Origin of the sequence: Blautia sp. HCP3S3_C12, assembly GCF_052064155.1 — a bacterium.
In the GTDB taxonomy this organism is placed as follows: Bacteria; Bacillota; Clostridia; order Lachnospirales; family Lachnospiraceae; genus Blautia_A.
In genome coordinates this window covers 1-57,671 of record NZ_JBQHWC010000011.1, presented here as the reverse complement: position 1 = coordinate 57,671, position 57,671 = coordinate 1, and the positions used below count along the sequence as shown (strand labels likewise).

The 57,671-nt window shown below is 42.1% G+C and carries 50 protein-coding genes and 1 tRNA gene; 11 read left to right on the top strand and 40 right to left on the bottom strand.

All coding sequences use genetic code 11. The features are described from left to right. Positions 1–80: 80 nt before the first annotated feature. From ACTNDS_RS10125 to ACTNDS_RS10110, 4 genes are read right to left on the bottom strand one after another with little or no spacing between them, the layout of a single operon-like run. On the bottom strand, positions 81–704 hold the full coding sequence (locus ACTNDS_RS10125; protein WP_173743432.1) for an epoxyqueuosine reductase QueH: 624 nt from the start codon (positions 702–704) through the stop codon (positions 81–83). Between the two features lie 3 nt (positions 705–707). After that, positions 708–1,592 (bottom strand): archaetidylserine decarboxylase, encoded by an 885-nt coding sequence (gene asd / locus ACTNDS_RS10120; protein WP_441035469.1) that lies wholly within the window; start codon positions 1,590–1,592, stop codon positions 708–710. Between the two features lie 18 nt (positions 1,593–1,610). Further along, a complete protein-coding gene (locus tag ACTNDS_RS10115; protein WP_173743434.1) occupies positions 1,611–2,231 on the bottom strand; it encodes a CDP-alcohol phosphatidyltransferase family protein in 621 nt (206 codons plus the stop codon). Between the two features lie 3 nt (positions 2,232–2,234). Then, on the bottom strand, positions 2,235–3,272 hold the full coding sequence (locus tag ACTNDS_RS10110; protein WP_441035467.1) for a lysylphosphatidylglycerol synthase transmembrane domain-containing protein: 1,038 nt from the start codon (positions 3,270–3,272) through the stop codon (positions 2,235–2,237). Between the two features lie 251 nt (positions 3,273–3,523). On the opposite strand from ACTNDS_RS10110, the gene ACTNDS_RS10105 reads away from it, so the two are divergent. Both ACTNDS_RS10105 and ACTNDS_RS10100 read left to right on the top strand, forming a co-directional pair. Beyond that, positions 3,524–4,291 (top strand): ABC transporter ATP-binding protein, encoded by a 768-nt coding sequence (locus ACTNDS_RS10105; RefSeq protein ID WP_019161151.1) that lies wholly within the window; start codon positions 3,524–3,526, stop codon positions 4,289–4,291. Then, positions 4,284–5,075 (top strand): ABC transporter permease, encoded by a 792-nt coding sequence (locus tag ACTNDS_RS10100; RefSeq protein WP_420314417.1) that lies wholly within the window; start codon positions 4,284–4,286, stop codon positions 5,073–5,075. The genes ACTNDS_RS10105 and ACTNDS_RS10100 overlap by 8 nt, the downstream gene beginning before the upstream one ends. A 136-nt stretch (positions 5,076–5,211) precedes the next feature. Here ACTNDS_RS10100 and ACTNDS_RS10095 read toward each other — a convergent pair whose 3' ends face one another. Further along, complete coding sequence (locus tag ACTNDS_RS10095; protein WP_441035464.1) at positions 5,212–6,150, bottom strand: nucleotidyltransferase family protein; 939 nt, start codon at positions 6,148–6,150, stop codon at positions 5,212–5,214. Positions 6,151–6,399: 249 nt separating this feature from the next. Between ACTNDS_RS10095 and ACTNDS_RS10090 the strand changes: the two genes are divergently transcribed. Further along, positions 6,400–7,980: a hypothetical protein gene (locus ACTNDS_RS10090; protein ID WP_441035462.1), complete on the top strand. Its 1,581-nt coding sequence runs from the start codon at positions 6,400–6,402 to the stop codon at positions 7,978–7,980. Between the two features lie 65 nt (positions 7,981–8,045). Here ACTNDS_RS10090 and ACTNDS_RS10085 read toward each other — a convergent pair whose 3' ends face one another. The 3 genes from ACTNDS_RS10085 to ACTNDS_RS10075 are packed head-to-tail and all read right to left on the bottom strand — an operon-like array spanning position 8,046 to position 10,657. Further along, entirely contained in the window at positions 8,046–8,783 is a 738-nt protein-coding gene (locus ACTNDS_RS10085) for a hypothetical protein (RefSeq protein WP_441035460.1), read from the bottom strand. Positions 8,784–8,813: 30 nt separating this feature from the next. Then, complete coding sequence (locus tag ACTNDS_RS10080) at positions 8,814–9,860, bottom strand: acyltransferase (RefSeq protein WP_441035458.1); 1,047 nt, start codon at positions 9,858–9,860, stop codon at positions 8,814–8,816. 53 nt (positions 9,861–9,913) lie between these two features. Further along, positions 9,914–10,657 (bottom strand): DUF3825 domain-containing protein, encoded by a 744-nt coding sequence (locus tag ACTNDS_RS10075; RefSeq protein ID WP_441035456.1) that lies wholly within the window; start codon positions 10,655–10,657, stop codon positions 9,914–9,916. A 315-nt stretch (positions 10,658–10,972) separates the two neighbouring features. On the opposite strand from ACTNDS_RS10075, the gene ACTNDS_RS10070 reads away from it, so the two are divergent. The 4 genes from ACTNDS_RS10070 (at position 10,973) to rfbD (ending at position 15,238) form a co-directional block, all read left to right on the top strand. Further along, complete coding sequence (locus tag ACTNDS_RS10070; RefSeq protein WP_441035454.1) at positions 10,973–12,154, top strand: MerR family transcriptional regulator; 1,182 nt, start codon at positions 10,973–10,975, stop codon at positions 12,152–12,154. 176 nt (positions 12,155–12,330) lie between these two features. After that, on the top strand, positions 12,331–13,227 hold the full coding sequence (gene rfbA, locus ACTNDS_RS10065) for a glucose-1-phosphate thymidylyltransferase RfbA (protein ID WP_173743443.1): 897 nt from the start codon (positions 12,331–12,333) through the stop codon (positions 13,225–13,227). Between the two features lie 37 nt (positions 13,228–13,264). Continuing rightward, entirely contained in the window at positions 13,265–14,293 is a 1,029-nt protein-coding gene (rfbB, locus tag ACTNDS_RS10060) for a dTDP-glucose 4,6-dehydratase (RefSeq protein WP_173743444.1), read from the top strand. A 3-nt stretch (positions 14,294–14,296) separates the two neighbouring features. Further along, positions 14,297–15,238 carry a dTDP-4-dehydrorhamnose reductase gene (gene rfbD / locus ACTNDS_RS10055; RefSeq protein ID WP_441035452.1) on the top strand — a complete coding sequence of 314 codons (942 nt, stop codon included), beginning with the start codon at positions 14,297–14,299 and terminating at the stop codon, positions 15,236–15,238. 56 nt (positions 15,239–15,294) lie between these two features. On the opposite strand, the gene ACTNDS_RS10050 is transcribed toward rfbD, so the two are convergent. Beyond that, positions 15,295–17,262 (bottom strand): TRAP transporter permease, encoded by a 1,968-nt coding sequence (locus tag ACTNDS_RS10050; protein ID WP_441035450.1) that lies wholly within the window; start codon positions 17,260–17,262, stop codon positions 15,295–15,297. A 5-nt stretch (positions 17,263–17,267) separates the two neighbouring features. Further along, positions 17,268–18,269 (bottom strand): TAXI family TRAP transporter solute-binding subunit, encoded by a 1,002-nt coding sequence (locus ACTNDS_RS10045; protein WP_441035448.1) that lies wholly within the window; start codon positions 18,267–18,269, stop codon positions 17,268–17,270. 150 nt (positions 18,270–18,419) lie between these two features. Here ACTNDS_RS10045 and ACTNDS_RS10040 point away from each other — a divergent pair, with 150 nt between their 5' ends. Next, complete coding sequence (locus tag ACTNDS_RS10040; protein ID WP_008707544.1) at positions 18,420–19,046, top strand: AAA family ATPase; 627 nt, start codon at positions 18,420–18,422, stop codon at positions 19,044–19,046. A 106-nt stretch (positions 19,047–19,152) separates the two neighbouring features. Here the strand turns inward: ACTNDS_RS10040 and ACTNDS_RS10035 are convergent, their stop codons facing one another. From ACTNDS_RS10035 to ACTNDS_RS09960, 16 genes are all read right to left on the bottom strand, one after another. After that, positions 19,153–19,923 (bottom strand): LamB/YcsF family protein, encoded by a 771-nt coding sequence (locus ACTNDS_RS10035; protein WP_025577218.1) that lies wholly within the window; start codon positions 19,921–19,923, stop codon positions 19,153–19,155. A 23-nt stretch (positions 19,924–19,946) separates the two neighbouring features. Beyond that, on the bottom strand, positions 19,947–21,296 hold the full coding sequence (gene accC / locus ACTNDS_RS10030; RefSeq protein ID WP_008707547.1) for an acetyl-CoA carboxylase biotin carboxylase subunit: 1,350 nt from the start codon (positions 21,294–21,296) through the stop codon (positions 19,947–19,949). 18 nt (positions 21,297–21,314) lie between these two features. Continuing rightward, a complete protein-coding gene (gene accB / locus ACTNDS_RS10025; RefSeq protein WP_441035446.1) occupies positions 21,315–21,749 on the bottom strand; it encodes an acetyl-CoA carboxylase biotin carboxyl carrier protein in 435 nt (144 codons plus the stop codon). Positions 21,750–21,790: 41 nt separating this feature from the next. Continuing rightward, the gene (locus ACTNDS_RS10020) at positions 21,791–22,798 is read right to left on the bottom strand and encodes a biotin-dependent carboxyltransferase family protein (RefSeq protein WP_441035445.1); all 1,008 of its coding nucleotides are present in this window, start codon (positions 22,796–22,798) and stop codon (positions 21,791–21,793) included. Position 22,799: 1 nt separating this feature from the next. Continuing rightward, entirely contained in the window at positions 22,800–23,525 is a 726-nt protein-coding gene (gene pxpB, locus ACTNDS_RS10015) for a 5-oxoprolinase subunit PxpB (protein ID WP_441035443.1), read from the bottom strand. Positions 23,526–23,659: 134 nt separating this feature from the next. Further along, the gene (locus ACTNDS_RS10010) at positions 23,660–24,862 is read right to left on the bottom strand and encodes an NRAMP family divalent metal transporter (RefSeq protein WP_441035442.1); all 1,203 of its coding nucleotides are present in this window, start codon (positions 24,860–24,862) and stop codon (positions 23,660–23,662) included. A gap of 250 nt (positions 24,863–25,112) precedes the next feature. Beyond that, positions 25,113–26,507 (bottom strand): glycine--tRNA ligase, encoded by a 1,395-nt coding sequence (locus ACTNDS_RS10005; protein WP_118508582.1) that lies wholly within the window; start codon positions 26,505–26,507, stop codon positions 25,113–25,115. 73 nt (positions 26,508–26,580) lie between these two features. Further along, positions 26,581–27,333: a DNA repair protein RecO gene (gene recO / locus ACTNDS_RS10000; protein WP_441035439.1), complete on the bottom strand. Its 753-nt coding sequence runs from the start codon at positions 27,331–27,333 to the stop codon at positions 26,581–26,583. Between the two features lie 20 nt (positions 27,334–27,353). Then, complete coding sequence (era, locus tag ACTNDS_RS09995) at positions 27,354–28,262, bottom strand: GTPase Era (RefSeq protein ID WP_019161134.1); 909 nt, start codon at positions 28,260–28,262, stop codon at positions 27,354–27,356. A gap of 65 nt (positions 28,263–28,327) precedes the next feature. Next, the gene (locus ACTNDS_RS09990) at positions 28,328–31,252 is read right to left on the bottom strand and encodes an insulinase family protein (RefSeq protein ID WP_441035437.1); all 2,925 of its coding nucleotides are present in this window, start codon (positions 31,250–31,252) and stop codon (positions 28,328–28,330) included. Between the two features lie 50 nt (positions 31,253–31,302). Continuing rightward, positions 31,303–31,902: a DUF6553 family protein gene (locus ACTNDS_RS09985; protein WP_441035435.1), complete on the bottom strand. Its 600-nt coding sequence runs from the start codon at positions 31,900–31,902 to the stop codon at positions 31,303–31,305. Between the two features lie 47 nt (positions 31,903–31,949). Continuing rightward, complete coding sequence (gene glf, locus ACTNDS_RS09980; RefSeq protein WP_441035434.1) at positions 31,950–33,065, bottom strand: UDP-galactopyranose mutase; 1,116 nt, start codon at positions 33,063–33,065, stop codon at positions 31,950–31,952. Positions 33,066–33,230: 165 nt separating this feature from the next. After that, positions 33,231–34,847, bottom strand: a complete 1,617-nt coding sequence (gene putP / locus ACTNDS_RS09975; protein WP_330600887.1) for a sodium/proline symporter PutP — start codon at positions 34,845–34,847, stop codon at positions 33,231–33,233. Between the two features lie 176 nt (positions 34,848–35,023). Beyond that, positions 35,024–35,581, bottom strand: a complete 558-nt coding sequence (locus tag ACTNDS_RS09970) for a DUF5662 family protein (protein WP_173743452.1) — start codon at positions 35,579–35,581, stop codon at positions 35,024–35,026. Continuing rightward, entirely contained in the window at positions 35,559–37,448 is a 1,890-nt protein-coding gene (locus tag ACTNDS_RS09965) for a Type II secretory pathway, pullulanase PulA and related glycosidase (protein ID WP_441035431.1), read from the bottom strand. Before ACTNDS_RS09965 ends, ACTNDS_RS09970 begins: the two co-directional genes overlap by 23 nt. Before the next feature lie 38 nt (positions 37,449–37,486). Then, complete coding sequence (locus tag ACTNDS_RS09960) at positions 37,487–38,242, bottom strand: exodeoxyribonuclease III (protein ID WP_019161123.1); 756 nt, start codon at positions 38,240–38,242, stop codon at positions 37,487–37,489. Positions 38,243–38,503: 261 nt separating this feature from the next. Between ACTNDS_RS09960 and ACTNDS_RS09955 the strand changes: the two genes are divergently transcribed. Further along, a complete protein-coding gene (locus ACTNDS_RS09955; protein WP_441035429.1) occupies positions 38,504–38,884 on the top strand; it encodes a DUF1292 domain-containing protein in 381 nt (126 codons plus the stop codon). A gap of 88 nt (positions 38,885–38,972) precedes the next feature. Here ACTNDS_RS09955 and ACTNDS_RS09950 read toward each other — a convergent pair whose 3' ends face one another. The 13 genes from ACTNDS_RS09950 to eno form a co-directional block, all read right to left on the bottom strand. Then, positions 38,973–40,280 carry a glycoside hydrolase family 125 protein gene (locus tag ACTNDS_RS09950; protein WP_441035427.1) on the bottom strand — a complete coding sequence of 436 codons (1,308 nt, stop codon included), beginning with the start codon at positions 40,278–40,280 and terminating at the stop codon, positions 38,973–38,975. Continuing rightward, positions 40,270–42,747 (bottom strand): beta-mannosidase, encoded by a 2,478-nt coding sequence (locus tag ACTNDS_RS09945; RefSeq protein ID WP_441035425.1) that lies wholly within the window; start codon positions 42,745–42,747, stop codon positions 40,270–40,272. The genes ACTNDS_RS09950 and ACTNDS_RS09945 overlap by 11 nt, the downstream gene beginning before the upstream one ends. Before the next feature lie 76 nt (positions 42,748–42,823). Then, complete coding sequence (gene rseP, locus ACTNDS_RS09940; protein ID WP_441035424.1) at positions 42,824–44,119, bottom strand: RIP metalloprotease RseP; 1,296 nt, start codon at positions 44,117–44,119, stop codon at positions 42,824–42,826. Between the two features lies 1 nt (position 44,120). Then, entirely contained in the window at positions 44,121–45,263 is a 1,143-nt protein-coding gene (gene dxr, locus ACTNDS_RS09935; RefSeq protein ID WP_441035423.1) for a 1-deoxy-D-xylulose-5-phosphate reductoisomerase, read from the bottom strand. 48 nt (positions 45,264–45,311) lie between these two features. After that, the gene (locus tag ACTNDS_RS09930) at positions 45,312–46,106 is read right to left on the bottom strand and encodes a phosphatidate cytidylyltransferase (protein ID WP_441035421.1); all 795 of its coding nucleotides are present in this window, start codon (positions 46,104–46,106) and stop codon (positions 45,312–45,314) included. Then, a complete protein-coding gene (locus ACTNDS_RS09925) occupies positions 46,107–46,859 on the bottom strand; it encodes an isoprenyl transferase (protein WP_279589620.1) in 753 nt (250 codons plus the stop codon). It abuts the gene before it with no gap. 71 nt (positions 46,860–46,930) lie between these two features. Then, the gene (gene frr / locus ACTNDS_RS09920) at positions 46,931–47,482 is read right to left on the bottom strand and encodes a ribosome recycling factor (RefSeq protein ID WP_173743461.1); all 552 of its coding nucleotides are present in this window, start codon (positions 47,480–47,482) and stop codon (positions 46,931–46,933) included. 67 nt (positions 47,483–47,549) lie between these two features. Further along, a complete protein-coding gene (gene pyrH / locus ACTNDS_RS09915; protein WP_441035419.1) occupies positions 47,550–48,245 on the bottom strand; it encodes a UMP kinase in 696 nt (231 codons plus the stop codon). 39 nt (positions 48,246–48,284) lie between these two features. After that, positions 48,285–49,316: a hypothetical protein gene (locus tag ACTNDS_RS09910; protein ID WP_441035417.1), complete on the bottom strand. Its 1,032-nt coding sequence runs from the start codon at positions 49,314–49,316 to the stop codon at positions 48,285–48,287. Between the two features lie 185 nt (positions 49,317–49,501). Next, positions 49,502–49,969 (bottom strand): SsrA-binding protein SmpB, encoded by a 468-nt coding sequence (gene smpB / locus ACTNDS_RS09905; RefSeq protein ID WP_441035415.1) that lies wholly within the window; start codon positions 49,967–49,969, stop codon positions 49,502–49,504. A 24-nt stretch (positions 49,970–49,993) separates the two neighbouring features. Next, positions 49,994–52,228 (bottom strand): ribonuclease R, encoded by a 2,235-nt coding sequence (gene rnr / locus ACTNDS_RS09900; RefSeq protein WP_441035413.1) that lies wholly within the window; start codon positions 52,226–52,228, stop codon positions 49,994–49,996. A gap of 138 nt (positions 52,229–52,366) precedes the next feature. After that, on the bottom strand, positions 52,367–52,603 hold the full coding sequence (secG, locus tag ACTNDS_RS09895; protein WP_441035411.1) for a preprotein translocase subunit SecG: 237 nt from the start codon (positions 52,601–52,603) through the stop codon (positions 52,367–52,369). Between the two features lie 140 nt (positions 52,604–52,743). Next, the gene (gene eno / locus ACTNDS_RS09890; protein ID WP_173743467.1) at positions 52,744–54,063 is read right to left on the bottom strand and encodes a phosphopyruvate hydratase; all 1,320 of its coding nucleotides are present in this window, start codon (positions 54,061–54,063) and stop codon (positions 52,744–52,746) included. A 900-nt stretch (positions 54,064–54,963) separates the two neighbouring features. On the opposite strand from eno, the gene ACTNDS_RS09885 reads away from it, so the two are divergent. Together ACTNDS_RS09885 and ACTNDS_RS09880 are read left to right on the top strand one after the other, a co-directional pair. Next, positions 54,964–55,809, top strand: a complete 846-nt coding sequence (locus ACTNDS_RS09885; protein ID WP_441035409.1) for a polysaccharide deacetylase family protein — start codon at positions 54,964–54,966, stop codon at positions 55,807–55,809. 141 nt (positions 55,810–55,950) lie between these two features. Further along, entirely contained in the window at positions 55,951–57,276 is a 1,326-nt protein-coding gene (locus tag ACTNDS_RS09880; protein ID WP_441035407.1) for an amidohydrolase, read from the top strand. Between the two features lie 105 nt (positions 57,277–57,381). Here the strand turns inward: ACTNDS_RS09880 and ACTNDS_RS09875 are convergent. Further along, positions 57,382–57,452: transfer RNA gene (locus tag ACTNDS_RS09875), tRNA-Trp, on the bottom strand. Between the last annotated feature and the right edge of the window lie 219 nt (positions 57,453–57,671).

Sequence of the window (57,671 nt, the reverse complement as noted above, 5' to 3'; positions counted from 1 at the left end):
TAGTACTTTTGTGCATTAGTGTATCATATTTTTTTCAGATTGCAAAGTAATTCATTTTGATTCTTTCAGTTTGTAACTAATTATTTATTTGAAGCTTCTCTTCTGGAATATATACATCCGCAGTAATTCTGCCGGTAAAGATCATATTCATGAGAAAGCTCTATAGAACGCTTATATCCATTTTTTTTCTTAAAATCTGAAGGAAGATGTGTTACATGGTAGATCTCTGCCAGTTCTTCTCCAATCTCATTGATCCTGGCTGCATTTTTCAGCGGACTGATAGACAGAGTGGTCGTGAAATAATCATATCCACCTTCCTTTGCCAGCTTTGCTGCTTCTTCCATACGCTGACGATAGCATCTAAAGCAGCGTTCTCCTCCTTCCGGTATGTCTTCCAGTCCTTTTGCCATTCTGAAAAATTCCTGTGGATCATAGCGCCCCTCTATCAGTTTGACCGGATGCTCAAATTCCATAGAATTTACCAGGCGGGTAATTTCCTGTACCCGTTTCCTATACTCTTCTTCAGGGTAAATATTGGGATTGTAATAAAACACTGTAATATCAAAATATTTTGACAAATATTCCAATACATAGCTGCTGCAGGGTGCACAGCAGCTATGAAGGAACAGGCTTGGGACTTTATTCTCTTTCTGTATCTGTCCTATGAGCCTGTCCAGTTCCTTTTGATAATTTCTTATATTCATGAATTATTCTCCTGTTTTGCGCTTTCTGGTCTCACCGATACGCTCTCCCATTCTGACAACCGTTTCATATCCATTTTCGGTATTTTCTATCAGATCATAGTCCAATCTTACCTTTCCATGCTGCAGAAGAAGAATAATCGTGGAACCTCCGAATTCAAACCAGCCTTTTTCCTGTCCCTTTTTTACTGAAACAGATTTTTTCTCCACATTGGTGATTTTTCCCACCATCATGGCGCCTACTTCCATCATAAGTACAGTCCCGAATTTCTCTGTTTTCAGCAAAGTATATTCTCTGGCATTTTCTCTGTAAATAGGATATACCTCATTTGCTACAGGATTTACAGTATGGAAAATCCCCGGTACCACTACATTATCAGATTTTTTACCGTCTGCAGGATAGCAGAAATGATGATAATCATCTACTGTCAGTCTGAATACCAGGGCATATCCACCCAGATATCTTTCTGCCAGATTTTTATTACGAAGCAGCTGCTCCACTGTATATTCTGTATCTTTAATCCAAAAACGGGAATTTTTATCAATCCTGTAAACAGAAAGCTTACCATCGCAGGGACTGACCAGCACCTTTTCCCTTTCATCAACAGGACGTTCTCCCTGGCGTAATCTGCGGGTAAAAAAATCATTCCAGGAAGAAAATTTCTGCTTTTCACAGATACTCAGATCAATTCTGTTTTTTTCCACAAAATCTCCCACAAACCTGGCAGAAAATCCTGTATTTAACAACCTGCCTGCCATTTTAGATATCCAGGGGCTGACCAGCACTCTGAGGCAAAGTCTTCCGCCCCGGTCATTATACAGATGACGCAATAACTTGTCCTGACCATTTTCCTCAACAGTTACATTTCCCATTCTGTCAATATATTTCATTGGTATCTCTCCTGTTTACTATATCAAACGGAACATCTTTGCAAGTGCCAGTGCTACTACAACTACCAGAAGAATACGCACCGGATTCTGTGGTTTCTTTACCTTAATATTTAGAATAAAAAGAAGGCCTACTATAATTACCGCAATATGTATCACAATCAGAAAATGAATCATATAATATCTTCTCATCAGATACAGAAAGGGCAGAATGATCGCCATGGATGTGATCGGCAGTCCCTGATAGTATTTCCGATTTTCTTCCGTCTGTGTCTGTCTCTTAGCTTCTGTCACATTAAAATATGCCAGACGGATCACAGATGCTATACTGTAAAATATCAGGGCAGCCACTCCGGCAGGCGTATTTACACCCAGGCAGTAACAGATCATTGCCGGAAAAACTCCAAAACAGACTACATCACAGAGCGAATCAATCTGGATTCCAAAATTCTTCTCATCCTCTGTACGGTTCTTTTTAGTTCTGGCTATTTTTCCATCAAACATATCACAAAGTCCTGACAATGCCAGACAGAAAATGGCCATTCTGAAGTTTCCCTCCAGAGCCATTGTAATTCCAAACACGGAAATTCCCAGGCTGATATATGTAAGAACCACCGTATAATCATAAAATCCTAAAAACATGTTTTACCCCCTATTTTCTTTCTGTACTTTTCGTCCTATTACCAGATGTGCCACACAGGTCATCACTGCACTGATAAGCATCTGTACATAATAGGAAATTCCTCTGCTCAGCAGCATAGCCGGAAGTAATGTCTCCCCAAAAACCGGCGCAAAGATAACCAGATACAGTGATTCGCTAATTCCCATACCTCCCGGCAAAGGAAGCATGTCTACAGATACAGAAATCACTGACTGTAAAATTGTAAGAGTCACGATCCCATATTCATGAAATCCCAAGGAACGATATACCCAGTAAGTAACTGTAAACAAAATAATACGCTGTACAAAAGTGATCAGAAACACTTTCAGAATCACCAGCTTATGTCCCGCCCAGAATGCTGCTGTAGCATGATACTGGTCCATGGAATTTTCCAGCTTCTCCAGTCTGCTTTTTCTGGGTTTCAGGAATCTGAAATGTTCCAGCAGTTTCATTCCCTTTACCATGAGCCATTTGGCAAGTCCAGGTGCAAACACCAGAATCATCATAAAGGAAACACAGAACACATTCAGCGCCACACCAAGATAAAATACCCACATATACTGTCCTAAATATCCTGTCAGAAATTCCTTTCCGAATATCCATAGCAGAATGCCGATCAGCACCAGAACCGCTTTGTAGGTGATCGTAACGATCATCAATACCAACGTAGTCACCGGTATGGGAAGTTTATCTTTCTTCATATAATAAATCTGCATGGGCTGTCCCCCTGTGGCTGAAGGAGTAATGCAGCTGAAAAAGAACCCCACAAAGGAGTACAGGGCACAATGTCCCATTTTAACCCCTGCTCCCAATGTCCTCATCATATAGAAAATGATCACGGATTCTCCCAGAATAAAGAGTACCACGCAGATCACACTGATCATCAGATACACAGCATTTGCCTGCTGCACTGTAGAAATAATTTCTCCCAGATCCTCTCCCTTAAATACCATATATACAGTCAGAGAAAACACAAGGATCAGAAAGATAAAATTAAAAACCGCCTTTTTTTTATCTGTCATAGTTTCTGTACACTTTCCTGCATATTGTATGCTCTGTTACCGTAACTTCCAGTGCCTTCACAAATAATGAACTACACTGTAGTTACACTAATTGTCTTATTATATCACACCTTCACGGGTCTGCATATCATAAAATATATGTAACCCAACATGTTACTATTCACTCCGTTCACAGTAACGTGATGTGTGAACAGTAACCCCAACATCTCTTTCACTTATATTTGTCAGAAAGATTTTTAATGGAGGTAAAAATGAAACCACTGCTGGAAGTATCAGATGTCTGTCTTTCATACCACAGTATTTCCGGGGAAACCAGGGTCCTTTCACATATATCCTTTTCACTATTTCCAGGAGAATTTCTCGCAGTTGTAGGTCCCTCCGGCTGTGGAAAATCCACTCTTCTAAACCTGATATGCGGATTACTGAAGCCTGAACAGGGACAGATTCTCCTGAACGGAGAACCGGTGTTTGCCGGAGACTGTCGCATCGGATATATGCTGCAAAAAGATCACCTTCTGGAATGGCGGAAAATTTACAAAAATGTAATCCTGGGACTGGAAATACGCAAAGAGCTCACTGCCGAAAAACTGGCCTATGTAAATCAGATGTTACTCACCTATGGACTGGACAAATTCCGCAATGCCTATCCTTCTCAGCTTTCAGGAGGAATGCGCCAGCGTGCTGCACTGATCCGCACTCTTGCCCTGTCTCCTATGCTTCTTCTGCTGGATGAACCCTTTTCCGCCCTGGATTATCAGACCCGTCTCAAGGTCAGTGATGATATCGGTAAAATCCTGAAAAAAGAGAAGAAAACAGCAATCCTTGTCACTCATGATATTTCAGAAGCGATCAGTATGGCAGACAGAATACTGATCCTCTCTCCCCGACCTGCCACAGTTCAGAAAGAGCTTTCCATAAATCTGTCTGTTCCAGACCGCACTCCCCTGTCTTCCCGCAATGCACCAGATTTTAAAACTTACTTTAATCTTATCTGGGAGGAATTAAATCATGATGCCTGAACCATCCTATTACCAGCAATTATTTCTTCGCCGCATAAAACGCGAAAAACAACTGATCGTACTGTGGAGAACCGCTGTTTTTCTTTTGTTTCTCCTTATCTGGGAATGTTCTGCCAGATATGGTCTTATTGACTCTTTTATTTTCAGCAGCCCCTCTCTGATCTGGAAAAGCTTTATGGAAATGTGCCGGGATCTGTCCATTTTTTCTCATCTGGGTGTTACAGTTACAGAAACCCTGGTCAGTTTTTTCATAGTAGTGATCCTGGGTGCCGGACTGGCAGTGCTTCTCTGGTGTTTTCCCAGATTGGCCCAGGTCACCGAGCCTTATCTGGTAATACTGAACAGTCTGCCTAAATCTGCACTGGCACCTCTTCTTATTGTATGGCTGGGTGCCAATGAGCGAACCATTATTGTATCTGGAGTATCTGTTGCAATCTTTGGTTCCGTTTTAAATCTATATGCCGGATTTCAAAATACAGATCCAGATAAGCTTAAGCTTATTGAAACCCTGGGCGGCGGAAAAAAGGAAAAATTCCAGAAGATCATACTCCCCTCTTCCCTTCCTCTGTTCCTCAGTGTGATGAAGGTGAATATCGGTCTTTGCCTGGTGGGAGTAATCATCGGTGAGTTCATCGGTGCCAGACAGGGGCTTGGCTATCTGATCATCTATTCAAGCCAGACCTTCAAGCTTACCTGGGTTCTGATGTCCATCACTCTTCTGTGTATCATCGCCCTGATTTTGTATGGACTTCTGGGGCTCATTGAGAAATATGTTACAAAGTAAAATTCTTACCTCTTCTTATATTTTAACGAAACTCATCCTGCATTTTCTTCAAAGTTTTTTATGATACAAAAAACCGGAACAACGGATCATGATACCATTCTCATGCCCTGTTGTTCCGGTCATCCAATGCCATTTATTATTTCAGATCTGAAAAAAGTTCTTCCTGATATACACCTGCATCTATCAATTTACCAAAGGATTCTATTACATAATCCTTATCCTCTTTATAAGTTACACCAAACCATCTGTCACTGGAATCCAGCACCTTTACAGATACTTTTCCTGCCTGAAGCAGCTCATCAATATAAATGGGGAGCAGATACTCTGCCTTCAGAATGTTCTCTTTGGAGGTATTCTGGAAAAATTCCCTGAATCCATCTTCCAGAAGCTGTACAAACTCCGGTGTCAGCCCCCACATATTCATGGAAACATAAGATTCCGGATCTACCGGTGTCATCCCCTCCTGGTGCTCTACAGCTGCACCCTCAGCAGTTTTTACAATATTGTGAGTTTCATGTACTGCTGTCAGATATCCTGACTCATTGGTTTCACAGATACCACGGGTAACAGCACCATTTTCACTTAGCGTATTCTTCAGGATAAAGCCTGCCATACACAGCTGTTCTGCCTTATCCGGAGTATAACCTTCCAGAAAATCATGAAGCTTTACAAAGGCTTCCTTTCCATAATAATCATCTGCATTTATAACTGCAAATGGCTCATGAAGTACCTCTCTGCAGGCCAGAACTGCCTGTCCTGTTCCCCAGGGTTTCGTTCTCTCAGGCACAGTTTCTACTCCATCCGGGAGATGATCAAGTTCCTGATATGCATAAGCAATCTCCACACCCAAGTCATCACATATTTTCTGGATACGGTCACCAATTGCTTCTTTAAATGCTTCCCTAATATCCTTACGGATAATAAACACAATCTTATTAAACCCAGCTTCTATGGCATCATGAATAGAATAATCCATAATGATCTCACCATGTCTGCCAACAGGTGCCAGCTGCTTGATTCCACTGCCAAAACGTGAACCGATTCCTGCAGCCATAATAACCAATGTTGTTTTCATTTCCACACGTTTCCTCATTTCTTTATTTTATGTGTAATTCTATTTACAGTTTAATCGAAATAGATACAAAATGCAATACCTACAATATTTCCGCAAAAAGCTGTAGATTTTTGCAATATTTTCTGATAAAATATACTTAATCCTAACGAGTGTCTATTAATTATCAGATTTTATAACTAAATTTTTCTGCCAATAATTAATACTCCCTATGGATATCTCTTATTCACTTTGATTAAAAGGAGGTTCTCTATGAAAAGAAAAAAATGGTTACAGAAAACTGCAGTTCTTTGTACTGCTATGGTTTTAAGCGCAACATCCATGCCTTCTGCCGCTTTTGCCGCAGACAGTTATGCTGATATCGAAAAAAGTGCCCTGGCAAAGATAGCCGGCGAATTTGCTGCGTCCTATGCCACCTCTCTGGAGCAAAGCCAGGATCTTGTCTCCGGGATCAAAGGCGATATTACTGTAAATATAGAAGATTCCGGACGGTCACTTCTGGGATTTGTCGCTCCCTTTGATGTATCCTGGCTGAATAATGCCTCTGTTACCATCAACAGCTCTTTCAAAGATAACAAAGAAGGCGGTTCCATGGCACTTCTCGTAAACGACAGTCAGGTCTGCACCCTGGATTTTTATTTTGACCCGGATACAGAAGATATGTACATGAAAGTCCCGGAGCTTTCTGATAAATATATGAAAGTAAATCTTAAGGAAACGGAGGATGATGAAACTCTTGAGGCATCCACAGAAGGTCTGAGTGACTCTGTAAAGCTTCTCAACAATATGACAGAAGCCATGCCTGAAGCTTCTGTAGTAGAATCCTTACTTAACAAATACGGCACCATCCTTATTGACAATGTAAAAAGTACTGACGGTACTTCCGATACCCTTACTGCCGGAGATGTCAGCCAGGACTGTACTGTATATGAAGGTACTCTGGACTCTGAGGCTGCAATCAGAGCTCTTACTGCTGTTCTGGAAACTGCAAAATCAGACAAGGAAATTGAAGCAATCCTTGAAAAATGGTCTGCTGTACTTCCTGACAGCCAGGATCTGAATGCGCAATTCCAGGAAGCAGTTGACAGCGGTCTGAATGCACTTAAGGAAGATTCCTTAGATGAGGCTTCCCAGGATGGATATTTTTCTTCTAAAACCTGGGTCGGCGAAGACGGAGAAATCATTGGCCGTTCCCTTACCATGCATGATGCTTCCGGGGATACTCCTGTTTTCACCTGGCAGATGCCAAAGAGCGATTCCTCTTATGGATATCTGCTGGAAATCTATGCTGAAGACGAAGTTTATGCACTTTCCGGAAATGGCACTATTGAAAATGACATATTAAACGGTTCCTACCAGTTCAGCATGAACGATGAACCTGCTGCCAATATTGAAGTAAAGGATTATGACACTGCGGAAGCTAAAAAAGGTAATATCAATGGAAACTACTCCATTTCCTTTGTAGCGGATGAGTCTGATGACAGCTCTGATGTTTCTCCTCTGACTAATTTTTCACTGGATGCAGATATTGCAAGCACTGCAGAATCCGGTTCTATCAAGCTTGGTATTGTCAGTGCAGGTGCAACACTGGGTTCTGTTTCATTCGTTTCCGGCAAAAGTGACGGAGTGGATATTCCTGATCTCGCCTCTTTAAAAGATGTGTGTGATGTGTCCAACGATGATGATATGACTGACTATGTATCATCCATGGATTTCACAAAGCTTATGGACAATCTCACTGCCGCAGGTGTACCGGATGAAGTGATCACCTATATTTTAAGTGGTGGAAGCTCAGACACTGATACAGAAATCGATGATGAATCCATCAACTAATATCTGAATGCAAAAAACTGACAGTTTCTAAATTAGAAACTGTCAGTTTTTTACTGTTACAGCTATTACTCTTCACTTGTAAGACTTTCCAGCCATTTTGCTGCATTTTTCTGGTCAGGTGCAGAGGCAGGCACCACAATCGTAATAGTATCATAGCTTAATCCAAATTCCTCTGCCAGTCTGCTGTCTTTGATGGTAATATGTGTCTGATCAGACTGTGTTCCGAATTCCCCGAAAACATGATCACCAAGCAATTCTTCCAGGTTCAGGAAAATGCCATCTGTATTCAATGAATCATATAACTGCTCCGGCATCAGCATAACATCCAAAGTCCCTGCCTGAACCTGTGTCATATATGCGGTCTGGGCATAATAGTCCAGATTGCCTCCGGTTCCATCTGTAGTAATATTCACACCGATCTGTACTTTACTATATTTATCCTCTGTCACACCCAGAAGCTCTTCCACCTGTTTTTCTATATCATCTGTATCACTCAGCTGGGAATTAACAGCCGCAATTGACAATACCGTTTTTGTTTTTGCATTTATATACCAGTCCCTTAACACAAATGCAAGCACGATAGCTGCCAGAATCCCAAACATTACCGGCTTATAATACATCCAGATATATTGAATTTTTTTTCCGGGTCCCATTCCCTTTAATTTTTCTTTTTCAAGCAGGCGTTTTTCCTTCCGTGACAGATCTGATTCATTTTTATAGACCGGGTTAAGCACACTTTCATCATGCCCTGTCTGTTTATCTTTGGTTGCTTCCAATATTTTTTCCTGATTATTTTGCTCCATTTGATCTCCTTTTGTCTGAATATACCTGTATTATAATGGACTGCCTTTACGCCACAGGCCAAACTGCCTGAACAATATACCAACTATATCATATTTTTTCCAGAATGAACAGCCCCGATAAACCAGTGCAATCATCACGATTGTAAACACGCATACAGCAAAAGGACGAATCCACAGATAAGCCAGATTATCCTCAAAATTCCCGGCAACTGCCAACACCCGCATCATGTCTCCCACTGCCAGATGAAAAAGGTAAACCGGAAAAGCCAGTTTTGCCCCTACAGCAGTCAAAACCTCCGGCATCCGGATCCGGGTTCCCCAGAGAACAGTCAGAAGAAAAATACTGATACAGATCAAAATAGAGCCTACATATATTTCTTTTGCCCCAAACTGTGAGCATTCCCATATTGTCATCCCAATACCCACTGTCATTATCAAAATCAGAGTAATATAACCAATCTTTCTGCGAAACCAATATAGATATTCATGGAACATCTGACCCAGAAGATAAAAGGACATACCTGTAAAAAGCCAGTTTCTGTATTCCATAATACGATAGGAATATCCAAAAAAACTGCTGAAATACCCTCTCCATAAGAGTCCGCCCAACAATATCGGGATACACAAAAATGCAATTTTACGCAAATGAAATCTCTCTATCAAATAATCCAGCATATAACAATAAATCAATGCCGGCAAAAACCACAAGTGTCCACGCAGCGGAGAAGTACTGTTATACAAAAGCAGCCTCATAATATTCTGTCTGTCTGTAACTTCCCTGATCCATCTGTAAAGATTTTCCCCTGTTACCAGTCTTTTACTGATTTCCCAGATAAAATAAAAAGCCATTGCAAAAATCATCAGTTTTACAATATGAAATATTTTTCCCGGGATTTTGTCAGAAGCATCTTTTCCATTATAATAACAGAAATAACCGGATATCATAAAGAAAAACGGAACTGCAAATCTTGACAAGGCTTCTATAAATACACCGGTTTGTCCGGGCAGGTCAATATGGATAAAAATAACCATACATGCTGCAATTGCCTTCATACCATCTAAACATTTGTTTCTCATAATTCTTACGCTTCCTTTACAGCATGACAGTATAGCAAAGGCCTTTTTTTCTGTCAAGACGGTAACAGCCAGCTCCTGTCCTGTCTTGCCAGAAGCCTGGCATTATGATAGGCCATTCTGAGAGTCAGGCAGGTTCTCCCCAGATATCTGCCTCCATCAGAGGTTTTCATACAGGCCAGAGCCAGGTCTGGTTTACCGGGATGACGCAGGCAGATAGGAAGCAGGAGCTGTATGGAATGATTATAATACTGGGGAATGGCAGTTTTATAATCTGCTTCCAGCATTCTCCTGGTCTGCTTCAGTGCACCGTCAAACAGCTGCAGACGCATACTACTCTCCCGCACCTCTGTGGGAAGCCGCTCTGCATTGTCTGTATCCCCGAAAATATGATCATATTGGGGTATAATGGGAAGCTTGGTATCAAATACCAGTTCTGAAGGATCATTCACATAACATGCCCGCTGCGGCAGGTCAGTAATCCCTTCCTTCATTAAATAATAATCCGTATAAAAGCCGTCCAGAAACCATCTCTGCCTGTCCGGAACCAGATTGGGAATAAAAAAAGCATAGACTGGCTGATAATAATGATTAAAGAGTCCTGTATTAAAGATTGCAAATTTTTCCTTTTCCCAGACTTTTCCCTCCTCATAAAGTCGTTTAAATGTATGCTCCAGATATCCTTTCAGAATTCCATTATCTTCTGTGCCGGAATAACTCCACCGCTCCGGTACAATCCCTGCAAGATTCATAATCTGCCGGTTATAGTCCCCACAGTAGGTAAAATCAAATAAATTCATGTATTTCCTCCTGCTTTATTGATCATTCACTTTTTAATCCTGTATCATTATATTGTATTTTGGAAAATTTACGGCAGAACTGCCAGATCAGAATTCGTACTCTTTTGTGAAATCGTTACTGAAAACTAAGCGAACAGTAACGGGAAATCTTTAACTAAACATAGCATATTTTTTTAGAAATAACAAGTGCTTTCCAACTTCAGTCTTATTATTGCCCTTATTATTATTTCATATTATAATGAGAATTGTGTAAGCTGCTTCGCAACGGAGCAATTGGTAGATATCAGGGAAAACTCAGAAAGGAACAGATTTAATATGAAAAAAAAGGGTTACTACTCTTCCGGTGAATTTGCACGTATGGCCCATGTAACGCTCCGTACCATACGTTATTATGACAAACAGGATCTTTTAAAACCATCTTTTGTAACGGAATCAGGCGCCCGTTTTTACACAGACAGCGATTTTGCCAGACTCTCACAGATTCTGTTGCTGAAATATCTGGGCTTTTCATTGGACGATATCCGCGAAATGATCATTGATGACACAGATTATCATTTCATGGAAAATTCTCTGAATATTCAGCTGAAGCTGGTCAGAGACCGGATTGAACAGATGCAGCTGGTGGAAAAAGCAATCCAGGACACTACAGAAGCAATCCGCTCCAGACATATTATTGACTGGAATCAGATGCTTGATCTGATTCACCTGACCGGTATGGAAAAAAGTATGAAAAACCAATATCAGAATGCTTCCAATATTTCTTCCCGTATTAATCTGCACAGCCTCTATTCCCAAAATAAGCAAGGCTGGTTTCCATGGGTTTATGAACAGTGCCGGATTAGTCCCCATATGAAAATCCTGGAGCTTGGCTGTGGTGACGGAGCACTTTGGACACAGAACCGTTCCCTTTTACCAGCCAATATTTCTATCACCCTTTCTGACCTGTCCTCCGGAATGCTTTGGGACGCAAGACGTGCTCTGGGCCGTAAAGACAACCGCTTCTCCTTTGAGGCTTTCGACTGTTCAGAAATCCCTTACGAAAATAACAGCTTCGATCTGGTAATCGCTGATCATGTACTTTTCTACTGTGAAGATATTCCCGCAGTATGCAGAGAAATCCACCGTGTCCTTGTTCCCGGCGGAAAATTCGTCTGCAGTACTTATGGAAGCCGCCACATGCAGGAAGTCAGCCAGCTGGTACAGGACTTTGACAGCCGGATCGTCCTATCTGCAGACAAACTTTATGAACGTTTTGGCAGAGAAAACGGAAGGCAGATCTTATCTCCCTATTTTTCCCATATTTCCTGGAAAAACTATGAGGACTCCCTTCTGGTTCCTGATGCAGAACCTCTGATCTCCTATATTCTTTCCTGCCACGGAAATCAAAATCAATATCTCCTGGACAGATATAAGGATTTTCGCTCTTTTGTATCAAGAAAGACCAGAGATGGTTTCTTCATTACCAAGGATGCCGGTATCTTTTTTTGTGAAAAATAACCAAAATTTAATTTTTTTGTAAAAAGTGCTTGAAGGTGACGCTAGGTCACCTTTTATAATACAATTATCATAAACCGGAGAAAGATTGGAAATCTCCGGTAACACAGAAAGCTATCTACATTCAGTGCAGTCCTGTATATGAGCAGCTGTACTGACAAGGAAAAAGGAGAATACTCATGAAAGGTATTATTTTAGCAGGCGGCTCCGGCACACGCCTTTACCCGCTCACAATGGTAACATCAAAACAGCTTTTACCCATCTATGATAAACCAATGATCTACTATCCAATGTCTGTACTGATGAACGCAGGGATCCGTGACATCCTGATCATCTCCACTCCGCAGGATACCCCTCGTTTTGAGGAGCTTCTGGGTGACGGACATCAGTTTGGTGTTCACCTTACCTACGCTGTACAGCCAAGCCCGGACGGACTTGCACAGGCATTTATCATTGGTGAGGAGTTTATCGGAAACGATACCGTTGCTATGGTTCTTGGCGATAATATTTTTGCAGGACATGGTCTGAAAAAGCGACTGAAAGCAGCAGTACAGAATGCAGAATCCGGAGAAGGTGCTACTGTTTTCGGATATTATGTAGACGATCCGGAGAGATTCGGTATTGTAGAATTCGATCATGAAGGCAAAGCGATCTCTATTGAAGAGAAACCGGAACATCCGAAGAGCAACTATTGTGTCACAGGATTATATTTTTATGATAATCGTGTTGTAGAATATGCCAAAAACCTGAAACCAAGCGCCAGAGGCGAACTTGAGATCACAGACCTGAACCGCATCTATCTGGAAAAAGGGGAATTAAATGTAGAACTTCTGGGTCAGGGATTCACATGGCTGGATACCGGTACACATGAAAGTCTTGTAGAAGCTACCAACTTTGTAAAAACAATGGAGAGCCACCAGCACCGCAAGATTGGCTGTCTGGAGGAGATTGCATATCTCAACGGCTGGATCACCAAAGACGATGTACTGAAGGTTTATGAGGTACTGAAGAAGAATCAGTATGGCCAGTATTTAAAAGACGTTCTGGATGGAAAATATCTGGATATTCTTCATTAAGATACTTAAATATATATAATAAAAAAGGAGAACCATAATGAATATTATCGTAACCGGCGGTGCCGGATTTATCGGAAGCAACTTTATTTTTCACATGTTAAAAAAATACCCGGACTATCGCATCATCTGTCTGGACTGTCTGACTTATGCAGGAAACCTTTCCACTCTTGCACCTGTTATGGACAACCCTAACTTCCGTTTTGTAAAGGAAAGCATCACAGACCGTGAAGCAGTTTACAAGCTTTTTGAGGAAGAACATCCTGATATGGTTGTTAACTTTGCAGCTGAGAGCCATGTAGACCGTTCTATCGAAAATCCGGAAGTGTTCCTTACCACAAATATTATCGGCACTGCTGTTCTTATGGACGCATGCCGCAAATACGGAATCAAACGTTATCATCAGGTATCCACTGATGAAGTTTACGGAGATCTTCCATTAGACAGACCTGACCTGTTCTTCACAGAGGAAACTCCGATCCACACAAGCAGCCCTTACAGCTCTTCCAAGGCTTCTGCAGACCTTCTGGTACTGGCTTACCACAGAACCTACGGACTGCCTGTAACCATCAGCCGCTGCTCCAACAACTACGGCCCATACCATTTCCCGGAAAAACTGATTCCGTTAATGATCGCCAATGCCTTAAATGACAAGCCTCTCCCTGTTTACGGAAAAGGTGAAAATGTACGTGACTGGCTGTATGTAGAGGATCACTGCCGCGCCATTGACCTGATCATCCACAAAGGACGTGTAGGGGAAGTTTACAATGTAGGTGGTCACAACGAAATGACAAACATTGATATTGTTAAGATTATCTGTAAAGAGCTTGGCAAGCCTGAAAGTCTGATCACCTATGTAGCAGACCGTAAAGGTCATGATATGCGCTATGCCATCGACCCCACCAAGATCCACAACGAACTTGGCTGGTTACCGGAAACAAAATTTGCAGACGGTATCAAAAAGACCATCAAATGGTATCTGGATAACAAAGAATGGTGGGAAACCATCATCTCCGGTGAATATCAGAACTATTATGAGAAAATGTACGCAAACCGCGGGGAGGCATAAATTATGAGAGTTTTTGTAACAGGTGTAGGCGGTCAGCTTGGACATGATGTTATGAACGAACTTGCAAAACGCGGTTATGAAGGTGTAGGAAGTGACATTGCTCCCTCCTACAGCGGAATCGCAGACGGCACTGCTGTCACAACCATGCCTTATGTCCAGATGGATATCACAGACAAAACTTCTGTAGAAAAAGTAATCAAAGAAGCAAAAGTTGACGCAGTGATCCACTGTGCCGCATGGACAGCTGTAGATGCTGCTGAAGATGAAGAAAATCAGCCAAAAGTTCGTCTGGTAAACGTAACCGGAACCCAGAATATCGCTGATGTCTGCAAAGAGCTCAACATCAAGATGCTGTATCTTTCTACCGACTATGTTTTCGACGGTCAGGGAACCACACCATGGGAACCAGACTGCAAAGATTACAAGCCATTAAATGTCTATGGACAGACGAAGCTGGACGGTGAACTCGCCGTATCCGGTACTGTTGATAAATTCTTTATCGTCCGTATTGCATGGGTATTTGGCAAAAACGGTAAGAACTTTATCAAGACCATGATCAACCTTGGAAAAACTCACGACACACTATCAGTTGTAAATGATCAGATCGGCACACCTACTTATACTTATGATCTGGCAAGACTACTGGTAGATATGATCGAAACAGAGAAATACGGCTATTACCACGCAACCAACGAGGGCGGATATATTAGCTGGTATGATTTCACAAAAGAAATCTTCCGCCAGGCTGCAGCCATGGGACATCCGGAATATCTCCCGGAGAACATGACTGTAAATTCTGTCACAACTGCTGAATATGGTGCTTCCAAAGCAGCCAGACCATTCAACAGCCGTCTGGATAAGAGCAAACTGACAGCCAATGGATTCACTCCACTTCCAACCTGGCAGGATGCGCTTGGACGTTATCTGAAAGAACTGGATTTCTGAAAAAATCCGGCAAAACACTCAAAAGCCTGGTGTTTTGCCGGATTTTCTATTCTTCTCTATACAGTTTTCTTCTTCTGCGCTGTCTGCCATACGCAGCATCCCACAATCAGAAGTATTCCCACAACATCAGTCATCAGTGACGGATCAATCAGCATCAGTCCGCCTGCGGCCATTAAGACACGAACCGGCACAGACATTTTCACTGACAGGAAGCCTTCCAGTGAGGATGACAGTCCAAACACACCGATCAGCGAGGTGATAAAGATCTGAACAACCTTAAGCGGTGTGGTATCGATCAGCAGCATTGCCGGATTGAAGCAGAATACATAAGGTACGATGAATACTGCGATAGCCAGCTTGGAGGCTGTAAATGCAGTCTTCATCGGATTGGCCTTCGCTATGGCTGAACCCGCGTAGGCAGCCAGCGCTACCGGCGGTGTGATATCTGCAACAATACCAAAGTAAAATACAAAGAAATGAGCTGCCAGTGTAGGTACTCCCATACGTACCAGAATCGGAGCACAGGTTGCTGCCATGATACAGTAATTGGCAGTGGTAGGTACACCCATACCAAGTACGATACAGCACAGCATAGTCAGAAGCAGTGCAATGATCAGTTTTCCGTTTGCAACACTGATGATTCCGTTGATCAGGTCATTGGCAAGTCCTGTCATGGTGATGGAACCGGAAATGATTCCTGCAACACCGCAGGCTACTGCTACGGAGATAACACCTCTTCCTCCTGCTTCCAGCGCATCAATACATTTGGTAACACTGATTCTGTTTTCTTTGTCAAAAAGACTTACGATAACAGAAAGAACGATTGCATAGCTGGCAGCCTTCTGCATGGTCATATAGTTTCCGGACACCCAGATTACCAGCATGACCAGAGGTAATAACAGATAGATTTTACGGATCAGAAGCTTAAATACCGGAAGTTTTTCCTTCGGAATTCCGGAAAGTCCTAATTTCTTTGCTTCCAGATGTACAGAAATAAAGATTCCTGTAAAGTACAACAATGCCGGCAGAATCGCCCTGACAATAATGTTGGAGTACGGTACACCCACAAAATCTGCCATAAGGAATGCGGCAGCTCCCATGATCGGAGGCATGATCTGTCCACCTGTGGAAGAAGCAGCTTCTACTGCTCCGGCAAATTCCGGTTTGTAGCCTGTGTCCTTCATCATCGGGATTGTAACAGAACCAGTTGTTACTGTGTTACCTACAGAGGAACCGGATACCATTCCACAGAGTGCAGAACTGATAACCGCTACCTTTGCCGGTCCACCTGCATATTTTCCTGCAATGCAGTTAGCCAGCTGAATAAAGAAGTTGGAGATTCCTGTTCTCTCCAGAAACGCACCGAAAATAATAAATACCACAATATATTTAGAGCATACATTTACAGGTGTGGAGAAAATACCCTCTTTTGTGTAGAAAAGATTCCGCACCAGGAATTTCACTCTTCCCAAAAATGCCGGATTGGTAAGCCCTACAGCCAGTGCATAAATCAGAAAAAAACCTGCCACAAACAGGATCGGCAGGCCCACGCATCGTCTGGTAAGCTCGATCAGTGCAGCAATACCGATAATACCGATCACAATCTGATAAGGGGCAAATCTGGTACCCTGATTGATGATCTGATTTGCAGAAAAAGTAAAATACAGAAAAGCTCCTGTGCCTGCGATCATAAAAATAATGTCGCCAATCGGCATGTAGTTTTCTCTGATATCTCCTTTTTTCGCCGGATAGGTAAGAAATCCGATAAGAATGATCAGCCCCAGAAAAGAAGTCAGTCGGATTTCCTCCAGGAATGTGGCAAATAAGGTAACATAGATACACCACAGAGAAAAGGCAACCAGCAGGCCACGTACAGCCAGCTTATATTTACCAGTCCACACACGAACGTTTGATTCGCGGTCATATTTCTTCATTACTGCATCTACATCTGCTGTGCTCATGTTCTCAGAACCAGCCTGCCCTTCCGGTGATGTGTTTGCTTTTTTTATCTTATTGTCTTTCATCCTGACTATTCCCCTTTCGTATCCACTGTAATTCCATGCTCTGCATAATAACGCGCCGCACCCTTATGGAAAGGAATGGTCATACCGGAAGTAGCATTTTCCAGAGAAAGCTCCGCTCCTTTTGCATTCTCAGCAGAAATCTCATCTGCATGGTCAAAAATTGCCGCAGTCATATCATAAACTGTATCCTCATCCAGAGATTCGGACACTACGATCGTCGCCTTGACTGTGATGGTTTCTACAGGCTCATCCTGTCCCGGATAGGTTCCTGCCGGAATCTGGTAGGATGTATAATATGGACAGTCACTCAAAATTGAATCCCTGATCGCGCCATTAATATTGATCATATAGACACCATTGGTAGTTGCAAGCTCTGTGATAGCTGTTGTAGGTGCACCTGCAACAATAAACGCAGCATCAATTTTCCCATCCTTCAAAGATTCCTTGCTGTCCTCAAAAGACAGATACTGGGGATGGATATCATCCAGGGTAATGCCGCCTGCATTTAAAACATCCAGAGCATTGAAATATACACCGGAGTTTGCCGCACCGATAGATACGCTCTTGCCCTTCAGATCTTCCACTGTCTTAATGTCAGGATCCATGGTAAACAGCTGGACAGTCTCTGCATACAGGCCGCCCAGAGTCCTGAAATCATGGGTTGCACCGTCCTGTTCAAATGCTCTTACACCGTCCCATGCATAGGCCATTACATCTGACTGGACAAATCCAAGCTGAAAATCTCCGTCCTGTACTGACTGCAGGTTCGCTTTGGAACCACCTGTAGAAACCGCTGTAACCTTTACATTTGTATTATTGGTAATATACTGGGCCAGCACACCACCGTAGGAATAATACGTTCCCGCCGTACCGCCGGTACCGAACGTCAGACGTTCTTTACTTTGTCCGCAGCCACTCAGAAGGCTGACTGCAAGCGCAAGAGTCAAAACAAGGCCAACAAGCCTGCCAGTTTTTCTCCTGCCTCTGAAAAGCTCTTTGTTTCTCATAAATCCATCTCCTTCAGGTACATAATATTTTGAATTATAACATATTTTTTCAAAAATGATAATCTTTATTGAATAATCTTACAAAAAACGTTACAATAAAGGAAAAACATGGATAACAAAATAAATAACAACCCAATGGAGGTATCTATTATGTCCGAAAGAAAATACCCTGTCATCACAATCAGCCGGGAGTTTGGTGCCGGGGGACACAGTATTGCAAGAGTAGTTTCAGAAAGGCTTGGTATCCCATATTACGATCGGGATTTCGCAAAACAGGCTGCTGCCAGAAGCGGATATTCCCAGGAGGATATTGATCGTGAGGGTGAAAATCTGAGCCGCAGCGCCAGACTTCTGGACAACATTCTGAATAACTCTGCAGGCTATTTCAGTTCCCATGATGCTATTTACCAGGCTCAGAAAGAGCTGATCCTTCAGTTCGCAGCAGAACAGGACTGTATTATTATCGGCCGCTGTTCCAATCTTATTCTGCGAAATGCCGGTATTCCTAGTCTGGATATTTTCCTTCATGCAGATGTGAATCTCCGCACAGAACATATTCAGAAATTAGGCTTAAACGGAAAGGAAGATCCCAGAAAATATCTCACAAAAATGGACAACCTGCGTGAAACCTATTTCAAAACCTATACAAAACATGAACTTGGCACTTATCACGATTATGACCTGTGTCTGGATACCGGAACCCTTGGATACGATAACTGCATTGAGATTATCACTTCACTTGCAAAACAGCAGGGGTTGAATCTGAAGCATCAGTAGAAGGACCGCTGCCAGCTGTAAAACAGCAATAAGGCTGTGGCAATCAGAAAATCTGTGCCACAGCCTCTTTACTTCAGTCCTTTTAATAGTTGTTTCTAAATTTCTTTTATTTTACAAACTCATCCAGAGAACGGATCTGGATTCCTTCTTTTGCAAAAGCCTCTCTGATTTTTTCCACAAACGCCAGAGCCTTGGCTCCGTCTCCATGAACGCAGACAGAATCTGCCTGAATATCAATATCTTTTCCTGTAATTGCAGTAATCTTTTTCTCTTTGACCATACGGATCACCCTGACAATAGCCTCATTTTCATCAGTGATCACAGCGCCTTCCTTACGTCTGTTTACCAGAGTACCATCTTCTTCATAGGCGCGGTCTGCAAAAACCTCCATAGCTGTACGCAGGCCCATATCCTGAGCAGCCTTTGCCAGCTGTCCGCCGGAAAGAGCAAGTACGATCAGACTGCTGTCAAATTCTTTGATTGCCTCACAGATCGCAGTAGAAAGGGCATAGTCCTCTGCAGCCATATTATATAAGGCTCCATGAGGCTTTACATGCTGCATTTTTACACCGGTTACTCTGCAGAATGCATCCAGTGCACCCAGCTGATAAAGCACATATGCTTTTGCCTCTGCAGGGGAAACACTCAGATTTCTTCTTCCGAAGCCCATCAGATCAGGAAAACCCGGATGTGCTCCTATACGAATTCCCGCTTCCTTTGCCATTGCCAGCGTATTTCCCATAACTACCGGATCTGAAGCATGATAACCGCAGGCTACATTTGCAGAGGAGATCAGCGGAATGACCTTATCATCATTACCGATTTTATAGTTTCCAAAGCTCTCTCCCAGGTCACTGTTTAAATCTACTGTATACATTCATCTTACCTCTTTTTTATTTATCATCCTTTGATTTTCAGCACATTTTCTATAAATCCCGTATCTGCCTTTCCGTCGCAGAATACCTGATTCTTCATAATCTGATACTGGAAATCAAGGTTTGTCTCCACACCCATGACCACCATCTCATCCAGCGCAGAGCGCATTTTCTGCAGGGCAGCCTCTCTATCAGGTGCATGAACGATTACCTTCGCAATCATGGAATCATACTCTGACGGAATCTTGTAGCCTGTATAAAGGGCAGTATCCACCCGGACTCCGTTGCCTGCCGGAAGATGCATATGCTGTACTACTCCGGGACTTGGCATGAAATTTTTCTCAGGAATCTCTGCGTTGATACGGCATTCAATAGCATGTCCTTTAATCCGGATATCTTCCTGTTTAAAGCTTAACTCCTCTCCCATAGCCACACGAATCTGCTCAATGATCAGATCTGTGCCTGTAACCATCTCTGTTACTCCATGCTCCACCTGGATTCTGGTATTCATTTCCATGAAATAGAAGTTGCCTTTGGGGTCTACGATAAATTCAATCGTTCCTGCATTGGTATAACCTACTGTTTTCGCAGCAAGAACTGCATATTCATTCATTTTCCTGCGAGTTTCTTCATCAATGGCAGGGGAAGGGGATTCCTCAATCAGCTTCTGATGATTTCTCTGTACCGAACAGTCACGTTCTCCCAGTGCCACCACATTTCCATGACTGTCTGCCATAATCTGGATCTCCACATGGCGGGGATTTTCTACAAAACGTTCAATGTACATGGTATCATCCCCAAAAGCATTGGCTGATTCTCTCTGTGCCATATTAAACTGAAATTCAAATTCATCCTCATTGGCAGCCACACGCATTCCCTTGCCACCACCGCCTGAGGAAGCCTTGATCATAACCGGATATCCAATCTCTTCAGCCAGTTTTTTACCTGTTTCTGCATCGTATACAGGTTCCTTTGTTCCCGGTACAACCGGTACACCGGCATCCATCATGGTTTTACGGGCATGGGATTTATTTCCCATCTTATCGATCACATCCGCATCCGGTCCGATAAAGGTAATTCCGTTTTCTTTGCATTTGCGGACAAACTCACTGTTTTCTGAAAGAAAGCCAAAACCGGGATGGATAGCATCTGCTCCCATATTTTCTGCTGCAGCAATGATCCGGTCCATGTTCAGGTAGCTGTTTCTGGCAGGACCTTCTCCAATACAGATACGCTGGTCTGCCAGCTGTACATGAAGGCTCTTAGCATCTTCTTTTGAATAAACAGCTACACTTCGGATCCCCAGATTCCTGCAGGCACGTATGATCCGAACTGCAATCTCCCCACGGTTGGCGATCAAAATTTTATTAAACAATATGAAAGCCTCCTTATCCTACAGTCTCTTAACACGGAACAGAGGCTGTCCATATTCTACTTTCTGTTCATTACTTACCAGAACTGCTTCAATCTCACAGTCATAGTCACTCTGGATCTCATTCATAAGCTTCATAGCTTCCAGAATACACACTGTCTGTCCTGCTTTTACCTGATCTCCCACCTTTACAAAAGCAGGTACATCCGGAGCAGCTGCAGAATAGAAGGTTCCTACGATAGGAGAAGTGATAAACAGACTTTCCTCTTCTTCCTCTGCTTTTTCCACAATTGTATTCACAGGTGCAGATGCAGCCACAGGAACTCCCGCTGCAACTACAGGAGGATGATCCAGCTTGCTCATTGTAATCTTTACATCCTTGTCCTTATATGTGAATTCATTAAGGGATGAATCCTCAATAATCTTTACCAGTCCTTCAATCTTCTCTAAATCCATCGAACATTATCCTTTCTGTCTATTTTATATTATTTTTACGGTTATTCTTCAAACAGCTTGCGCAGTCTCTTTGCCACCAGACGGCAATCCAGAACCTCTTTACATGGCTGATGAATGATCTTTCTCAGTCCGTCAAGTTCTTTCATTTCCTCAACATAAAGAGCCTGAGCCTCCTGTACGGTAATTGCTTTGAAATGTATCTTATCATCTGTTTTTCTCTGTACCAGCTTGGGAATATCCACAGATGCCACTGTGGCAATTTTCCCATAACCGCCCGTTGTCTGACGGTCAGCCAGCAGAATGATAGGTTTACCATGGGAAGGTACCTGTATAGCCCCAAATGCGATTCCGTCGGAGATAATATCCGAAGTCTCCTTAGGAGCAATAAACGGTCCCTCCAGCCTGCAGCCCATACGGTCAAATTCATTTGTCACTGTATACTCACTGCCCAGGAAAGTCTGGATGCCCTGTTTGCTGAACATACCATCCTGCGGTCCCATTACTACCCGCAGTGTTGCTTCTGTCTGATCAAACTCATCCATATCAAGCTTTCGGGAAAGGAAAAACGGCAGATAACGTCTCTTAATACGAAATCCGATATAATCGTCCGCTTCCAGTTTTCTTCCCTTAAATCCGCCCAGACCACTCTTTAAATTGGTGCATCGACTTCCCATCACTACCGGAATATCCAGATAACTGGAAAAAGCAATATAACCTCTGCTTCCCGTTCTGGCGCTTCCAAATTTCAGTACATCTCCCTTATTTATATACAGGGCTGTATACATGGGAGCCGGCTCTCCATTAATGGTTGGCTGGAAATCTCCGCCTGTGATTGCAATGATAGTAGCTGATGTAAATTCAAGGGTTGGGCCTATCAGCGTTATCTCCAATACTGCCTCATTCTCCGGATTATCCAGAAGAAGATTGGCTATTTTGAATGAACGGACATCCATGACTCCTGCTACACTGAATCCCTGACTCTGATATCCATAACGTCCCAGATCCTGAACCGTTGTCATCATTCCGCCTTTTAATATACGAATTCCCATTTTATGCCTCCTCATGAACGGTGCACTGGTATTCGCCACGTTCTACTAATTCTCTGATCCGTTTGTACTCCTCTTCATCGATCGGTACAAAACGGATATAATCTCCTGCCTCTACCAGAATCGGGATGTTGCGGTCCGGATCATAGGTTTTTACAGGTGTCATTCCCATCAGCTGCCATCCTCCCGGAGAATCCAGGGGATAAATCCCGGTCTGAGAACCGCCTATTCCTACACTTCCTGCATTGATCTTAATTCTCGGATTTGCAAGGCGTGGTGTATGGATCCTTTCATCCAGTCCTCCAAGATAACAGAATCCCGGCAGGAAACCAAGCATATAGATCAGGTAATCTCTGGAAGAATGAATCTTTATCACTTCTTCTACGGAAAGTCCGGCATGTTCTGCAATATTCTCAATATCCGGTCCGTACTCTCCTCCATAACATACAGGGATCTCATAAATCTTTTTGCGTTCTTTTCCTGCTGCAACTTCCATCTTTAACAGAATTTCCAGTCTTTTTTTCAGGTCATCGTAGGAAATCACACGCGGGTCATAATTAACCAATAGAGAACAGAACGCAGGGATCATATCTACAACTCCCTCTATATGCTGTTCTTTCATAAACTGTACAGTGGCAGTGATCTTCCGGTTGATCTCCGGACTGATCTCTTTGCCAAATTCAATCAGAACAGAAGAATCACCTTCTGTTAAAATTCTAATGTCCGGCATAATCTGCTCCTCTTTTCTTAATCTTTTTTTGCCATGTGTTTTTATAGCTGTTAATGAACCAAAAAGGTGTAACCTGGACGATCACACCTTTTTGATATACTCTCCAGTCAGAAAACCGGATACATTTTCCTCAATTATAACAATGTACCGATCTTAGATACAAATGTAGTCACACCGAGGTATGCTGTAAGAATTACCACGATCACTCCAAGAATGGTAAGCACTACCGGGTGATGATAATTCTCTCCCATAATGGATTTCTTATGTGCAGCAATCAGGCAGATCGCCAGTGTGATCGGAAGGATCAGACCATTCACAGCACCTGCAAGCACAAGAAGCACTGCCGGATTGCCAAGAATAAACATGATTGCTGTGGAAATAACGATAAATCCGATGATCACTTTATTTTCATTTTCTTCAATAGACTTACTGAAAGTCTTAAGGAAGGAAACAGAAGTATAAGCCGCACCAATGATGGATGTGATGGCTGCGCACAGAAGAACCAGACCTGCAAACCGGTATCCGATTTCACCAGCCCCCTGCTTAAAGGCATCTGCTGCAGGATTTGCAGCATCCAGTGTTACACCCTTGACAACAACACCCAGAACAGCCAGGAACAGGAAAATACGTACAATAGTGGCAATGATCATACCCATAACAGAACTCTTATTGATCTCTTTCAGGTTCTTCTCGCCTGTAATTCCTGCATCGATCAGACGGTGTGCACCTGAGAAAGTGATATATCCTCCAACAGTGCCTCCCAGAAGTGTAAGGATTGCAGGAATCAGATTTGTGGCACCGGCTTCTGGTACAAATGTATTCTTCAATGCACTTCCTACCGGTGGTTTTACCACAATGATCACAACAAAGATTACGATAATCATAATGGCACCCAGTACCTTGGTAATAGTATCCATGGCACTTTTAGCATTTTTCAGCACAAACACCAGGATTGCCAAAAGACCTGCCAGTATGTAACCAACTTTGGTAGGTATTCCAAACAATGTGTTAAAACCAAGTGCTCCGCCACCTACGTTTCCGATATTAAATACCAGACCACCGAATACAATCAGTATAGATACCAGATATCCCAGTCCAGGAAGTACCTTATTGGAAACATCCTGTCCACGAAGTCCGGTCACACAAAGCACACGCCAGATATTCAGCTGTGCAATGGCTGCAAGGATTACGGAAACCAGGATAACAAATCCAAAACTTTCCTGATACTGTCCGGTAAAGGTTGCTGTCTGTGTCAGGAATCCTGGTCCGATTGCAGATGTGGCCATCAGAAACGCTGCGCCAAGTAAGGCTCCGCCACTCTTTTTCTTTTCGCTCATTTTTATTGCCTCCTTTTCATGTTATTATCGCACATTATACTAAAAAATGAATATTTACACAAGTAAAAATTATTTTGATAACTTTTGATGTCGAATTTTTATAATCTGTATTTTGTAATAAAAAACAGCAAAAGAGTACCCGGATTCCCATCCGATACAGCTCCTTTGCTGTTTTTTCAGTCAGGCGGATATAATCATCCTCTTTGTTGTTTGCTCATATAACCGAATAACTGCTTTGCAGTTTATTCAGTTAAAATGTAAATTTATCCGCAAAATATGCATCCAGTTCATCGATCTTCACACGAACCTGCTCCATAGTATCACGGTCGCGAATTGTAACTGCTCCGTCATTTTCGGACTCAAAGTCATAAGTTACACAGAACGGAGTACCGATCTCATCCTGTCTTCTGTAACGTTTACCGATATTTCCACGGTCATCATATTCACAGTTATATTTTTTGCTTAACTGCTGATAAATCTTCTCTGCGCCCTCATTAAGCTTCTTGGAAAGAGGAAGCACACCGATTTTAACAGGTGCAAGTGCCGGATGGAAATGAAGGACAGTACGAACGTCATTCTTCTCTGCATCCAGAACTTCCTCATCATATGCGCTGCACAGGAATGCAAGTACCACACGGTCAGCACCCAGTGACGGCTCGATTACATATGGGATATATTTCTGTTTTTTCTCATCATCAAAGTATGTCAGATCCTGTCCGGATACATTCTGATGCTGTGTCAGATCATAATCAGTTCTGTCAGCGATTCCCCACAGCTCGCCCCATCCAAATGGGAACAGGAACTCAACGTCTGTAGTAGCCTTGCTGTAGAAGCTTAACTCTTCAGCATCATGGTCACGGTAACGAACTTCTTCATCTTTCAATCCAAGAGAATGTAACCAGTTCAGGCAGAAGCTCTTCCAGTATGCAAACCACTCAAGGTCTGTATCCGGCTCACAGAAGAATTCAAGCTCCATCTGCTCGAACTCACGTGTACGGAATGTAAAGTTACCCGGTGTGATCTCGTTACGGAAAGATTTACCGATCTGACCGATACCAAACGGAATTTTCTTACGGGATGTTCTCTGAACATTTTTGAAGTTTACGAAAATACCCTGTGCTGTCTCAGGTCTTAAGTATACTGTATTCTTGGCATCCTCTGTAACACCCTGGAATGTCTTGAACATCAGGTTAAACTGACGGATATCTGTAAAGTTATGTTTGCCGCATGTAGGGCATGGTACATTGTGGTCTTTGATAAAGTTCATCATCTCTTCCTGAGACCATCCGTCTACAGAGCTCTCAAGTTCAATACCATTCTCCTGGCTGAAGTCCTCAATGATCTTATCTGCGCGGAAACGCTCATGACATTCCTTACAGTCCATCAGCGGGTCAGAGAAGCTTCCCAGATGTCCGGAAGCCACCCATGTCTGTGGGTTCATCAGGATTGCACAGTCAACACCTACATTGTATGGGGATTCCTGAATAAATTTCTGCCACCATGCACGCTTTACATTATTTTTTAACTCTACGCCCAGATTACCATAGTCCCATGTATTTGCAAGACCACCATAAATTTCGGAACCCGGGTAAACAAATCCTCTTGCTTTTGCCAGAGCAATGATTTTGTCCATTGTTTTTTCCATGACTATTCTCCTCGTCTTTTATTTATATGACTAACGCTATTATAGCTGTATCTCTTTTCTTTTGCAAGGTTTCTCAACTCATTATTTCCAGAATTTCAAGGCTTTTGAACTTTTTATCTGTATTTTTCGCTATATATTTATGTATGAAACGCTCTAATTCCGCCAGTACTTCCTCCTTCACAGTGAAGGTGTAGAGTTTTCCCAGGTCTGCCACTGCAGCATACCGCATGACATAAAGGGCTGACTGAGAGATTCTTCCCCCATCTTTCACCTTTCTCAGACATTCCTTGCACAATATCCCATGTGCCTCCTGAGAAAAGAAAAGTTTCTCTTCTTCTCCAGGCTGTTTTCCACAGCCTGTACAGTTAAAAAGAGAGGGACCAATTCCCTGAATAACCATCATCCTCAATTCAAAAATACAGCGAATCAGCCGGTCCTCAATATGTGGATTCAAAAGAGCTTTCACCGTCACATACAGCAGATTCATGGCATCCTTCTCATCGGTTCCTTCCTGTCCAAAATAGTCTGCCAGCTCCAGAAAATAGAAACCATAATAGATACCCGGCTGTTTTTCTGCCAGTTCTGCAAAATGATGAGTGATAGATACCTGATTCAGATTGTAGCTTGTCCTGCCCTCATAAAGAGTAAAAATACCAAAAACAAAGGGCGTTGTAGCTGCCAGAAAAGGGCTGTTCGGGCGGCGTGCACCTTTTGCAAAAGCAGAAATTTTTCCTCTCTCTCTTGTGAGAAGAACAATCCGCTTATCATATTCTCCCACAGGCATGGCTGAAAGTACCACTCCCTGCACAGTTATCAGATCACTCATTGATTTATCCTTACATATTCTCAGATTTCTTTTTTGTCATATCCGAAGTTCTTGATAAGGAAATCGCTGTCCCTCCAGTCCTTTTTTACCTTTACCCAAAGCTTCAGATTAACCTTTGATTCCAGCATTCGCTCAATCTCATATCTTGCATTGCTTCCGATTTTTTTCAGCATGGCCCCCTGTTTGCCGATGATGATTCCCTTATGAGACTCTCTCTCACAGATAATAGTCGCATCAATATCCACGATTGGATTTTTTCCGGGACGTGTTTTCATCTGATCAATGGCAACTGCGATCCCATGGGGGATCTCTGCATCCAGAGCATGAAGAGCCTTCTCTCGGATGACTTCAGCCACGATCTGGCGCTGAGGCTGATCTGTGACCGTATCCTCATCATAAAACATTGGTCCATATGGAAGATATTTCAGGATACAGCCAATAATATCCTGGGTATTCTGTCCCCGCAGTGCGGAACATGGAATGATTTCTGCAAAATCGCATACCTTACGGTAGGTATCAATAGCAGGAAGTATTTCCTCTTTAGATACAGTATCGATCTTATTGATGATCAGGATCACAGGCACTCCGATTCCCTGAAGCTGTTCTGCTATATGTCTCTCCCCTGCTCCGATAAAGGTACTTGGCTCCACCAGCCACATAATGGCATCCACTTCCTTCAGTGTTCGTTCTGCCACCTGGACCATATATTCTCCCAGCTTGTTTTTTGCTTTATGGATACCCGGAGTATCAAGGAATACGATCTGTCCCTCATCACAGGTATAGACTGTCTGGATACGGTTTCTGGTTGTCTGTGGTTTCTTGGATGTAATGGCGATCTTCTGACCGATCAGATGGTTCATCAGAGTAGACTTTCCTACATTTGGACGACCGATGATCGCTACAAATCCGGATTTAAAATTTTCGTTCATTTTGTTCTTTTCCTTATAAATTATTACTTTTCATCTATATCTGCAACATAATATCATGTTTACTCTCAGCAGTTGATCAGTGATTTCACTTCCATCAGCACATCAGAAGCCTCAGATACCTTGCTCTCACTTCCTACAACGCAGATCTGGTCTGCTGCCAGAACTGCCTCAATGATCTCAGCCAGCCCATGGATATCCTCCACAGATGCATTCAGGATCTGATCTCTCTCTTTCTGGATCATCTCTTCTGTCACACCGCAGAAATAGGCTGTCTTTGAAACAGAGCCCTTCATCTGAGGTGTTTTTGGCACATCCTTGCCACTGATAGTACCGATGATATATTTTGTCATCTCTCTTTCATCCGCCTGGAAGCCTCGGATATACTCCGGAATTCCCTTATATACATCCAGCGTACGTTTCAGATGAGGATCACGATAGGACACCAGATAGCTTTCTCCATTTCTCTTAAATCCGCTCATACAGCCATATGCGCCGCCTTTTACACGCAGATTGATCCACAGATAATCATAACTTAAAATAACTTTCAGAATTTCCAGTGCACCTGTATATTCCAGACCTTTTTTCTTAAAGTTACCGGTCTGGGCCACATACTGGACCTGTCCTGAGGTCTTAAAGCCTTCATTCTTCTTTGTACAGGTCAGTTTGTCCTGTGATCTCTCCACAGGTTCTGTGCAAAGTCCCTCTTTTACAGAAAGTGCCAGTTTCTTAACAGTTTCCAGTGATTCCTTCTCTCCTGTATAGCTGATCATAAAGTTCTCAGGACGAAGGATCTCCTTCATCAGTCTGCGAAGTTCTTCTACTGTTTCTTCTTTTCTCTGATCAAAATCTTTCTCCAGCTTCTCGATAAACTGATAATATCCGATTCCTGCCATCTCATCCTGGAATGCAGCCATAGGTGAAGAATATGCTGTTGCTCTCAGCACAGCAGTGGAATGTCCTGCACCGGTCAGATTTACCTGAGCACGGGATTTCACAGACGCAATGATCTCATAGAGACGTTTGGTATCTTCCAGTTTTGAACTGTTCAGGATTTCCTGGATCATTTTGAAAAGGAAATCCAGTTTTGTATAGAGCGCCTTACCCCTTACAGAGAACATAGCCTGAAACTCTTCTGTTGAATCAGCTCTGTCAAAAACCTCTACTCCACAATTGATGCCACCTGTATTGGCATTGATCTCATTAAACAGTTCTCCATATGTGTGATCCTTTGTATCCACATATCCAAGCACAGATTTCAACAGTCCCAGATAAGGAATCTGTTCCGGTGCAATGCTGTCAGTCTTAAACATCAGATCTACATATCCGATACCATTTGTGCATACCTCATGATAAAGGAACAGGCTGTCATCTACAGATAATTCTTCATTTACAAAATTTCCGGCCTCTTTCTTAATATCACTTCTCTTTAACATAGGAATACATTCCAGTGCTTCCGGATCCTCATCAGATTCCTGGTATGCTTCCAGTGCTTTGGTCTTCTCGACCATTGTATTCAATTCTTCTTCAGAAAGACTGCTTCTGTATGCTTCCAGTTTCTCTTCCAGCTCTTTCTCACGCTGAGCTGCCAGTCCCTTCTTCGGCACAAGAGTAAGAATACAGCCATGAGGATTCTCAAGAAGATATCTGCGGATCAGTGCTTCAAAATATCCCTCATTTACTGCTTTTTTCAGGTTCTCAAATACCTTAAGCATCTGCACCTGTGCAAAAGGAGCTTTACTCTCATACAGCCAGTCTCCCAGAATATCAAGGCTGTACATCAGTCCCTTTGGATAGGAGGAGAAGTCTGCCTCACGATAGCGGAATTCAAAGTAATTGATTCCCGCTTCCACTGCTTTTTTATCAATTCCATTCTTAACAATATCTCCAAGCACCTGTCTGATCACAGATACGAACTCTTCTTTTCTGTCAGGATTGGAGCCTTTTGCAATCACTGTAAAATATGGCTGGAGAATTCCGTCATCATAAGAGCCATAGACATCCTTTCCCAGCTTTGCATCCAGAAGCGCCTGTTTCAGCGGTGCTCCCGGTGCACTTAAAAGAGCATAGTCAAGGACTTCAAATGCCATTGCCATCTGGCTGTCCCCGGCATTTCCGGCGATCATATTATAAGAAAGATAGGTATTATCCTCTTCTCCCTCATTCTCTGCGATGGGATACTCCAGCGTCACATCCCTGCATTCGTCAAATGCCCTCTGCTCCCGGATCACAGAATCCACATCCAGGTATTCAAAATGAGACAGATAATGCTCATCAAGGAAGTTAAGCTTCTCCTCCATATCCATATTTCCATAAAGATAAATATAGCTGTTGGACGGATGATAATAGGTTTTGTGGAAATTCAGGAAGTTCTCATAGGTAAGATCCGGAATATTTTTCGGATCACCGCCTGATTCACAGCCATAAGTGGTATCAGGAAAAAGGTGGTTCATGATCTCACGCTCCAGAACCTCATCCGGAGAAGAAAATGCCCCCTTCATCTCATTGTATACAACACCATTATATTTCAGAGGTCCTTCCGGCTGTTCCAGATGATAGTTCCAGCCTTCCTGACGGAAAATCTCTTCTCTCTTATAAATATTCGGATAGAAGACCGCATCCAGATAAACATGCATCAGATTCTGGAAATCCTGATCATTACAGCTTGCTACAGGATAGCAGGTTTTATCCGGATAAGTCATGGCATTCAGGAATGTGTTCAGAGAACCCTTTACCAGTTCCACAAAAGGATCCTTTAATGGAAACTCCCTGGATCCGCAGAGCACACTGTGCTCCAGGATATGTGCCACACCTGTGCTGTCCTTAGGCGGTGTGCGGAATGCGATATTAAATACTTTATTCTCATCATCATTCTCGATCAGCATAACTCTTGCACCGGTTTTTTTATGGCGAAGCAGCCATCCCCTGGAATGAATATCTGTAAGATTTTCCTCCATTATCACTTCATATGCTGTCAAATTCTCTTTGTTCATTTCTGCCTCCAAGTTATTTTTTATTACTGTCCCCTCTATTCACAGTAACTTTATTTACCTGTTTTTGCGTCCAGTCCGCCTTCACCCGGAAAATGCTTTTCATAAGCTTCCCTTGCTGCCCTGGTAATAATCCCCAGTTCTTCCTGCATATCAAGGTTTACAGGAAGCTGTACAGCAGTCTCATAAATATCTATCTGCAATTTGTTTTTGGCACCTTTTTCTCCGATGGGAACAATTCCGCAGATTATGGTATTATAATTCTTATCCTTTTCACACAATTCCATGTATGTTTTCACCATATGGCAGCATTCTTTGTACAAAAGCTCCTGATGAAGTGCATCTCCCTGCTGAAATTCTCTGAATTTCAATTTTTCCAGATGTTTACCGATTTCTTTTTTTGCACTTTTCATGCCAAAGAATCTCCTGCCTGCATCCCTGTTGTATTCCAGGGACATCCACAGTCCCAGATATCCGTCAGCACGTCCATCTCCAGTCTCAGAAACAGCACTGTAGCGAATATCCCAAAGTTCCTTTCTAATGGCATTTCCCTCTGTATCCTCTCCTGCTGCAATGGACTGATCCAAAAACATTTTTCTTTTCATAGGATCATGTTCTTTATAATAAAGGGCAAGCAGCTGTGTATCTTCCATAAACCTTTGTTCCTTTCGTTTTCACTTATATATTATTTTCAGTCTTTTTATTCTTCCTCATAGGCAAGCTCAGTTTCTGCCATTGCAAGAGCTTCCTCAATCACCTGATCCATATCCATATAGCGGTACATACCCAGTCTGCCTCCGAAAAGTACTTTTTTCTCCTCCAGGGCTTTTCGCTCATATTTATCAAATAATTCACTGTTCTTGGGATCATTTACCGGATAATAAGGCTCCCTGCCTTTTTCCCAGGCAGCGGGATACTCTCTGGTGATTACTGTCTTTGGCTGAGTTCCAAACTCAAAATGCTTATGCTCAATGATTCTTGTATAAGGCACCTCATAATCTGTATAATTGACCACAGCATTTCCCTGATAATTACCCATTTCCAGAGTTTCTGTCTCAAAACGCAGGGAACGGTATTCCAGTTCACCATAACAATAATCATAAAATTCATCGATCATACCTGTAAAAAGAACCTTTTCAGCCTGATCCATCAGTTCCTTTTTATTTGCAAAAAAGTCAGTATTCAGGCATACCTGCACACCTTCAAGCATTTTTTTGATAATGCGGGTGTAACCACCCTTAGGGATACCCTGATATGGATCCTTAAAATAATTATTGTCATAGGTATATCTAAGAGGAAGTCTCTTAATAATAAAGGATGGCAGATCCTTGCACTCTCTTCCCCACTGTTTCCGTGTATATCCCTCTATCAGCTTCTCATATACATCCTGTCCTACCAGGGCCAGTGCCTGCTCTTCCAGGTTTTTAGGATGAGTAATATGCATTCTGGCTATCTGCTCCTGGATCTTTGCCTTAGCCTGTGCAGGAGTCTTTACCCCCCACAGCTGATGAAATGTATTCATGTTAAAAGGAAGATTGTATAATTCATCTTTATAAACAGCAATCGGGGAATTTACAAAATGATTAAACTCAGCAAACTGATTGATATACTCCCATACATCCTTTCTGGAAGTGTGGAAGATATGTGCTCCATATCTGTGCACCTGAATTCCCTCTACCTCTTCCGTATAAATATTTCCCCCAATATGTCCTCTCTTATCAATAACCAGACAGGTTTTTCCCTTTTTGGTAGCTTCATGTGCAAAAACTGCACCGAAAAGTCCCGCTCCTACGATCAGATAATCAGATTTTTTCATGTTATACACCTTCTTGTTTTTTAATTCAGGCGGACAAAATCATCCGCTTCGCTACTTGCTCATAACCGAATAACTACTCCGCAGTTTGATTCGGTAAAAAAAGCAGCAGCACAATTTCTCGCGCTACTGCTATTATAACAAATTCCTCTAAAATTGGATAGCCCTTTATTTCATAGAAGCCACTTCATCAAACACATCTGTGATCTCTTTAGACGGTGCTTTTGTTGCAAGACTGAAGACAATGATCATTACCAGACTTACTGCAAATCCCACTGCCAGAGAATATAATCCCGTATAGGTACCAAGGGTCTGTCCGGATACAAATGGAATGTAGTCCCAGATAATAACAGTCAGACCGCCGGAAACAATTCCTGCCACAGCTCCTGCCAGATTAGTACGTCTCCAGAACAGAGACATTACCACGACGGGGCCAAAGGCTGCTCCCAGTCCTGCCCAGGCATTTGATACCAATCCCATAATACTGCTGTTTGGATTCCATGCGATCACAAAAGCAAGAACAGAAACAATAATAACCGTAATTCTGGCAACCATTAAAATCTCTTTGGAGTCTGCATCCTTCTTTACAAACTGATGATACAGATCCTCAGATGCTGCTGATGCAGTTACCAGAAGCTGGGAATCCGCTGTGGACATAATCGCCGCCAAAATACCACAGAGGAAAATTCCTCCAATAAACGGAAGTGCAAGGTCATTGGAAAACAGTTTCCCGATCATCTCTATAAACACACTTTCAGAGGAAGATGCCCCCTCTGTTCCCAGAACTTCCGGTAACAGGTAAGCACGTCCGATCACACCGATAAAGCATGCTGCAGACAGAGAAAGAATATCCCACACAATAGCAATCACACTGGATTTTTTCAGCTCTTTTTCACTCTTCACAGCCATAAAACGGGTAAGAATATGGGGCATTCCACAATATCCCAGTCCCCATGCAAGCTGTGAGAAAATCTCAATAAAAGTATAATTACGTTCTCCGTTCTCAAATGCATTAAGGAAAGCTGCTGCTCCTCCCGGTGCCCCGCTCTGGTTCAACAGATCCGTCAAATTTCCCGGAAGCATAAAATAAGCAACCAGCGGTACAACAAGAAGACCTATCAGCATCAGTGTTCCCTGTACAAAATCAGTTACACAGACTGCCATAAATCCACCCATAAAGGTATAGCAGAGAATAACTCCGGCTCCTATTGCCAGTGCTATATGATAATCAATTCCAAATACGGTATTAAACAGTTTACCACCTGCTGCCAGTGCGGATGCCGTATACACCAGGAAAAAGATCACAATTACAATTGATGAGATCAGAAGCAGGATTCGCTTCTTATCCTGAAAACGATTCTCAAAAAATGCAGGGATCGTCATGGAATTATTGGCTGCTATGGTATATCTGCGGAGCCTTCTGGATATACACAGCCAGTTCAGTACAGTTCCGATAAAAAGTCCCACTGCGATCCAAATCTGTCCGGTTCCCAGTGAATAGATAGCACCCGGAAGCCCCATCAGAAGCCATCCGCTCATATCAGATGCCTGTGCAGACAGAGCTGCCACCCAGGCATTCAGCCCTCTGCCTCCCAGAAAATAATCCTCTGAGTTATTTGTTTTCTTCATATAAACCACACCGATTACTATCATAAACAACAGATAGACTACAAATGCGGACAATATGATCATAGTATTACCACTCACTTCTCTTCTCCTCCTTATTACGCAGGCATCTTCTACTTTTTCTGTCTCTGCCTGTTTTTCATTTCTACACTTTAACATATCAAATCCCCAAAAATCAATAGTGATTCTGTTTATTTATGTTTATCATTACATTTCAGAATGTCAAATATGTTTTATATCACACATTTTTATATTGGATAAAATAACCTTTTTGCCGTTTTACAAAAAACAGATGCAGCAACTACACTGCACCTGTCTCATTTTTTATACTGTTTTTACTTTATCTTCCGATGTTTTTTCCCTTTTTTCAAATAGACATTCTTAATATAAGAAAGGAGAACCTCTTCTCCATGATCGTTAAGGATTCGCAAAAGAGCCTCCAGGTCTCTCTTTGTGTCCGGATGGATAAACCAAAGTCTTTCTTTACTTTTCAGGAAATAGCTCAAAGGCTGTGTATGGTCATATTTATCCCCCAGATAATTCCGGGAAGCACTGATTCTGTCCATCACCATCTCGGCAACATATTTACGGGGCATGGGAACTCCGTTGATAATATGTTCATCTCCCGGTACGTAATCTACCCAATATTCAAAATGATGCTTGTTTCTTCCCTTATGGTGAAGCCAGGATCGTGAAATGCCTGTAGCTTCCCTCTCTGCATTATTGGGGCTTCTGTCTCCCTGATAATACTTACAGCCAACCAAAAACTCCACAGGCTCATATTTTGACAGATCATGAAGCAGTCCCTGTTTATAAAGCCCGATACGAAAACAGTAACGCATCACCAAAAGCTTATGTCTGGTGATTGTCTTAAAGTGCTGCCATGGGTGCATTTTTCTTTTCCTCCTGTTTTGCCAGAAGCACTACGATGGTACGGGGTGCAATCTCCAGCTTCCTGCTATGTTTCTCGTCATCATAACAAAATCCATTGGTCTTTAGCATACTTGTATCAATTACTTTTGTCCAACAGCCTTTTCCCGGCAGATTGGGAAGTGCCACACTTCTGTTTTCCCAATGGAAATTATATGCAATATAGATAGAATCATCATAAGTCCCATCTTTCCTTCTGGCATAAGCACCGTAATACATAATTCCCAGAAGTCTGGAAGTATTCTCTGAATTCAAAAACCATGCCCTTTCCCCATGTACAGATACATCCGGCAGGCCTCTGGTCTGGTAATCCACTCCACGTAATTCTCCGGGTGTATGAAGAATAGGATGTTCCTTTCGGAAAGCAATCACCGCCTTTACAAATTCCAGAAGACTTTCATTCTTTTTAAGCCCCTTCCAGTCGATCCAGCCTATGGAATTATCCTGACAATAAGCATTATTATTTCCATTCTGGGAATTACCGATCTCATCTCCTCCATAGATCATAGGAACACCCTGGCTGAGCAATACCATAAGAAAAGCATTTCGAAGCTGTTGTTCTCTAAGCTGCCGGATATTCATCTTACGTGTAGGACCTTCTACTCCACAGTTCCAGGAATAATTATAGTTGCTGCCATCCTGATTGTTCTCATAGTTAGCTTCATTATGACGATAGTTATAAGTCACCATATCATTCAGGGTAAATCCATCCTGACAGGCCATATAGTTGATCACTGCATATCTGTCCGGATTTCTTCTCACATGCCAGGCAGCTCCTTCTACCATCTCCTCGTCACTTTTCAGGAAGCGGCGCATATCCTGAAGAAATCCGGGATTATACTCAGCCACACATTTCTGGGCAGGTTCCTTCTTTCCCCGGATATCCCGTTCATCAAATCCGTGGAACATCAGCTTGCTGTCTCTGAGAATACCATCCTGCATCAAAAGCTGTATCGGTGCTCCATCTCCCAGCACATGAAATCCATCTACATGAAAATTCAGTTTCCAGGACTGCAATGCACGAAGAGCCAGAAACGGGTTTATTCCTGCCGGAAAATACATCTCCAAAATACAGGCAATTCCGGCTTTATGCATTGCCTGTATCAAATGCCTGAACTCCTGTGCGGGATCATTCGTTGCACTGTACGAACGCTTTGGTGCCATATAATACCCTGCTGTATATCCCCAATAATTCACCTTTTTATTAACTTTTTTCTCTGATACCATACTGCCGGCATAATACTTTTCCGGTACAGTCTCCATAAACTCATATACCGGCATCAGCTCTATTGCATTAATTCCCAGTTCCTGCCAGTAAGGAATCATTTCTTCCAATGCCTGAAAGGTCCCTTTTTTCCCCTTAATCTGACTGTTGGCTTTGGTATAGCCTCTCACATGAAGCTTATAAAGTATCATTTCATGATAAGGAATATTAAGGCACTGATCCCCTTCCCAGTCATAGTCTCCCGGGTTCCAGAAGGTGCAGCGTATTTTATGGGCATCAGGATCTGCCTCTGCCCCAAAACGTTCTCTCCCTGAAATCCCATAGGTCCATGGATCTATATAAACCTGCCCGTCCAATAAAAAATTATATTCATATCCCTCCGGCAAAAAATCTGGCAGAAAAAGAGAATATACCTCCCCTGCCTTATTCTCACTGGTAAACGGAATCTCCATACAGGGTTTCTTTGACCTTTTTTTATAGAGGACCAGAGAAGCATTCTTTCCTTCAGGAACCTCCACTGTAAAATTATATCCTCTTTCCAGTCTGTTCACCCCTGGCAGCAAAGGTATTCCCTTCTCTGTCTTATATCTTCTGCTGTCAGCCATTCTCCAACGTCCTCCCTGTTTTTAATACAAAACCTATCTCAATCCTTAATTTTCAATTCTACCGGACAGTGATCAGAACCCATAATTTCTGTATGGATCCTGGCATCTTCTAATCTGTCCTTCAGTGCCGGCGAGGTGATAAAATAATCAATTCTCCATCCTGCATTCTTTTCTCTTGCCCTGAACCGATAAGACCACCAGGAATAGATTCCCTCCTGATCCGGATAAAAATAGCGGAAAGTATCAATAAATCCACTTTCCAGCATTCTGTCAAAACATGCTCTCTCTTCATCTGTAAAGCCTGCGTTTTTATGATTGGTTTTTGGATTTTTCAGGTCGATCTCCTGATGTGCCACGTTCATATCTCCACAGCAGATCACCGGCTTTTTCTCCTGAAGTCTCAGAAGATATGCCAAGAAATCCTTTTCCCACTGCATGCGATATTCCAGACGTCTCAGCTCACTCTGAGAATTAGGGGTATATACCGTAATAAAATAAAAGTCCTCAAACTCTAGAGTAATCACTCTGCCTTCTTTATCATGCTCTTCGATTCCCAGTCCGTAAGCTACAGATAATGGCTCCTTTTTTGTAAATATAGCTGTACCGGAATATCCCCGTCTGTTGGCATAATTCCAATATTGATAATATCCCGGCAGATCAAGCTTTACCTGTCCTTGCTGACACTTGGTCTCCTGCAGACAGAAAATATCTGCATCCAGCAAGCGAAAGCTTTCTTCAAAGCCCTTGCCGATGCAGGCACGAATTCCATTCACATTCCAGGAAATAAATTTCATAAATTTCCACTCCTATATCTCAAAATTTCTGAACAAATCATTCTCTTCCGTTCATTATAACACATCTTATATCATTCCGCGATGATATTTCTCCTCAAACCATAAAAAAATTGCATTTAGCTTACGTTTCTGGTACAATACTAATATTCAGACTTCTGTAAAAGTCTTGAATCATCAGGATACCATTAAGGAACAAAACTGTGTTTTCTATTACAGTCACAGTTCTGAACTTTTATAAAAGAAAGAATGAGGATGAAAACCATGACAGAAGAATTTACAACCGGCGGATGTTCCCCCAGTGACTGCGCTTCCTGCAGCGGTTGCAGCAACCCAGAAGGAAACTGCCAGGATATCGAAGACAGACGCACCATCACCCTTACCCTGGACGATGATACAGAGGTAGAATGTGCGATCCTTACTATTTTCCCGGTAGATGCCAAAGAATATATTGCCCTTCTTCCATTAGATGAGAACGGTCAGAATCAGAACGGTGAAGTATATCTCTATACCTTTGCCCGCACAGAATCCGGAGACCCGGTTCTTTCTAATATCGAAAGCGATGAAGAGTACAACAAAGCTGCCATTGCATTTGACACTGTTTTACAAAATGCAAAGGATTCTATGGAACAAATTGAGAAATAATGCTTTTAGGCTTTGTCTCTCAGAATATTAAAAAACTGTCATAAGCCCTATAACATGTGCTTATGACAGTTTTTTCTTTTCCCAAATATCAGCTTATGATCTTATATCCCAGATAATCCAGCAATAATTCACAGTACATAGCATTTGCCCAGGAAAACCATTCTCTGGTATATCTGGATGGATCATCTGCATGAAATCCCTCATGCATCAGGCCGGTACTTCCGGTAGTTTCTATCATTTTTTCAAGGACAGACTCCTTTACTGTTCTCCTGTCAGATGTCAATCCTTCCATAGCCATCCCAATATGCCAGATATAATTTGCCGGTGTATGAGGACTTCCTATTCCGCTCGCTGCTTTTCCCTTATAATAATAGGGATTTGCTTCGCTCAGAATCATATTCCGGGTATTCTCCGCAAGCTCCCTGTCAGTAGGATATCCCAGATACTTTATAGATAACAGACTGGGTACATTAGCATCATCCATAAGATGATACATTCCATATCCATCTGTCTCATAAGCATAAACTTCCCCAAATTCCTCTGTTTTTGTATGTCCATACTTTTCGATTGCTTTGTGTATTTCTTTCCTCAGATTCTGTGCACTTTCAGCAAGCTTTCTGTCATTCAATACTTCTTGTGCCAGTTCACTGAGATATCCCAGCACAACCACAGCAAACATATTGGAAGGGATCAGATATCCATAAGTGCAGGCATCGTCACTTGGACGAAAGCCAGACCAGATAAGCCCTGTATCCGGACGGGTTAAGGCTCCCTTCCCCTCTCTGGACAAAGTATCTGTATAAAAGCTTCCATTCCTCACAAACCTGTATTCTGACCGTTCTTCATGATTTTGTTCCCTATGAAAAACTTCCAGAATCTTTTGGACACCTTTCCGGAAATTTTCATCCAAATGTGCTGTATATCCTGTATTCTTCCACAAAAGCCAGGCCAATTGAATGGGATAGCAAAGGGAATCTATTTCAAATTTCCGCTCCCATACCCAAGGATTCTGATCATCAAAATCCTTTTCCCAACAGGCACCGCTGGGCTCATTATTAAACGCATTTGCATAAGGATCCATCAGCAGGTAAAAAAACTGACGCTGTACAACTCCGCCGATCAGTTCCTGCAGTTTTGTACTTCTAGCCGCAAGATAAAGATAAGGTCTTACCTGCGCAGTAGAATCCCTCAGCCACATAGCCGGAATATCCCCTGTGATCACATGCACAGTTCCATCCGGATTCTCTGCCATTGTTCTCTTCAGGGTATCTCCATAGCTTCTCTTAAACTGTTCTGCAAATTCCGGATGCCCAGTTTCTTTTGCCTTTATCTCTACTTCTTTATAAAACTGTTCCAGCACAGCTGTAAGTTCTTGTTCCTTTTCCTTAGATATCATACACACTCCGTACCCGAAGTCCTTCCGGTTTTCCCTGAAGAATCTTTATCCGTCGCTCTCCGGCGTTCATATCAAAATAATTATCCTCCAGAATTAAATCTTCTGTATCATTAAGAATCTCCACACTCTTCGCATAGGCAGAAGCACTCACGATAATCTCATCTTCCTCTGTCCTTACTGTCAGTTTCGGATCCAGATAATGGAAATATTTGGGATAAGAGAAAATAACAGTTCCCTGAGAAATTACCTGATCATCCTCCCAAGCCTCATAACTTACATATTCATTAAAACAATCAATCTGTGGAAGTTCCACCTTATCCAGCCATACTGCAGACAAGGCAGGTACCTCTACCCACTGTTTCTCCTCCATAAGCACTGTGGCATCTGCCTTTCTCACTGCCCATTTCACAAGAACCCTGCGGTCTGTGAGAGTTTCATTTGTCACATTCAGACGGATAGATTTTTCAAATTCAAAGTGCTGACGATTCATGTCCGCCTCTACTGTCATCCAGCTCTGTTCCTCACAGGAAAGCATCACAGGGGCAAAGAAACGCTTTGCATAATAATGTAATGCCTTCCAGCGGCCATAATAATCAACAGATGACCAGGAGATTACCGGCCAACAGTCATTCAGCTGCCAGTAAATAGCGCCCATACACCGTCCACGATTTCGTCTGTAATGCTCCACTCCATAACGGATTCCGTCTGCCTGAAGAAGCTGGGACGCATAAACAAAATCGCTGAAATTCTCAGGATAGCGATATGCAGCCTGCATATATTTGGCAATTTTCCCATTTCCTCCATAATTTCTCTGATGTTTTTCCATCACATAGGAAAATGGATTCAATTCCCTTGGATCATCTGTAACGGTTTCCAGTGTTTTTACAGAAGGAAAAGCCTGAAATCCAAACTCAGATGCATATCTGAAGAAATATTTCCTGTATTCCGCAAAAGGCTTATTCCCATGCCATACCTCCCAGTAATGTACATCTCCGCGGTTAGGATCATTGGGATTATCAAAGGATCCGCCTGAAGACGGACTAGCCGGCCAGTAGAAAGTTTCCGGATCATATTCCCGTAAAATTTCAGGAATAATCCGTTCATACATAAACAGATAGTCTCTCACCTCTGACGGCTTTGTTACCCAGGTTCCCTCCTGTGTAAATGTCTCCATCTCATTGTTTCCGCACCATAATGACAGGGATGCATGATGACGGAGACGTTTGATATTATCAATAAATTCCTGTCGGATGTTAGCCTCAAATTCCGGTGTAAGCTCATACATTGAGCAGGCAAACATAAAATCCTGCCATACCATCAGTCCCAGTTCATCACAGATATCATAGAACCAGTCCTCCGGATAATAGCCGCCTCCCCACACACGGACAGTATTGAAATTTGCTCTTTTACACTGAAGGAGCAATTCTCTGGTACGTTCCCTGGATGTTCGCTGAAGTAAATTGTCTTCCGGAATATAATCAGCACCCATGGCAAATATCTGATGTCCATTTACTTCATGGGCAAAGCTTTCTCCCCACTGATCCTTTTCTATATGCATGGTCATGGTTCGAAGACCAATCTTTCTGCACCAGGTATCTACAATCTGATTTCCTGCTTTCAGATTCACTTCCACCTGATATAAAGGCTGTTCTCCTAATCCATTGGGCCACCAGAGCTTCGGGTGGTCAATTTCAATTTCATCCGGAGACCCTTCCCATGTAGTCTTTGTTCCATCAGGTTCCGTAACTGTGATTTCATATTCCAATAACTGACTCTGCTCTGATTTTCCTGTTTTTTCACAACCATCTTCGTCAGCCTCATCCATTGTCTCCACATCAACTTCCGGTATCAGCAGCACCTTTCCCTCTTCATGAATCTGACGGATATACACGCTGTCCAGTCTGGCATGTTCTACTCCCAGAAGCGTTACAGGGCGAAAAATACCTCCATCCGGCAGGCAGGCACCCCAGTCCCAACCGCACATATAGTGTGCCTTGCGCAGATGCATAAATCCTTCCACTGTATCTTCGTTTCCATGTGTTTTATATTTCTCGTAAGCTGCCGCCATAAATTTCAGAGGAGATCTGATAATGACACGAAGAGTATTTTCTCCTTTTTCCAGAATCTCCTTCACAGGAAACTCCCAGACTCTGTGCATACTTTCTACTCTTCCCAGACAGCACTCATTCAGATAAATATCCCCAATCGTATCAATTCCGTCAAACCTCAGGATTACTTCCTGACAGTTTTCAAATTCTGTTTCGTCATATATAAATACAGTTTTATATTCGTAATCTTCCTCCATCAGTGCCTTCGCCTGATATTCGTTATCTTCCCAAAATGGATCTTCCATTTTTCCAGCCTGAAGAAGAGCCATATAAATATCTCCCGGCACCTGCGCAGGAACCCATTCCTGCTCTTTCACATTACACAACTGCCAGTTCTCATGAAGCTGCATTTTTACCATTGTTCCCTCTCCTTACATAGGATACAAAATCCTTGCCGGATTCCATCGGATATTTTTAATCCACTTTGCATCCAGCTTAGAATATCCTTACAATATCATTATACATTACCACAACCATCAGTACCATTAAAAGCATAAGTCCGGCAAAATGTATTGTTCCCTCGATTCGTCTGTTGACAGGTTTTCTGCGGATTGCCTCAATGACGAGAAATACCAGCCTGCCACCGTCAAGCGCCGGAAAAGGAAGCAGATTCATTACACCCAGATTGGCAGAGAGAAGAACTGCCATATTTAAAAGGTTCATCCACAGCATCACGCTTCCCTCACTTCTGCTTTCCTCATAAGTAGTACCAATTGCATCTACCACCCCTACAGGCCCACTCAGATCCTTCAGGCCAAACTTTCCGCTGCACAATTCCTTAAGGCTGAGAATGGTGGTACGGATCATATATTTCACCTCAACTGCCCCGTAACGGATCACGTCCAGACCCTTTGCCTTCTCACAGTATATATTATAAGAAAATCCTGAATCCGCTGTCCTGTATTCCTTCGGGGTGATTGTATCATCATATTCCAGCCCTTCATGTTTCCAGGTAATCTTCACCGGACTGCCATCCAGCGGATGTTCCCTGATATAATCCTGATATTCCTGGCTGGTACTGATCCTTACGCCATTAATAGAAGTAATCACATCTCCCGCCTGTACGCCAGCCTCCTCCAATGGCATTCCAGCCATTACAGATTCCACTGTCATAGGCGCACTGTCATCTCCCGTAAAATTGCATCCCAGCAGATATCTCACATTCGTGTCAGCCTTATAGGAAATTTCCTTCTTTTCGCCATCACGCTTTACTGTCAGATTTACAGTATCCCCTGCTTTTAATTCATTCATATAAGAATATACATAAAGATCTTTCCCCAGATCAATATGGTATCCCTGATAACTGGTGATCACATCTCCTTTTTTCAATCCTGCCGCTTCTGCTGCGGATCCCTCCTTTACAGAAAGGACTGTAGATGGTTCATAGCCTACTACTCCCACAATAATCACAGACAGTACAAATGCCAGTATAAAATTAAACACGGGACCTGCAGCCACAACTGCAATCCTGCCCCACACAGATGCATTATTAAAAGTTCCAGATACATCCTCTTCATCCGTATCCTCCCCAAGCATTGCGCAGGAACCACCTATAGGCAAAAGCTTGAGAGAATATCTGGTTCCTTTGTATTCCCTACTCAAAAGTCTTGGACCCATTCCCAGGGAAAATTCTGTTACAATGATTCCATTTTTCTTTGCCAGAAGAAAATGCCCTAACTCATGAAAAAGGATAATACCACTAAATATAATAATTGCAATAATTATTTTCAAATTACCACCTGCTTTCGATCCACTGATAGGTTTCCTTCTCAATCTCCAGGATCTGATCCAAATCCGGCTCTCTCACCAGGGTATGTCTCTCCATAGACTGCCCGATAATATCATATATATCCAGAAATCCTATTTTTCTCTGCAGGAATTTCTTTACCGCCAGTTCATTGGCAGCATTGAATACAGTAGGCATACTTCCGCCTTTCCTTGCAGCTTCTATTGCCATCGGAAGTCCCTGAAATGTCTCCATATCCGGTTCTTCAAAAGTAATCTGCTTCAGAGTTCTGAAATCCAGTCTGTCCCCTGCCAGGTATCTTCGATCCGGATAACACAGTGCATACTGAATAGGCAGCCTCATATCTGGTGTTCCCAGCTGAGCTATTACAGCTCCATCCTCAAATTCCACCATAGAGTGGATAATACTTTGAGGCTGAACTACTACCTGAATATGATCCAGGTCCACATCAAAAAGCCATCTGGCCTCCATCACTTCAAGCCCTTTATTTACCAAAGTTGCAGAATCTACCGTGATTTTCTGTCCCATCACCCAGTTTGGATGCTTCAGCGTATCTTCCAGCGTAACCTTACTCAGTTCTGCTGTTTTCCTTCCCCTGAAAGGACCTCCGGATGCTGTGATCAGAAGTTTATGAATCTGTTCCTTTTTCTCTCCGTGAATTGCCTGAAAAACAGCACTGTGTTCACTGTCCACCGGAAGGATCTGAACATTCATTTTTCTGGCCAGTGGCATGATCAGATGTCCGGCAGTCACCAGTGTTTCCTTATTTGCCAAAGCAATATCCTTACCTGCCCTGATTGCCTCCATAGTCGGTCTGATCCCGATCATTCCCACAATAGCAGTCACCAGAATATCTGCTTCCTCCATTCTTGCCAGTTCCAGCAAGCCATCCATACTGCTTACAATTTTCACATCCAGATCCTGTACTCTTACTGCCAGATCTCGGGCTGCATCTTCATTCCAGACAGCTGCCAGTCTGGGATGAAATTCACGGATCTGCTCTTCCAGTTTATCAATATTATTTCCTGCTGAAAGTCCCACAATCTCCAGATCATCATTCGCCCGGACTACATCCAGGGTCTGAGTTCCAATAGAACCGGTAGAACCTAAAATTGCTATTTTTTTCATCTTGATCCCTTCTGTTATAACTATATTATCAAATGGATATTCACGATCCTACGCTGTGATCATAATCAGTGACAAAAAGTAAATTACAGGAGCTATAAAAATCACACTGTCAAAACGATCCAGTATTCCTCCATGTCCGGGAATTAATTTTCCATAATCTTTAATTCCCTGGTTTCTTTTAATTGCAGATGCTGCCAGGTCTCCTACCATGGAGATCAATGCTCCCACTGCACAGATAACTGCATATTGAACCATTGGTCCCTGAGTTGCCGCAGCATAGGCTACACCCAGAAGTGTAGCTCCTGCCACACCCCCCACTGCTCCTTCTATAGATTTTTTCGGACTGAGCACAGGTGCCATTTTATGTTTTCCAATAAGCATTCCCACACAATAAGCGCAGGTATCACACCCCCAGGAACACAAAAAGATCAGCCATACATGGAATTTTCCTCCAGGCAGACATCTGGTCAGATAAATGAATGACAGCATTACTGCCACATAAACAATTCCAAACAATGTCGGCATAACCTGCTTTGCCTCATACTCCGGATAAGTAAACACATACACAAACATGATCAATACCAGGCCAAAAATAATTGCCAGCACACCATATCTCTGAAAATCGAGCAAAACAGCAGCATAATACAAGACTGCTCCTGCATATCCGGCCGCAGCCAGCAAATAATTCTTTTCATTCTGCACATTCATTGCCTTGTACAATTCTGACATACCGATCAGAGAAACTGCAAGCAAAGTAAAAAACAGTATATATCCACCACTGATAATTGTTGCAAGCGCAATGATCACCAGCAGGATTCCACTTAAGAGTCTTGTCTTAAACATTTATGCTTCCTCCTTCACTCCACCGTATCTTCTGTCTCTCTGATTATACTTTTCAATTGCCTTCACCAGCTCTGCTTTATTAAAATCAGGCCATGCCACATCTGTAAAATAAAACTCTGTATATGCCATCTGCCATAACAGAAAATTGGAAAGGCGAAGCTCCCCACTGGTGCGGATCATAAGGTCAGGATCAGGAATTCCTGCTGTATCAAGATAATTTCCGAATACTTTTTCATCTATTTCCTGGGGATTTATCCTGCCATCAGCTGCATCCTGAGCAAGCTTTCGCACTCCCCGGATAATCTCATCTCTGCTTCCGTAGTTCAATGCAATCTGGAAATAAATTTCATCATATTTTTGTGAATACTCCTCCAGTTTTTCAATGCTGTCTTGAATATCCTGATCAAATGCTGAAATTTCTCCAATTACACGAACACGCATTTTATTCTTATCAGCAAGTTTAATGCATTTCTTGAGATAACTGCGGAACAGCTTCATCAGACCATCCACTTCTTCTTTGGACCGTTTCCAGTTCTCTGTTGAAAACGCATAAACTGTAACATATTTTACTCCCAGCTCTTTCATATAATCACAGACTGTTTCCAGATTAGCGCAGCCCTTCATATGTCCATAGCTTCTGGGCATCCCTTTTGCTTTCGCCCAACGTCCGTTACCATCCAGTATAATGGCTATATGATTCGGTACATTCATATTTTTTCCTCGTTTCTTATGTTCATTATATGCTGTGTACAAACCATGCTGCTCTCGCAGACACCATCTGCAAGCTTAAAAGAGAGCCCGCATAATGGAGCTCCCTTTACTTTTTATACAGTCATGATTTCTTTGCTCTTGGCATCTACCGCTGCATCAACCTCTTTAATATATTTATCAGTGCTCTTCTGGATCTTATCTTCCAGCTCCTTGATCTCATCCTCAGATACATCCTGTTTTGCAAGCTTCTTATATGCATCATTGGCATCACGACGGATATTGCGGACTGCAACCTTGGCAGCCTCACCCTTCTTCTTAACATCCTTTACCAGTTCCTTACGGCGTTCCTCTGTAAGCTCTGGGAAAACAAGACGGATCACTTTACCATCGTTACTGGGATTCAGTCCCAGATCAGATACAAGAATTGCTTTTTCAATTCCTTTAATCAGGCTGGATTCCCAAGGCTGGATCTGAATCATACGTGCCTCCGGAACTGTCACATTCGCCACCTGTTGCAGAGGTGTAGGTGCTCCATAATAATCTACAGTCAGTTTATCGAGAATATGGGGATTTGCCCTTCCTGCACGAATTGTTGCCAGCTCGCTCTCAAGATTCGTCAGTGTCTTTTTCATTTTTTCTTCATATTTCTGAATTCTTTCATCCATTAGGTTTGTCTCCTTCTCCTGTTGTTTTATAAATTGTCTAACTGCTCTGCATTCCCATCCTTTCGGATCAGACAGTTACCTTTGTACCTGTAAATTTGCCGTGAACTGTATTAATAATACTGTCCTTCTCATCCAGTGCAAATACCAGCATTGGCATTTTCTGCTCCATACACATAATGGAGGCTGTCAGATCCATAGCTGCCAGCTTTTGGGCTACCACTTCTTCAATGGAAATCTCATCATATTTCACTGCATTGGGATTGGTCTTAGGATCACTGTCATAAATTCCATCTACTGCTTTTGCCAGAAGAATCGCCTCTGCCTCAATCTCCACTGCGCGAAGAACTGTTGCTGTATCTGTGGAGAAATACGGATGTCCTGTTCCGCCTGCAAAGAATACGATCTTACCCTGTGCAAAGCTCTCCTCCACTGCATCTTTTGAATACAGATCTGTAAATGCACCACAGACAAACGGTGTATAAATCTGTGTCTTCATTCCCAGGTATCTGCAGATATCTGACACATAAATGCAATTCATCACTGTAGCAAGCATTCCGATCTGGTCTGCCTTATTTCTGTCGATTGTCTCGCTGGTACGTCCTCTCCAGAAATTTCCGCCACCGATCACAATCCCGATTTCCAGACCTTCTTTGGAAATCTCACGGATCTGTTTGGCAACCTCAATAACTGTAGCCTCATCAAATCCTGTCTTTTTTTCACCGGCAAGAGCTTCCCCGCTCAATTTTAATAATACACGCTTCATATTGTTTTCTCCTAAAGTTCATTTTATGATACTTTTATTTTACCATATCTTAGCAACAATTTCATTACCATTTTCATCAACTGTGGTAGAAACTGTAAAATTACTGTAATAATAGAAGCCTGTCTTTCCGGTTTCAGGATCTGTCTCATAACTGCTGCCCTGAGGAGAGCCACAAGCACTCTGCAGTGCATCAATAGACTGGCCCACATACTGCTCTGCAGTAGAAATCATATCATCTCCACCGCTATTATCATCGCCTCCGTTATTGTCATCTCCGCTGTTATTATCATCTCCGCTGTTATTATCATCTCCACTGTTACTGTTGTTTCCACTGTTGTTGTCATCTGTACTGCTGCTGTTATCTGCATCACTATTTGAATCAGAATCTGTGTTCTGTGAAGAATCATCACTGCTATCTGAATTGGTATTCTGATCATCCGTGGAAGCAGAATCATCGGTCATTCCCAGACGCTTCTTTACATCATTTAAAGTTGAAATTTCCCGCTTGGTACTTCCTGTCAGATATTTTGCATAAGGAATAGCATCCTCATCTGTGCCACTCATACAGAGAGTGATCTGTGAAATAGTACCCAGAGGAATGTCCCTGAAAAAGCACTCATTCTTATCTTCATCAGTAAATCCCACACGAATATCATAAGAAGCAGTACTCTTAGTGCTATCTTCCGTTGCATTCGGTGAAAAATAATACAACGCTTTGTCCTTATCCTTTAATGTGAATTTTCCATCCACCAGGTCACTACCCCAGGTATCATCCTCAGAATCATCCTCATCCTCCACATGTTTCCTGATATAAACAGAAGAAATATCACTTCCCATGTTATTCACAAAAATAACTTTGGAAGCAGTTGCTGATTCCTCTCCCATAATATTGGCAATCTCTCCCTCTGTAGACTGCTTCATATCCACAATTTCTGCTGCCTTAGTAACCTCAGGTGTAGGAGTAGCACTTGCTGCAACAGGTTGCACATCTGTATCTTTTTTCTTTCCACAGCCGGATACTGCCACTGTCAGCGCCAGTACTCCTGCAAGTATCAAAAATCGTTTCTTCATAATATATTCCCTCCTGTATCTGAAATATCCAGATTCAAAGCTGAATTTCAATTTCTTATTATTGCAGAGTCTCTATAACTTGTCAACCAAAGTGCTTCTGATTTCATATAATTTTCAGAGTTATTGTTTTCCATAACAAACTATTTACCTCGCCGGACATTACTCTCAAACAAAAAGTTTTCTTACTACAGATTTCTTACTTTAAAATCGCGTTCTGCCTCTCTTCTCTGGTCTTTTTTCGCAATATCCTGTCTCTTATCATAAAGTTTCTTACCTCTTGCCACGCCTATCTCAACCTTCACCAGGCTATCTTTAAAATAAACCTTCAGAGGAACCAGCGTCAATCCCTTTTCCTTCAGCTTCGCTTCAATCTTATTGATCTCATATCTGTGAAGGAGAAGTTTCCGCACTCTCAGCGGATCCTTATTAAAAATATTTCCTTTCTCATAAGGACTGATATGCATACCATAGATAAACACTTCTCCTCTCTCTACACGGATAAAGGACTCCTTGATACTGCATTTTCCCATTCGCAGAGATTTCACCTCTGTTCCTGCCAGTGCAATTCCTGTCTCATAAGTATCTTCTATAAAATAATCATGAAATACTTTTTTATTATTTGCGATCAGCTTGATTCCTTTTGTCTTAGCCATCTGTCAATCTCTTCCTTTCCACAGCTAGTCTGCCAGCACAAAATCCACCGTCTTAAGAAGCTTATCTGCATCCTCCACTCGGACACACACCTTGTCTCCTAGCTTATACACCTTTTTTGTCATATCTCCCCTGAGTTCATAGCTTTCCTGATCAAAAGTATAATAATCATCCCTCAGTGTATTCACATGAACCAGTCCCTCTACAGTATTGGCAAGTTCCACATAAAATCCCCATCCAGTCACTCCGGAAATGATTCCTTCAAATTTTTCTCCGATATGATAAGACATATACTCTGCTTTCTTCAGTTTATCAGATTCTCTCTCCGCCTCATCAGCCCGTCTCTCACATACACTGGACTGTCTTGCCACCTCATCCAATATTTCCCGGTAATGCTCTGTTCTGCCTTCGCGCAACAGCCTTCCTCTGAGATTGTCCTTAATGATCCTGTGAATCTGAAGATCCGGATATCTTCTGATCGGTGATGTAAAATGGCAATAATATTTGGCTGCCAGGCCAAAATGTCCACTGCATTCTGTGGTATATTTTGCCTGCTTCATGGAACGCAGCACCAATCGACTGACCATCGGTTCATTTGGAAGTCCCTCAATGCTCTCTATAATATTCTGGATTTCCTTAGGAGTGATTTCCTCTCTGGCCTTCTGGATCTTTACCCCCTGATTATGAAGCAAAGTCAGAAGACTCTCTATCTTTTCGGGGTCCGGATTGTCATGGGTTCTGTATACAAACGGAATTTCTTCTGTGCAGTATTCCTGAGCCACTGTCTCATTAGCCATTAACATAAAATCCTCTATAATCCTTGTAGCTACATTGGCTTCATAAGGCTTCACATCAATTGCCTTTCCCGCCTCATTTAATATGATCTTACTCTCTGGAAAATCAAAGTCAATAGAACCTCTGTGATGACGACTGCTGCGCAGTTTCTCTGATAATTCCTTCATCAGGAAAAACATGGGAAGCAGCTTCTCATAGCGTTTTTTTGCATTCTGATCTGTATCCTCCAGAATATTTTTCACATCTGTATAGCACATACGCTCATCTACATTGATCACTGTTTCCACAATCTGATGAGCCACCACTTTTCCCTGTGCATTAATATCCATAAGGCAACTTAATGCAAGCCTGTCCTCACCCTGATTCAGCGAACAGATCCCATTGGAAAGTCTCTCCGGAAGCATTGGCACAACTCTGTCTGCCAGATATACACTGGTTCCTCTCTTTAATGCCTCTCTGTCCAGAGCACTATTGTACTGTACATAATTACTTACATCTGCAATATGCACACCCAGATGATAAATCTCCCCTTCCTTGCTGAGAGAAATAGCATCATCCAGATCCTTTGCATCCTCACCGTCAATAGTTACGGTCTGCAGATGGGTCAGATCCAGACGTCCGTCGCGGTCTGCATCAAGCACATGATCCGGCACTCTCTGCGCCTGTTTTATTACTTTTTCAGGAAATTCACTGGGGATTCCAAAGCTTTTCACAATTGCCAGAATGTCAGTCCCCGGTGTACGGATATTTCCCAGATTTTCCTTGATCTTTCCTTCCGGTTTTCTGTTTTTAGAACCGTAATCTGTTACAACGGCAATTACCTTATCACCATTTTTTGCTCCCAGTGAATTTTTCCTTGAGATATAAATATCCTTTGAAAATTTGGGATTATCACTGATCACAAAGCCAAAATCTCTATTAAGCTGATAAGTACCTACAATCTGCTCCATCCCTCTCTCCAGGACTTCCACTACTATGCCCTCACGGCGTTTTCCCTCTCGCTGTTCATCTTTAATGATAATCCGGACTTTATCCTGGTTCACAGCAGTACCTGTATTTTCCTCCGGAATAAAAATATCCTCTTCCTGTCCTTCGATCTCCACAAAGCCAAACCCCTTCGGATGTCCGATAAAGATTCCCTCTGCCTGCATCCCTTCTGGTTTTTTCCTGTCTTTACCCTCTTTTTCTCTGCGCTCTTTGCAATTTCTGTTATCTTCTTTATGTCCTTTCAGATGCTTTTCTTTCTTTTTCCATTTTCCGGTAATCCTGGAGTATCTTCCCTTATTATCCTGAGTTATTTTTCCATCCTCACATAAACTATCCAGAACATCAAACAATTCCCTTTTCTCTTCTCTGGACAATCTCAGCAAGGAAGACAGCTCGCGCAGTCTCATAGGCTTATAAACCGGATCCCCCATTAACTCCAAAATAAATTTTTTTCTGCGATCTATGTCTTTCCTGTTCATTTTACTCCTCTGTATCTATTCATCCTATCTGAAAATCAGCTGTTTTCCAGCACTTTCACAGTAAAAAAATGGCTGCCGCATAAGCACACATCCAAACAAGGATATGCTTACTGCAACAGCCGCATTTTCATTCTCTCATTAACCAAGCATATTCAGCACTACAGCTAATACGAAAAACAAAATTCCCATAACTATGGTAGCCTTCACAAGTCCGCCCTCCATAGAACGACCCTTATTCTTGCCCCAGTATGTCTCTGCCGCTCCGGCAATAGCGCCAAGGCCCTGCTGCTTACCCTCCTGCATCAGAACTACAATAGTAAGAACAATACAATCTATTAAGAAAATAATACCAAGAATAATCTTAACAACATTCACTTCATTACACCTCCTAATCAACTAGGAAATATTTTAACATAGCTGAGAGCGGATTTCAACTACAATTCTTGAATTTTCAATATTTTCCGTATTATCATGTTTACTGATAGTTGCTTACTGGTTTCCTTCTCTTACTCTGTTTATACAAAAGGATTCTCATAAATTTCCAATTCTCCCAGTTCTTCGTGAATACGAAGAAGCTGATTATATTTTGCATTTCTGTCAGATCTGCAGGGTGCCCCTGTTTTTATCTGTCCTGCACCTGTGGCTACTGCCAGATCTGCAATAAAGGAATCCTCCGTCTCCCCTGATCTGTGTGAAATAACCACACGATATCCTGATTTCTGTGCCATTTCCACTGCATCCAAAGCCTCAGACAGAGTCCCTATCTGATTTACTTTCACAAGAATTGCATTTGCTGCCTTCTGCCTGATTCCGCAGGACAGACGCTTAATATTCGTCACAAACAGATCATCCCCCACCAGCTGAACCCTTGCGCCCAGATATTTCGTAAGTTTTTTCCATCCTTCCCAGTCATCTTCTTCCAATCCGTCTTCAATAGATACAATAGGAAACTGATCCAGAAGTCTCTCATAATATTCGATCATTTGCTCTGAATCCCGCAAAATCTCTTTTCCTTTCATTAAACTTTCACCTGGGAAAACATATGCATTTCTATCCTTATCATATAATTCACTGGCTGCTGCATCAATAGCAATATAGATATCCTTTCCCGGCTCATATCCAGCCTTTTTCACAGCCTCCATGATCAATTCCAGCACTTTCTCAGAATCCTCCAGATCCGGGGCAAATCCGCCTTCATCTCCCACTGCAGTGGAAAGCTTTTTCTGTTTCAGTATGATTTTTAGACACTGATAAATTTCTCCACACATACGGATCGCTTCTTCCATATTGGAAGCACCTGCAGGCATAATCATGAATTCCTGCATATCCACAGTATTATCTGCATGCCTGCCCCCGTTTAAAATATTCATCATAGGAACCGGCATCCGTCCTGTATGACATCCTCCCATATACTGGTACAAAGGGATACGCAAAGCTGCTGCCGCTGCCCTTGCCACTGCCATAGATACTCCCAGAGCAGCATTTGCTCCTACACTATTTTTATTATCCGTTCCATCTGTCTCAATGATCTTATGATCAATAAATCTCTGATTCAGAGCATTTTCTCCCAAAATTGCTTCTGCCAGTCTTGTGTTTACATTTTCCACCGCTCTGTGAACACTTAGTCCTCCATAATTTCCTTTTTCTCCATCCCGCAGTTCAACTGCTTCAAATTTTCCTGTGGAAGCTCCGGAGGGCACCATAGCTCTCCCCGTATATCCATTTATCCCTATTACGCCTTCTCCTACCGTAACTTCTACTTCAACTGTAGGATTTCCTCTGGAATCCAGTACTTGTCTTGCGTGAACCCTTCTTACAGGCAGATAACGTAACATTTTAGAACCTCCTATAAAATTAGACTTTTATAGAAATAGTTTTTCCCGGACATTTTTTTCTATACAGTTTTTGACGAGCTTATATTTTCAGAATATTCCTTAATTATCATCATCTTATTTGTCTTTTGTATTTTATTTTATATTTTTTCAAATTTATACTTGACTTATTTGGAGTTATCTGATATAGTAAAGTCATAAAACAACAGGGGATAAAAAATAAAAGCTGAAAGGAGTGAGACCACCGAAAACATAAGATTTTATTTATAATATATGAAAGCGAGGTACAGACCACCAGCATAATTTATTTTAAATCAATTCTTATAATTTATGAAAGGCAGGTACAGACCACCAAGAACTTAAAGCTTTAAATCCAATAACGTTTTATATCTGAAACTTATTAATTAATTTAAAGAAGGTACAGTCCAATGAAGTATTAACGATTTACCCTATTTCAAAATTACAAAAGGATGGTACAGTCCAATGAAACCATAATGATTTACCTCATCTCTAAATCACAGAAGGATGGTACGGACCAATGAAATCATAATGATTTACACAATTTCTAAATTACACAAAAGGATGGTATAGTCCAATGAGATCATAACGATTTACCTTATTTTCAAATCACAGAAGGATGGTACAAACCAATGAAAATTTAACGATTTACCTTATCTTCAAAATTTTAAAGGATGGTACAGACCGATGGGATATGAGTCTTTGATCTTATAAATTATAAAATGAAAAATGTAAAATAATAATCAGAAAGAGAGGTATTTACCATTGGATATTCAATTTTAAAAAGAGCCACAGTAAACGAAACTGATGGCTCTTTTTTATTTGAATTTTTCACTCTTTTCACGCATATATAATAACAATACCAGTTATTTTGGAGTTTCTTCTATGAAGAATCTTACATATCTTTTTCACAGCAGATTCGGCAAATATCTGAAACTTATATTGATTTTCTGTGCAGCTTTCCTGACAGGACGCCTGCTTGCCAAAATCACATCCTCTGAAATCATCTCTCCGGATATTACAGCACTCTCAGTATCTTCTGATTCTTCCGGAAACTGGGGGCTCAGCTTTCAGGAAAAAGGAAAGCAACCTCTGGGTAATGCTTCCATACAAGAATTAAAACAATATAATGCTTTTTATGTTCAGGACACTGATAGCAAAAATATCTATCTTACCTTTGATGCAGGATATGAGAACGGTAATACCTCTGCAATTCTGGATGCCTTAAAAAAGCATCAGGTACCAGCCACTTTCTTTGTGGTAGGAAATTTTCTATCCCAAAATCCCGATCTGATCAAGCGAATGGAAAAAGAAGGACATATCATAGGCAATCACACTATGACTCATCCAAATATGTCCAAAATTTCTACAAAAGAAGCCTTTCAGAAGGAACTATCCGATGTGGAAGCTATATATAAAGAAGTTACCGGCAAAGAAATGATAAAGTTTTATCGTCCTCCTCAGGGAATCTACAGTACTTTAAACTTATCTATGGCAAAAGAACTGGGATATCACACCTTTTTCTGGAGTCTGGCCTATGTAGACTGGTATCAGGATAATCAACCGGACCCTCAGGAAGCCATTACAAAACTAACTAATCGAATTCATCCAGGAGCTATTGTACTTCTTCACAGTACCTCCTCCACCAATGCTCTGATTCTGGATGAACTTCTGAGCAAATGGGAACAGATGGGATACAGCTTCCATAGTCTGAAGGAACTTATTGCATAAAAATTACTTTCTGGCTACTATTGACAAGAATTGATAGCCGCTATATCTTTTATATATAAACTCTTATATCATTCAGCCCTTCTGTCTTTATTCTGAGGACTATAAAATACCGCCTATATCAGATCATAGAAAGGAATTCTTATGATTACTCCAGATTTATACAAACAAATACTAATAAAAACTGATCAGCTTCAACCGGAATTAAAAAAAATCCGCCGTACCCTCCACCAATATCCGGAAACGGGATGGATGGAAATGCGCACATCTTCCATTATTGCCGGTTATTTAAAAAAATTTAACTTTGATGAAATCCTGACCGGCGAAGCAGTCTGTAAAGCAAATGCACGAATGGGAATTCCTGATAAGAGCTGTCTATCTGAACACTATACACAAACTATCAATCAGGAGGGGACAGATCTTACATATCTTCCGGATACTCAAAAGGGATTCACCGGTGTAATCGGAATTTTACGCTGCGGCTCCGGGCCTGTTGTAGCACTTCGATTTGATATTGATGCTCTTCCCATACAGGAAAGTTCTGAAGAAACACATTTTCCCACAAAGAACGGATTTAGTTCCCAAAATAATGGTGTCATGCATGCCTGCGGTCACGATGGACACACAGCCATAGGACTTGGCATTGCCAGAATTCTCAGTGAAATCCGCCATGAACTTCATGGAACTATCAAACTGATTTTTCAACCGGCTGAAGAGGGGGTCCGAGGTGCCCAGGCTATTGTAGAAAACGGGCATCTAGATGATGTAGATTATGTTCTGGCCTCACACATGTGTAATCATCCCCAGCAGCAGGGATTCGCCATCGGAGTGGGAAAAAGTCACAGTATGGCAACCACAAAATTTGATGCAGAATTCTATGGCAAAAGTGCTCATGCTTCTGCTTCACCAGAATCAGGAAACAATGCCATGCTTTCTATGGCTACAGCAATCTTAAATCTTCATGCCATTCCCAGATGCAGTCAGGGTGATACCAGAATTAATGTGGGTAAAGCTACAGCAGGAACTGGCAGAAATATCATCTGTGATCATGCACATATAGAATTAGAAGTACGTGGATCCTCAATTGAGGCAAATGAATATATGAAAAATTATGCAGAACGTATCATCCACTCTGCCGCCCAAATGCATGGCTGCACCTATAAACTCAGACAGATGGGATCCGCCATAAGCGGAAAAAACGATGAACCTCTCATGAAGCGTCTGGCCAATGTGTGTGAAAAGGAAATGCATCTGAAAATTCTTCACCTTTCCTCTGCAGATGTAGGCGGAAGCGAAGATTATTACTATATGTCCCAACGTGTCCAGTCTCATGGCGGACAATCCTGTTATTTTTTAAATTTAAGTCCCTGTGCAGCACCTCTTCATAATGACAAATTTGATTTTCACGAAGATGCTCTTGCAAATGGCGTAAAAGCATTTTGTGGAATTGTGCTGGATCTGCTTCAGTAGGTTTCGCAACATCTTTTTATGTTATAGAAACATTACAGAGTAATTTCCTATAACATAAAAAAACACCGGAAAGCCGTATTCATTGACTTTCCGGTGTTTTTTTAGCAGGGGATGAGAGAATCGAACTCCCACCAAAGGTTTTGGAGACCCCTATCATACCATTTGACCAATCCCCTATAAAATATAATACATGTGACTGGTTAAAGCCACATGCAAATAATTAATATACTTTCAAAACTACATACATGTTGACATTTCCTTGAGAATTAACTTTCTGCGTTGCCGATTGAGTATTGTACTCCGCGGGGTCACTTCGTGACTTCGTCACTCAGTGTCATTTGCTTCGCAAATGTCCAGTCTGTATCAGGAATGCTTCTCCACAAGCAAGCTTGCTC

What these genes read in the sequence shown, in the direction of transcription:
- glf (WP_441035434.1), bottom strand. Translation starts at nt 33,065, where the DNA reads ATGAAAAAATCTGATTATCTGATCGTAGGAGCGGGACTTTTCGGTGCA.
- ACTNDS_RS10010 (WP_441035442.1), bottom strand. Translation starts at nt 24,862, where the DNA reads ATGAGCGAAAAGAAAAAGAGTGGCGGAGCCTTACTTGGCGCAGCGTTT.
- asd (WP_441035469.1), bottom strand. Translation starts at nt 1,592, where the DNA reads ATGAAATATATTGACAGAATGGGAAATGTAACTGTTGAGGAAAATGGT.
- ACTNDS_RS10050 (WP_441035450.1), bottom strand. Translation starts at nt 17,262, where the DNA reads ATGAAAGACAATAAGATAAAAAAAGCAAACACATCACCGGAAGGGCAG.
- ACTNDS_RS10035 (WP_025577218.1), bottom strand. Translation starts at nt 19,923, where the DNA reads ATGTATACAGTAGATTTAAACAGTGACCTGGGAGAGAGCTTTGGAAAC.
- recO (WP_441035439.1), bottom strand. Translation starts at nt 27,333, where the DNA reads ATGAGTGATCTGATAACTGTGCAGGGAGTGGTACTTTCAGCCATGCCT.
- ACTNDS_RS10040 (WP_008707544.1), top strand. Translation starts at nt 18,420, where the DNA reads ATGTCCGAAAGAAAATACCCTGTCATCACAATCAGCCGGGAGTTTGGT.
- ACTNDS_RS10005 (WP_118508582.1), bottom strand. Translation starts at nt 26,507, where the DNA reads ATGGAAAAAACAATGGACAAAATCATTGCTCTGGCAAAAGCAAGAGGA.
- ACTNDS_RS10045 (WP_441035448.1), bottom strand. Translation starts at nt 18,269, where the DNA reads ATGAGAAACAAAGAGCTTTTCAGAGGCAGGAGAAAAACTGGCAGGCTT.
- accB (WP_441035446.1), bottom strand. Translation starts at nt 21,749, where the DNA reads ATGGATTTAGAGAAGATTGAAGGACTGGTAAAGATTATTGAGGATTCA.
- ACTNDS_RS09985 (WP_441035435.1), bottom strand. Translation starts at nt 31,902, where the DNA reads ATGGAAGATACACAGCTGCTTGCCCTTTATTATAAAGAACATGATCCT.
- ACTNDS_RS09970 (WP_173743452.1), bottom strand. Translation starts at nt 35,581, where the DNA reads ATGCACCCATGGCAGCACTTTAAGACAATCACCAGACATAAGCTTTTG.
- ACTNDS_RS09960 (WP_019161123.1), bottom strand. Translation starts at nt 38,242, where the DNA reads ATGAAATTTATTTCCTGGAATGTGAATGGAATTCGTGCCTGCATCGGC.
- ACTNDS_RS10080 (WP_441035458.1), bottom strand. Translation starts at nt 9,860, where the DNA reads ATGAGAAACAAATGTTTAGATGGTATGAAGGCAATTGCAGCATGTATG.
- ACTNDS_RS09950 (WP_441035427.1), bottom strand. Translation starts at nt 40,280, where the DNA reads ATGATATCTAAGGAAAAGGAACAAGAACTTACAGCTGTGCTGGAACAG.
- ACTNDS_RS09945 (WP_441035425.1), bottom strand. Translation starts at nt 42,747, where the DNA reads ATGGTAAAAATGCAGCTTCATGAGAACTGGCAGTTGTGTAATGTGAAA.
- ACTNDS_RS09880 (WP_441035407.1), top strand. Translation starts at nt 55,951, where the DNA reads ATGATTACTCCAGATTTATACAAACAAATACTAATAAAAACTGATCAG.
- ACTNDS_RS10070 (WP_441035454.1), top strand. Translation starts at nt 10,973, where the DNA reads ATGAAAAAAAAGGGTTACTACTCTTCCGGTGAATTTGCACGTATGGCC.
- era (WP_019161134.1), bottom strand. Translation starts at nt 28,262, where the DNA reads ATGAACGAAAATTTTAAATCCGGATTTGTAGCGATCATCGGTCGTCCA.
- ACTNDS_RS10020 (WP_441035445.1), bottom strand. Translation starts at nt 22,798, where the DNA reads ATGGGAATTCGTATATTAAAAGGCGGAATGATGACAACGGTTCAGGAT.
- putP (WP_330600887.1), bottom strand. Translation starts at nt 34,847, where the DNA reads ATGTTAAAGTGTAGAAATGAAAAACAGGCAGAGACAGAAAAAGTAGAA.
- ACTNDS_RS10100 (WP_420314417.1), top strand. Translation starts at nt 4,284, where the DNA reads ATGCCTGAACCATCCTATTACCAGCAATTATTTCTTCGCCGCATAAAA.
- rfbA (WP_173743443.1), top strand. Translation starts at nt 12,331, where the DNA reads ATGAAAGGTATTATTTTAGCAGGCGGCTCCGGCACACGCCTTTACCCG.
- smpB (WP_441035415.1), bottom strand. Translation starts at nt 49,969, where the DNA reads ATGGCTAAGACAAAAGGAATCAAGCTGATCGCAAATAATAAAAAAGTA.
- rfbD (WP_441035452.1), top strand. Translation starts at nt 14,297, where the DNA reads ATGAGAGTTTTTGTAACAGGTGTAGGCGGTCAGCTTGGACATGATGTT.
- rfbB (WP_173743444.1), top strand. Translation starts at nt 13,265, where the DNA reads ATGAATATTATCGTAACCGGCGGTGCCGGATTTATCGGAAGCAACTTT.
- ACTNDS_RS10105 (WP_019161151.1), top strand. Translation starts at nt 3,524, where the DNA reads ATGAAACCACTGCTGGAAGTATCAGATGTCTGTCTTTCATACCACAGT.
- frr (WP_173743461.1), bottom strand. Translation starts at nt 47,482, where the DNA reads ATGGATGAAAGAATTCAGAAATATGAAGAAAAAATGAAAAAGACACTG.
- pyrH (WP_441035419.1), bottom strand. Translation starts at nt 48,245, where the DNA reads ATGAAGCGTGTATTATTAAAATTGAGCGGGGAAGCTCTTGCCGGTGAA.
- ACTNDS_RS09885 (WP_441035409.1), top strand. Translation starts at nt 54,964, where the DNA reads ATGAAGAATCTTACATATCTTTTTCACAGCAGATTCGGCAAATATCTG.
- ACTNDS_RS10095 (WP_441035464.1), bottom strand. Translation starts at nt 6,150, where the DNA reads ATGAAAACAACATTGGTTATTATGGCTGCAGGAATCGGTTCACGTTTT.
- ACTNDS_RS09955 (WP_441035429.1), top strand. Translation starts at nt 38,504, where the DNA reads ATGACAGAAGAATTTACAACCGGCGGATGTTCCCCCAGTGACTGCGCT.
- ACTNDS_RS09930 (WP_441035421.1), bottom strand. Translation starts at nt 46,106, where the DNA reads ATGTTTAAGACAAGACTCTTAAGTGGAATCCTGCTGGTGATCATTGCG.
- ACTNDS_RS10090 (WP_441035462.1), top strand. Translation starts at nt 6,400, where the DNA reads ATGAAAAGAAAAAAATGGTTACAGAAAACTGCAGTTCTTTGTACTGCT.
- ACTNDS_RS09990 (WP_441035437.1), bottom strand. Translation starts at nt 31,252, where the DNA reads ATGAACAAAGAGAATTTGACAGCATATGAAGTGATAATGGAGGAAAAT.
- eno (WP_173743467.1), bottom strand. Translation starts at nt 54,063, where the DNA reads ATGTTACGTTATCTGCCTGTAAGAAGGGTTCACGCAAGACAAGTACTG.
- rnr (WP_441035413.1), bottom strand. Translation starts at nt 52,228, where the DNA reads ATGAACAGGAAAGACATAGATCGCAGAAAAAAATTTATTTTGGAGTTA.
- ACTNDS_RS10115 (WP_173743434.1), bottom strand. Translation starts at nt 2,231, where the DNA reads ATGTTTTTAGGATTTTATGATTATACGGTGGTTCTTACATATATCAGC.
- ACTNDS_RS09910 (WP_441035417.1), bottom strand. Translation starts at nt 49,316, where the DNA reads ATGAAGAAACGATTTTTGATACTTGCAGGAGTACTGGCGCTGACAGTG.
- dxr (WP_441035423.1), bottom strand. Translation starts at nt 45,263, where the DNA reads ATGAAAAAAATAGCAATTTTAGGTTCTACCGGTTCTATTGGAACTCAG.
- ACTNDS_RS10085 (WP_441035460.1), bottom strand. Translation starts at nt 8,783, where the DNA reads ATGGAGCAAAATAATCAGGAAAAAATATTGGAAGCAACCAAAGATAAA.
- ACTNDS_RS09965 (WP_441035431.1), bottom strand. Translation starts at nt 37,448, where the DNA reads ATGGCTGACAGCAGAAGATATAAGACAGAGAAGGGAATACCTTTGCTG.
- ACTNDS_RS10125 (WP_173743432.1), bottom strand. Translation starts at nt 704, where the DNA reads ATGAATATAAGAAATTATCAAAAGGAACTGGACAGGCTCATAGGACAG.
- ACTNDS_RS10075 (WP_441035456.1), bottom strand. Translation starts at nt 10,657, where the DNA reads ATGAATTTATTTGATTTTACCTACTGTGGGGACTATAACCGGCAGATT.
- pxpB (WP_441035443.1), bottom strand. Translation starts at nt 23,525, where the DNA reads ATGCCGGACATTAGAATTTTAACAGAAGGTGATTCTTCTGTTCTGATT.
- ACTNDS_RS10110 (WP_441035467.1), bottom strand. Translation starts at nt 3,272, where the DNA reads ATGACAGATAAAAAAAAGGCGGTTTTTAATTTTATCTTTCTGATCCTT.